The organism is Rhizobium sp. CRRU65, from assembly GCF_048551595.1.
GTDB lineage: Bacteria > Pseudomonadota > Alphaproteobacteria > Rhizobiales > Rhizobiaceae > Rhizobium > Rhizobium leguminosarum_J.
In genome coordinates this window covers 1-57671 of sequence record NZ_JBLYZH010000003.1, presented here as the reverse complement: position 1 = coordinate 57671, position 57671 = coordinate 1, and the positions used below count along the sequence as shown (strand labels likewise).

Sequence of the window (57671 nt, the reverse complement as noted above, 5' to 3'; positions counted from 1 at the left end):
GGGGCGAGAAGGTGAAGTCCACCTTCGTCGGCATCGACAAGGCCGAAATCACCCATGCGGAAACAAAGGGCAGCGAAGCGCAGATCACCGTGCGCATCGCCAGCCAGCTGATATCGGCCACCTACGACAAGGCGGATGTGCTGATTGAAGGCGACGCCGAAAACGTCGCCGAGGTCAACGACGTCTGGACCTTCGCCCGCGACACCCGCTCGCGCGATCCGAACTGGAAACTCGTGGCGACCGAATCGGAACATGAGTGACCACGCATCGGACTTCGTCCTGCAGGCCATAAGCTTCGACACTCTGGAAGGCTGGAAGGATGATGATCCCTCCGGCCTTTTTGAAGTGATGCGAAGCTGCCGCCGGCAAATCACCGATGTCAAATCGTACCGTACCGGATCGCTGGGCCTGAGCTCGGAAGACCTGCTTCCGCTTCTCGCCGCTGCCGAAGATTTCACTCCGCCATCTCCGGCGTCGGCGCGCGCTTTTTTCGAGACGCACTGTCGGCCCTTTCTGATTCGCCGCAAGGATGGCAATTCCGGCTTCGTCACCGCCTTCTACGAACCCGATATCGACGTGGCCGAGCGGCCGGACGAAATTTTCCGTTTTCCTTTCTACCGGCGTCCGGGCGATCTGATCGATCTCGACGACGCCAATCGCTCCGCCGAGCTCGACAAGGCCTATGTTTTCGGCCGTCTGCATGAGGGCCGCGTCGCTGCCTATCCGGACCGCCGCGCCATCGATCAGGGTTTTCTCGAAGGCCGCGGCCTCGAAATTGCCTGGGCGAAGTCGAAGGTCGATGTCTTCTTCGTGCATGTGCAGGGTGCTGCCCGTCTGCGTTATACGGATGGTCGTATCGGCCGCATCACCTATGCGGCGAAGGCCGGCCATGCTTTCTCGGCGATCGGCAAGCTGCTCATCGGGCGCGGGGAGATCAATCGGGCGGAGATTTCGATGCAGGCGATCCGTGCCTGGCTGGCGCGCAATCCCGAGAGCGTCGACGAAGTATTATGGCATAACCGTTCTTATATTTTTTTCCGCGAAGCGCCGGTTGCCGATCCACAGGCAGGCCCGATCGCGGCCGCCAAGGTGCCGCTTCTCGCCGGGCGCGCGCTTGCGGTCGACCGGATGATCCATACCTTCGGCTTTCCTTTTTTCATTCGCGCCGAAAGTCTCACCCATCTCGACCAAGGCCGCCCGTTCCACCGGCTGATGCTGGCGCTCGATACCGGCTCGGCGATTATCGGGCCGGCGCGGGGTGATATCTTCACCGGCTCGGGGGACATGGCCGGGGAAAGTGCCGGCACCGTCCGCAACGAGGCCGATTTCACCATCCTCATTCCCAATGCCGCCGCCGGAAGATTCGACTGATGGCCAGGGATCGCAAGCTGAGCGCGGATGAGAGGATCCTCTGGGGCAAGGTTGCCCGCAGCACGCGGCCGATGCCCGGCAAGGCGGGGGCGTTGACCGAACTCGACGCCTTTCTTGCCGAGGCCGAGGCGGCGGCCGAACGGGAACAGGAAAAGCAGACGCCAGCCACACCCACGCCGCTGCAGGCGACAGCACCGTCAACGGCGAAGCCATCGGCCGGGGTGCATCATCCGCTGGAAAAGCCGGTCAAGCGGAAGATCGCCAAGGGCCGGCTGGCGCTCGAAGCGCGGATCGACCTGCACGGGTTGGTGCAGAGCCAGGCTCATGCCATCCTTCTCGATTTCCTGATCCGCGCCCATGAGCGCGGCATGCGCCATGTGCTGGTCATTACGGGCAAGGGCAGCTCCATGGGCAGCGAGGGTGCGCTGAAGCGGGCGGTGCCTCTCTGGTTCTCGAAGCCGGAATTCCGTTACCTGATCTCCTCCTATGAGTCGGCCGCACAGCATCATGGCGGTGAGGGCGCGCTCTACATTCGCCTGTCGCGGCGGCATGGGGAAAGGCCATGACACCCTTCGGAGAGGCGGTTCGCAGGCTGAGAGCGCGCAAGGGCGTCTCGCAGAAGGAGATGGCGGAGGCACTGAATGTCTCCCCCGCCTATCTCTCGGCGCTCGAACATGGAAAGCGTGGTTTGCCGACATTCGATCTGCTGCAGCGCATCGCCGGCTATTTCAACATCATCTGGGATGAGGCTGAGGAACTGTTCCTGCTCGCCCGCTCGTCCGACCCGCGCGTCGTGATCGACACCTCCGGACTGCCCCCCGAATATACCGAATTTGCCAACCGGCTGGCCCGGCGGATTCGCAACCTTGACAGTGCAGAGATAGGCCGGCTATCGGCTCTTCTCGAAAATGGCGGCAAAGGCGACGGAAAAGCGTCATAATCCCCTGTTTTATGCCTTGTTTTAGGGGCTTGCCATTGGGAAGTGGGTTCAAAAAACCTATATACGAGAGTGAAGAAAGCCGGTGATTCGCAAGGCGCGCCGCAGCTTTACGACAACAGGGAAAATCTCGACAGAATGAGCGATACATCCGCGACGGAAAACGGCGTAAGCACCGAATATGGCGCAGATTCCATCAAGGTTCTGAAGGGCCTCGATGCCGTGCGCAAACGCCCCGGCATGTATATCGGCGATACCGACGACGGCTCCGGCCTGCATCACATGGTCTATGAAGTCGTCGACAACGCGATCGACGAAGCGCTTGCCGGCCATGCTGACATCGTCACGGTGACCCTCAATTCGGATGGCTCGGTGACCGTCACCGACAATGGTCGCGGCATTCCGACGGATATTCACACCGGCGAAGGCGTGTCGGCTGCCGAAGTCATCATGACGCAGCTCCATGCCGGCGGTAAGTTCGACCAGAATTCCTACAAGGTTTCCGGCGGCCTGCACGGCGTCGGCGTCTCCGTCGTCAACGCGCTGTCCGTCTGGTTGAAGCTGAAGATCCGCCGTCACGACAAGATCCATGAAATGAGCTTCACCCATGGCGTGGCCGATGCTCCACTGAAGGTTACGGGCGACGCGCCGAATGAGACCGGCACGGAAGTGAGCTTCATGCCGAGCACCGGCACCTTCACCATGACGGAGTTCGACTACGGCACGCTGGAGCATCGCCTTCGCGAGCTCGCCTTCCTGAATTCAGGCGTCCGCATCCTGCTGACCGACAAGCGCCATTCCGACATCAAGCAGGAAGAGCTGCGTTATGACGGTGGCCTCGAGGCTTTCGTCGCCTATTTGGACCGCGCCAAGAAGTCGCTCGTCGACAAGCCGGTTGCCATCCACGGCGAAAAGGACGGCATCACCGTTGAAGTCGCGATGTGGTGGAACGACAGCTATCATGAGAACGTGCTCTGCTTCACCAACAACATCCCTCAACGCGACGGCGGCACGCATATGGCCGGCTTCCGCGCGGCGCTGACGCGCCAGGTCGTTTCCTATGCCGACAGTTCCGGCATCACCAAAAGGGAAAAGGTAACGCTGCAGGGCGAAGATTGCCGCGAAGGCCTGACTGCGGTTCTGTCGGTCAAAGTGCCGGATCCGAAATTCTCCTCGCAGACCAAGGATAAGCTCGTTTCCTCGGAAGTCCGTCCTGTTGTCGAAAGTCTCGTCAACGAGGCGTTGAGCACCTGGTTCGAAGAACATCCGAGCGAAGCCAAAATCCTCGTCGGTAAGGTCGTCGAGGCAGCCGCCGCACGCGAAGCGGCCCGCAAGGCCCGCGAGTTGACCCGCCGCAAGGGCGCACTCGATATCGCTTCGCTGCCGGGCAAGCTTGCTGACTGCTCCGAGCGTGATCCGACAAAATCCGAAGTCTTCCTCGTCGAAGGCGATTCTGCCGGCGGCTCTGCCAAGCAGGGCCGCTCGCGCGAGAACCAGGCGATCCTGCCGTTGCGGGGCAAGATCCTGAACGTCGAACGCGCCCGTTTCGACAAGATGCTGTCGAGTCAGGAAATCGGCACATTGATCACCGCGCTCGGTACAGGCATCGGCAAGGACGAGTTCAACGTCGAAAAGCTGCGCTACCACAAGATTATCATCATGACCGACGCCGATGTCGACGGCGCCCATATCCGCACCCTGCTGCTGACCTTCTTCTTCCGCCAGATGCCGCAACTGATCGAGCGCGGTCATCTCTATATCGCCCAGCCGCCGCTCTATAAGGTCTCGCGCGGCAAGTCGGTGCAGTATCTGAAGGACGAGAAGGCGCTGGAAGAATATCTCATCAGCCAGGGCCTGGAAGATGCTTCGCTGAGGCTCGGTAGCGGCGAAGTTCGCGCCGGCCAGGATCTGCGCGAGGTCATCCTCGATGCTCTGCGTATGCGCGCGCTGCTCGACAATCTCCATTCGCGCTACAATCGTTCCGCCGTCGAACAAGCGGCGATTGCCGGCGCCCTCAATGCCGAGCTCGCCAGCGACCCGGCCAGAGCGCTGGCGCTGGCAAACGAAGTGGCTGGGCGCCTCGACATCATCGCCGAGGAAACCGAGCGCGGCTGGCGGGGCGATGTGACAACCGATGGCGGTCTGCGCCTCGAGCGCATGGTCCGCGGCGTCAGGGAACTCGTCGTGCTCGATATGGCGCTGATCGGTTCCTCGGATGCCCGTCACATCGACCAGCTGACGGCACGCCTCAAGGAAATCTATCAGACGCCGCCGTCGCTGCATCGCCGCGAAGGCGACGTCGAAATCTCCGGCCCGCGTGCCCTGCTCGACGCGATCTTCGCAAGCGGGCGCAAGGGTCTCACCATGCAGCGCTACAAGGGTCTTGGCGAGATGAATGCCGAGCAGCTCTGGGAAACGACGCTCGATCCGAACGTTCGCTCGCTGCTGCAGGTCAGGGTCAACGACGCCACCGACGCCGATGGTCTCTTCGCCCGCCTGATGGGTGACGAAGTCGAGCCGCGGCGCGAATTCATCCAGGAGAATGCGCTGAGCGTTGCAAACCTCGATATCTAATTGATATTTCAAAAATAAATGGCCCCGCTATCTTTAGGATGGCGGGGCATTCGTTTGCCGGATATCTGCTTGGCCTTTGGCTTCGCTCAATTCGCGACGAAGCGGCCGTTGAAGGCGACCTCGGAGAGCGGCTTGCGCTGGCTGGGGAATTCGCGTGCCTGATTGCGTTCGGAAAGAACGCTCTTATCGGCCAGCCGGCCGACGGCGACACCTGCTTCGACCCGGTATCCCTCGGGAATGGCGAAAGCCTGCCTGATCTCCTCATGCTTGATGCCGCCCATGCCATGGGCGTAAAGTCCGGAGAGGCGCGCTTGGATCGTCAGATGCCCCCACGCGGCACCGGCATCGAAGGAATGGGTGTAGCTCGGCTTTTCCTCAGCCGAGCCGGCAGCCCCGGTGAAGGCGCGCGACACGACGAAGATCAGCGCCGATGCATGCCTGGCCCATTCCTGGTTGGAATCGTTGAGCAAAGCGACGAATTTCTCCCAATGCTCCGAACCCTTGAGGCCATAGACGAAGCGCCAGGGCTGGTGGTTGGCCGAGGACGGCGCCCAACGGGCGGCGTCGAGCAAACCGAGCAGCTGCGCTTCCTCGATGATTTCGCCGGTGAAGGCGCGCGGCGACCAGCGATCGAGAAACATCGAATCGATGGGATATTCGGATTCGCGACTATTGCTCTTCGTCATGCTTGTTCCATGGTTTGGGGGGAGAAAATTTGGACCGGGGCTGGGTTTAGGCCGTCCAAACGATGTCGAGTTCTTCGCGGAAGGCGAAGCGCTTCAGATGATCGTCGATGACGTGCTGCATCCTTTCCTGTTGCGAGGAATCGGCGACGGAAAGTGTCATGGTCAGCGCCGCATCGTCGGCCGCAAACGTTACCTCGGCCGTATCACTGAACGGCACCCGGCCCTTCAGAGGATCAAGATCGACGCTGAACTTGTGGCTCCAGTGTTTGCAGAGCTGCTGCAGGTAGCGGCTTGCGTGTTCGGTCCGCACGACGGCCTTCGAGAGATGCATTTCGAACTCCACGTCATTTTGTATAGCGGAGACATATTTCCTGCTTCACCGGCTTGGCAAGCGCAGCATCGTCGCAGTTGGGGTGTACAGACTGTCTCCATAAAAGCGGCCTCACGCCGGCGTCGAAGCAGGATAATAAACCGTTTAGTCAATCGTTCGGGGAGTTGCGCATGCTGGTGAACGGAAAATGGACCGAAGACTGGCAGCCCGTCCAGGCAAAGGACGAAAAGGGCGGCTTCGTCCGCCAGACCTCAAGTTTCCGCAATTGGGTGACCCCGGATGGCAGCGCCGGGCCGACTGGCGAAGGCGGCTTTGCAGCCAGCGCCGGCCGTTACCATCTTTATGTCGCCTATATTTGCCCCTGGGCCTCACGTACCCTGATCGGCCGCAAGCTCAAGGGACTGGAGGACGTCATCTCCGTCTCGGTCGTTGAACCGCTGCTGGGCAAACAGGGCTGGCGCTTCGGCGATTATCCCGGCGCGACGAAGGATCAAGTCAACGGCGCAACCTATATGCATGAAATCTATACCGGGGCAGCACCCGATTTCACCGGCCGGGCGACCGTGCCAGTGCTCTGGGACAAGCAGAGAAAGACCATCGTCAACAATGAATCCGCCGATATCCTGCGTATGCTGAACAGCGGCTTCGGCGGTCTGGCAAAAAATCCGATCGATCTTTACCCGGCGGAGAGACGCACCGAGATCGATGCTTTCAACGACCGCATCTATCCTGATCTCAACAACGGCGTCTACCGCGCCGGTTTTGCCACCACGCAGGTCGCTTACGAAGAAGCCTTTGCCGATGTCTTTTCCTGCCTCGACTGGGTCGAGCAGCAATTCGAGGGCCGGTCTTTTCTGTTCGCCGATCATCCGACCGAGAGCGATATCCGGCTTTTCGTAACGCTGGTGCGCTTCGACGTCGCCTATCACGGCATCTTCAAATGCAATCTGCGCCGACTTTCCGACTATGCCAAGCTGCGCGCCTTCTGCCGCCGCATGCTGGATTGGCCGGGCATCGCCGAAACGGTGAACCTCGATCACCTCAAGCGCGGCTACTATTCGATCGAAAGCCTCAGCCCGACGAAGATCGTTCCCGTCGGCCCTGATCTGGCGGAAATTTTCAGAGCATGATGCCGAAAGATACGGACGGTTTTCGGCAGAAAATCATCCGAATCGCGGCAAAGCCGTACCGCTTCCCGGCAAAGCCGTAATGACACCGATGAATAATTCGTTCATAGGTGGCTGCAAATCCGTTTTCGATGAGGAGGAAGTTCCATGAAGCTGATGCGTGTTGGCGAAGCAGGCAGTGAAAAACCAGCACTTCTCGATGCCGATGGCAAGATCCGCGATCTCTCCGGTCATGTCGCCGATATCGGCGGTGAAGCGATCGGACCGGCAGGCCTTGCAAAGATAGCGGCGATCGATCCGAAGAGCCTTCCGGAAATCGCACCCGGCCGCATCGGCGCCTGCGTCGCGGGCACTGGGAAGTTCATCTGCATCGGCTTGAATTATTCGGATCATGCTGCCGAAACCGGTGCGACCGTGCCGCCCGAGCCGATTATCTTCATGAAAGCAACATCCGCAATCGTCGGACCGAATGACAATGTCATTATTCCCCGCGGTTCGGAAAAGACCGATTGGGAAGTTGAGCTCGGCGTCGTCATCGGCAAAACCGCCAAATATGTGACGGAAGCCGAAGCGCTGGATTATGTCGCCGGTTATTGCGTCTCCAATGACGTTTCCGAGCGCGCTTTCCAGACCGAGCGGTCTGGTCAGTGGACCAAGGGCAAATCCTGCGACACCTTTGGCCCGATCGGCCCCTGGCTCGTGACCAAGGACGAAATTGCCGAACCGCAGAACCTCGGCATGTGGCTGACGGTCAACGGCCAGAAGATGCAGAACGGCTCGTCGAAAACGATGGTTTACGGGGTTGCGTTTCTCGTCTCCTACCTCAGCCAGTTCATGTCGCTGCATCCCGGTGACGTGATCTCCACCGGCACGCCTCCGGGCGTCGGCATGGGCCTCAAGCCGCCGCGTTATCTCAAGGCCGGCGACGTGGTCGAACTCGGCATCGAAGGTCTCGGCACGCAGAAGCAGACCTTCGTAGCGGATCGTTAATAACGCTTCCTGCTGAGAAACTTAAGTTTTCAGGTCGATTATGATGCCGGAGATCAATTCTCCGGCATTTTTTGTGTGGGTCTGGTTCGTCAATGTTGCTGTGCAACAAAAAACTGTTAGTCTGCGCTACGTGCCCGCGTTACGAAAAGAGTCGATGTCTTTCAATCGGCGTCATCTTTTCGATAGAGAAAGGTGGCGCCTTCCATGTTTTATCAGCTTTATGAATTGAACCATGCCGCCATGGCGCCGTTTCGCGCCGCGGCAGATATCATGCGATTTGCCTATGCCAATCCGCTGAATCCGTTCTCCCATACGCCGTTCGGCCGGACGATGGCGGCAAGTCTCGAAATGTTCGAACGCACGACGCGCCGCTATGGCAAGCCGGAATTCGGATTGAAGCAGACGACGATCGGTGAAAAGACGGTTTCCGTCCGCGAAGAGGTTGTCTGGTCGCGACCCTTCTGCAATCTTCTGCATTTCGCCCGCGGTATTCCAGCCGCCCGCGGCAATGACCCACGCATCCTGATCGTCGCGCCGATGTCCGGCCACTATGCCACGCTGCTGCGCGGCACGGTCGAGGCGCTGCTGCCGAGTGCCGATATCTACATCACCGACTGGATCGACGCTCGCATGGTGCCGATGACGGAAGGCACGTTCGATTTCGACGATTACGTCGACTACGTCATCGAGATGCTGCATTTCCTCGGTCAGGACACGCATGTCATCGCCGTCTGTCAGCCTTCCGTTCCGGTGCTGGCAGCCGCTGCCGTGATGGAGGAAGCCAGGGATCCGCTTTCGCCGGCGTCGATGACGCTGATGGGCGGCCCGATCGACACGCGCATCAACCCGACGGCGGTCAATAAGCTCGCCCAGGAGCGGTCGCTGCAGTGGTTCTCCGACAACGTCATCATGAACGTGCCCTGGCCGCAGCCGGGCTTCATGCGCCCGGTCTATCCGGGATTCCTGCAGCTTTCGGGCTTCATGTCGATGAATCTTGATCGCCACCTCGTGGCGCACAAGGAATTCTTCATGCATCTCGTGAAGAACGACGGCGAGCCGGAAAGACATCGCGATTTCTACGATGAATATCTCGCTGTCATGGATCTGACCGCCGAATTCTATCTGCAGACGGTGGAGGAAGTCTTCATCAAGCATTCGCTGCCGAAGGGCGAACTGATGCATCGCGGCAAACGCGTCGATCCGGCGGCAATTCGTAACGTGGCGCTGCTGACCGTCGAAGGTGAGAATGACGATATCTCAGGTGTCGGCCAGACAAAGGCGGCGCAGACTATCTGCGTGAACATTCCCGAAGATATGCGCATGCACTATCTCCAGCCGGATGTCGGCCATTATGGTGTTTTCAACGGCTCGCGTTTCCGCCGCGAGATCGCGCCGCGCATCGTCGATTTCGTCCGAAAGCATTCCCGTTCCGCCGTCAAGCCTCCGATCCCGCGTGTCATCAAGGGCGGCCGGACGGGCTGAATCAGGGGCAGCTGAATTAGCAAAACGAATTCAAGGCTTTGTCCGATTTCGCGGGCAATCGTCTTGAAGGCGCTTATTGCGGTTACCACATCGATTTCAGCGTTCGGTATTCTGCCGGGCGCGGAAAGCGAGGGATACCCGCACGATGAACCAGTCAGCATTGCTTCGACCGGATTGGACTCCGGCTACCATTGCCCTGATGATTCTCGGCTTCATGGTTTTCTGGCCTCTGGGTCTTGCCATGCTTGCCTACATCATCTTCGGCGACCGTCTGCGCGGCTTCAAGCGTGACGTCAACCAGGCGACCGATGGCTTCTTCGCCTCCTGCCGCCGCCCGCATGGCCGTCACCGCCCACACTTCTCGACCGGCAACGGCGCCTTCGACGACTGGCGTAAGGCCGAACTCGACCGGATGGAGGAAGAGCGCCGCAAGCTTGACGAAATGCGCGAGGAATTCGACTCGTATCTGCGCGAGCTCCGTCGGGCCAAGGATCAGGAAGAGTTCGACCGCTTCATGCGCGACCGCAGGAACGCCAAGCGCGATGACAACGGCCCGGTCGCCGAATATCAGACGCCGTAAACGCCTGAACGATGAAATGATGACCGGCATCTGTCGATGCCGGTTTTTCCATGTCTGCCCTTCCGCCGATCATTTAGATTTGCCGGCGAATCGTATAGAAAACACGCATGTTCTCGCTTCTGAAAACAATGTCGAAGGCGCGAAAGCCGGCTCCGCCCGAAATGCGGACGCTCGATGTCGCCGGCCGGCTCATGCCGCTGACGATTAAGCAGCACGACCGGGCGACACGAATCACGCTGCGCATCGAGCCGGGTGGCCGCGCCTTGAAGATGACGGTGCCGAAAGGCCTTGCCGCGCGCGAGGTCAATGCCTTCCTCGACCGTCATCAGGGGTGGCTGCTCACCAAGCTTGCCAAGTTTTCGACCGATACCGGCCTGCGTGACGGCGGCGAAATCCTCCTTCGCGGCGTTTCCCATCGCATCCAGCATAGCGGCAGCTTGCGCGGGCTGACGGAGGCGGTTTCAATAGACGGCAGGCCGGTGCTGCGCGTCAGCGGCATGCCGGAACATGTCGGACGGCGCATTGCGGCCTTTCTCAAGAAAGAGGCGCGTGCCGATCTCGCAAGACTGGCGACGATGCACGCCGCAGCGATCCGGGCGCCGATCCGCTCGATCTCGATGAAGGATACTCGCAGCCGCTGGGGCTCGTGTTCGTCGGAGGGAAATCTGAGCTTTTCATGGCGCATCGTCATGGCGCCGCCGTCGGTGATCGATTATCTCGCCGCCCACGAGGTCGCCCATCTCAAGGAAATGAACCACGGCCCGCACTTCTGGGCCCTCTGTGGCAAACTTTGCCCCGGCATGGACGAGGCGAAATCCTGGCTCAAGCGGCATGGCAGCCAGTTGCACGCGATCGATTTCGACTAGCGCATAAACTCGAATATCGGAATCGATTTTTCGGAAAGGATTACGCGCAGATATTAAGTGATAGAGCGTCCCTAGCATGTCCTGTGGACGCGCAGCGCTCTGGCCGAGAGCCGCGCTAAATTCAGCGTCTGTCGCAAATTGGCTCGACTCTTTCTGCATTTCGTGTCACTTCGCTGCCATGAGACCGGATATCAAGATCTGTGGCTTGAAGACGCCCGACGCTGTCGATCGCGCGCTGAAACGCGGCGCGACCCATATCGGTTTTATCTTCTTCGAAAAGAGCCCGCGCTATATCGAGCCGGACCTAGCGGCAAAACTGGCCGAACCTGCGCGTGGCAAGGCGAAAATCGTCGCCGTCGTCGTCGATCCGACCAATGACGAACTCGACGAGATCGTGTCGATATTGAAGCCGGATATGCTCCAGCTTCACGGCAACGAGAGCCCCGAACATGTGCTGACCATAAAGGCGGTCTATGGTCTGCCTGTGATGAAGGTCTTTTCGGTCCGCACGGCAGACGACCTGAAGCGCGTCGAGGCCTATATCGGCATCGCCGACCGTTTCCTCTTCGACGCCAAAGCGCCGAAGGGTTCGGAACTGCCTGGCGGCAACGGTATTTCCTTCGATTGGAGCCTTCTCAGCTGGCTTGACGGCAGCGTCGACTACATGCTTTCCGGCGGGCTGAACAAGGACAATGTCGCCGAGGCGCTTTTCGTCACCAAGGCACCGGGTATCGACGTCTCCTCGGGTGTCGAAACTGCGCCTGGCGTGAAGAGCGTCGCGAAGATCGATGAATTTTTTGACGCGGTCGAAAAGGCGAATGCGCCGATGATGGCCTCAGGGAGTTGAGAGTGAACGAGACGCCTAAACCGAATTCCTTCCGTTCCGGCCCCGATGAAGATGGCCGTTTCGGCATATATGGCGGTCGTTTCGTCGCCGAAACACTCATGCCGCTGATCCTGGATCTGCAGGACGAGTGGAACAGGGCGAAGAACGATCCGGCATTCCAGGCCGAATTGAAGCATCTCGGCGCGCATTATATCGGCCGCCCGAGCCCGCTCTATTTCGCCGAGCGGCTGACGGCCGAACTCGGCGGCGCGAAGATCTATTTCAAGCGCGAGGAGCTGAACCATACCGGCTCGCACAAGATCAACAACTGCATCGGCCAGATCCTGCTCGCCAAGCGCATGGGCAAGACCCGCATCATCGCCGAAACCGGGGCCGGCCAGCACGGCGTCGCCTCCGCGACCGTGGCCGCCCGCTTTGGCCTTCCCTGCGTCGTCTATATGGGCGCCACCGACGTCGAGCGTCAGGCGCCGAACGTTTTCCGCATGAAACTGCTCGGCGCGGAAGTCAAACCGGTCACCGCAGGCAGTGGCACGCTCAAGGACGCCATGAACGAGGCGCTTCGCGACTGGGTCACCAATGTCGAAGATACCTATTACCTGATCGGAACGGCCGCCGGTCCGCATCCCTATCCGGAGATGGTCCGCGATTTCCAGTCGGTGATCGGTATCGAAGCGAAGGAGCAGATGCTGGCGGCCGAAGGCCGTCTTCCGGATCTGGTCATCGCTGCCGTCGGCGGCGGCTCGAACGCCATCGGCATTTTCCATCCTTTTCTGGATGATCCCTCTGTCAAGATCGTCGGCGTCGAAGCCGGCGGCAAGGGTCTGCAGGGCGACGAACATTGCGCCTCGATCACCGCCGGTTCGCCGGGCGTGCTGCACGGCAACCGCACCTACCTGCTGCAGGATGGTGACGGTCAGATCAAGGAAGGCCATTCGATTTCGGCCGGCCTCGATTATCCCGGCATCGGCCCCGAACATTCCTGGCTGAACGATACCGGCCGCGTCGACTATGTGCCGATCATGGACCACGAAGCGCTCGAGGCTTTCCAGACCCTGACCCGCCTCGAAGGCATCATCCCGGCGCTCGAGCCCTCGCATGCGATTGCCGAGGTCATCAAGCGGGCACCGACGATGGGCAAGGACGAGATCATCCTAATGAACCTCTCCGGCCGCGGCGACAAGGATATCTTCACCGTCGGCAAGCTTCTGGGAATGGGACTATAAGACATGACCGCACGCATGGACAAACGCTTTGCCGAGCTGAAGGCCGAGGGCCGTCCGGCGCTTGTGACCTATTTCATGGGCGGCGATCCTGACTACGACACCTCGCTTGGCATCATGAAGGCGCTGCCGGAGGCGGGCTCAGACATTATCGAGCTCGGCATGCCCTTTTCCGATCCGATGGCCGACGGCCCGGCGATCCAGCTGGCCGGCCAGCGCGCGCTGAAAGGCGGCCAGACGCTGAAGAAGACGCTGCAGCTGGCGGCCGATTTCCGCAAGACCAACGATGCGACGCCGATCGTGATGATGGGTTACTACAACCCGATCTATATTTACGGCGTCGAGAAATTCCTCGACGACGCACTCGCCGCCGGCATCGACGGCCTGATCGTCGTCGACCTGCCGCCCGAGATGGATGACGAACTCTGCATTCCGGCGATCCGCAAGGGCATTAATTTCATTCGCCTGGCGACGCCGACGACCGATGAGAAGCGCCTGCCGAAGGTATTGAAGAACACCTCCGGCTTCGTCTACTACGTCTCGATGAACGGCATCACCGGTTCGGCGCTGCCCGATCCGTCGCTGGTTTCGGGCGCGGTCGAGCGCATCAAGCAGCATACCAGCCTGCCCGTCTGCGTCGGCTTCGGCGTCAAGACGGCGGAACATGCAAAGGTCATCGGCGGTTCGGCCGACGGCGTCGTCGTCGGCACCGCGATCGTCAATCAGGTCGCGACCAGCTTGACGCATGACGGAAAGGCAACGGCGGACACCGTTCAGGCCGTTTCCACGCTGGTGCGTGGCCTTTCCACGGGAACACGTTCGGCGCGCCTTGTTGCTGCCGAATAGTTTGCCCACATTGGAAAAAAGCATGTCGCGCAAAAGTGTGCAGCCGTTTTGCGGCAACGACATGCGGAAAACTAGGACCTAAAGCGTGGCAGATCGCGACGCGCTTTAGACTATCAGGAGTATTCGAGTTGAACTGGATCACCAACTACGTTCGCCCGCGGATCAATTCCATGCTGGGCCGTCGCGAAGTGCCGGAGAACCTCTGGATCAAGTGCCCGGAAACGGGCGAGATGGTCTTCCACAAGGACCTGGAAGGCAACAAATGGGTCATTCCGGCGTCCGGTTATCACATGAAGATGCCGGCCAAGGCCCGCCTGGCCGATCTTTTCGACAATGGCGAGTTCGAATCGCTGCCGCAGCCGAAGGTCGCGCAGGATCCGCTGAAGTTCCGCGATTCGAAGAAATATAGCGATCGCCTGCGCGACAGCCGCCTGAAGACCGAACAGGAGGATACGATTCTCGCTGGTGTCGGAAAGGTGCAGGGACTGAAACTCGTGGCCGTCGTGCACGAATTCAACTTTATCGGCGGTTCGCTCGGCATGGCCGCCGGCGAGGCGATCGTCAAGGCTTTCGAGCGTGCGACGGCTGAAAAGTGCCCGCTGGTGATGTTCCCCGCTTCCGGCGGCGCGCGCATGCAGGAAGGCATCCTGTCGTTGATGCAGTTGCCGCGCACGACGGTTGCCGTCGACATGCTGAAGGAATCCGGCCAGCCCTATATCGTCGTGCTGACCAATCCGACAACGGGTGGCGTCACGGCCTCCTATGCCATGCTTGGCGATATTCATCTGGCAGAACCCGGCGCCGAAATCGGCTTTGCCGGCAAGCGCGTGATCGAGCAGACTCTGCGTGAAAAACTGCCCGAAGGCTTCCAGACCTCCGAATACCTGCTGGAGCATGGTATGGTCGATATGGTCGTCAAACGTCACGATATTCCGGAAACGCTGGCGCGCCTCTTGAAGATCCTGACCAAGAAGCCGGTTTCTGCGGCGAACGATATGAATAGCGGCGCGATTGCTCTGGCGGCAAGCGCCTGATAACCGACAAGCAGGCGGGGTGCCGAATTGATACCCAGAGGCCAAACCGCGGTGAGTGAGGCAGCACAGGAGATCGACAAGCTCATGGGATTGCATCCCAAGGGTTTTGATCTGTCTCTCGATCGCATCACCCGTCTTCTCGATGTGCTCGGCAATCCGCACAGGAAACTGCCGCCGGTGATCCATGTCGCCGGCACCAATGGCAAGGGGTCCGTCACCGCCTTCTGCCGCGCTTTGCTCGAAGCCGGCGGCTACAGCGCTCATGTCCACACTTCACCGCATCTGGTCAATTGGCACGAGCGTTATCGCATTGGTGTCAAGGGTGGACGCGGGCAGCTTGTCGATGACGCCGTCTTTGCCGAGGCCGTGCGTCGCGTGGCCGCTGCCAATGCAGGACAGCACATCACCGTCTTCGAAATCCTGACGGCGGTCACCTTCATCCTGTTTTCCGAACATCCGGCCGATGCCGCGATCCTCGAAGTCGGTCTCGGCGGCCGGTTCGACGCCACCAATGTCATTTCCGATCCGGCCGTCTCAGTGATCATGCCGATTTCGCTGGATCACCAGCCCTATCTCGGCGACAGGGTCGAGCTGATCGCGGCCGAAAAGGCCGGCATCATGAAGCCGGGATTTCCCGTTGTCATCGGTCATCAGGAATATGACGCAGCTCTCGACGTGCTGATGTCGACGGCCGAACGGCTGCATTGCCCGAGCGCCGTCTTCGGGCAGGATTTCATGGCGCATGAGGAATATGGCCGGCTCGTCTACCAGGACGAGTTCGGTCTTGCCGACCTGCCGCTGCCGCGCCTTCCCGGCCGGCATCAATATGCCAATGCCGCTGCCGCCATTCGGGCCGTCAAGGCGGCGGGTTTTACCGTCACCGAGACGATGATGGAAAAGGCGATGGGTTCGGTCGAATGGCCGGGCCGGCTGCAGCGTCTGAGCGAGGGCCGGCTGCTGTCGCATGCGCCCGCCGGCGCCGAGATCTGGATCGATGGCGGGCATAATCCGGGTGCCGGCGAAGTGATCGCCGAAGCCATGGCCAATTTCGAGGAGCGCCAGTCTCGGCCACTTTTTCTGATTATCGGCATGATCAACACCAAGGATCCGGTCGGCTATTTCAAGGCCTTTGCCGGCTTGGTCGAGAAGATATTCTGCGTGCCGATCCGCGGCAGTGAAGCGATGATCGACCCGGTGATCTTGTCGAATGCCGCCTATGATGCCGGCTTGGTTGCCGAACCGATGTCGACGGTCGGGGATGCGCTGGAAGCGATAAAAGCCGTCGTCGATCCGGAGGCATTGCCGCCGCGCATCCTGGTCGGCGGCTCTCTCTATCTTGTCGGCGATGTGCTTGCCGACAACGGCACGCCCCCGAAATGAAGGCCGCGAAATGAAAAAGCCCGGTCGAACCGGGCTTTTTCGTCAAGTAATATAAGTTGGCCGATATCAATCAGGCGGCGCTCGAAATCCAGTTCGACAGAGCCGTCTTCGGCTTTGCGCCGACAGAGATATCGGCAACTTCGCCGCCCTTGAAGATTGCAAGGGTCGGAATGGAGCGCACACCGAACTGTGCAGCGAGTTCCGGGTTCTCATCGATGTTCAGCTTGGCGACCTTGACCTTGCCTTCCATCTCGACGGCGATTTCTTCGAGACTCGGAGCAATCATCTTGCACGGGCCACACCATTCGGCCCAGAAATCGACGACGACGGGTTCTGCGGATTCCAGAACTTCCGACTGGAAGTTATTGATATCGACTTTCACGGTAGCCATGCGCTGCTCCTTTAACGGAATTGGGTGTTGAACCACATGTGATGGTGCGGTGCCGAATTTTCAATGTCCGGTATTTCACTTTGTCTTGACCGCTGCAAGCGCCAAACCGAGCGCTTTTTCGCTCAGCGTGAAGAGTGAGGCGTTCTCGGTATAGACAAGCATGCAATCGATACGCCTATCAGCATAGAGTGGCGTCAGGATCTCGCGATAGATCGCCAGCTGCGCCCGGTGCGCGAAGGGGATAGCCTCCTCTGTTGCCGGCGGCACCCGATTGGTCTTGTAGTCGAGAATGACGACGCGATCGGCAAGGACGGCAAGACGGTCGATGCGGCCGGAGACGGCATAGCGCCGATCTTCGAGCGTCAATGTTCCCATGATCGAAACTTCTGGCTGGGCCTGCGCACCGAGGACGGCCTGCAGACCTTCCTCGTCCAATAGTTTCAGAACCGAATCGACAAGCTTGCGCCGTTCGGCTTCCGGCCAGAATCGAGCTGCCCGTTCAGCATAACGGCTGGCCGCATCAGGTCGCTCCGCAAGTGGAATTTCGGGAAGCGCCTGCAGCATGCGATGGATCAGCCTGCCTTTCTCCAGTGAACGATCGCTTCGCTCCTTCTCGCCGAACAGCGGCGAAACGACCAGCAGGTTACCCGCGTCTTCATCGATAATCGTCCCGGCGCCGGAAGGACTGAGCGGCCGGGGCAGCTCAGCCTGCGGCGGCAACGGCCGCAACAGGCCGTCCGGCAAGGTCTCCTCGCTGCCGCGCTCTTCGCTGCGGCCGATACGCTCGAAGCTTCGTTCCACCCGCGGCACGCGCCATTTGATACCCGGCCATTCTCCATCGGGACCGGAGAATGTGGTCGCCTCCACATGCGGATGGTCGTCGCGCAGTGCCGTCGAAATCATCATGTGCCAGGTGTCGTTGTTCACACGCACGCCACGATAGCCGCAGACGACCAGCCGGTCGGCGGCACGCGTCATGGCGACATAGAGCAACCGACGATATTCTTCTTCGGCCAGCATCTGGATACGCGCGGCATCATCCTGGGTCAGCGAATTGGCGAGATCGGAGACAGGAACCCAGACGGGCATCGGCGGTTCGTCGGGGCCGGTCTCGATCAGACGAAGCTTCGGCAGATGGGTATGGGTGAAGGCCTTCGAACCGCCGTCGACGAGGAAAACGATCGGTGCTTCAAGACCCTTGGAGGCATGCACCGTCATGATCCGCACCTCGTTGCGCCCCTTGTCCTGCTCGCGCTTCATCACCGGTGCTTCGAGTTCCAGCGTCGAGATGAAGGATTGCAGCCCGGGAAGGCCGGAGGTCTCGTGGTCGAGCGTGAAGGTCAGGAATTCGTCGAGGATATCGCTGACCTCGGTGCCGAGACGGGCAAGGAATTGCCGCCGCCCGCCGTAGCTGCCCAGCACGCGCGCATAGAAATCGTGAACCGAAAGGCTCCTGGACTGCCGGAGAAACAGCTCCAGCCTCTCGACGGCGGCGCGGAAACGCTCGGTGCCGTCGGCGGCGAAGCTTTTGAGATGGCTCCAGACGCTTTCATTGTCGCCACGCAACGCGGCGACCGCAAAGATGTCGTCCTCCGAAAGGTCGAAAAGCGGGCTCTTGAGCACGGCGGCGAGCGAAAGATCGTCTTCCGGCAGAAGCAGGAAACGGCCGAGCGCCAGCAGATCTTGCACGGCGATATGGCTGGTCAGCACGAGCCTGTCCGCACCGGCGACGGGAATATCGCCGCGCCGCTTCAACGCGCGCGTCAATGCATTGACGAAGGCGTCGCGCTTACGCACCAGCACCAGGATGTCGCCAGCCTCGATCGGGCGCTCCTTGCCTTTGTCGACGATCGTTTCGCGGCCGACGAGACTGCCGATCGAATGGGCGATCCGCCGTGCGAGGATCGCGGCCGGCGCGCTTTCCGGCGTCGCGTCGAAGGGCGCCGTCCAGTCCTCCTCCTTCATCACCGCTTCCGGCGCGACCATCTCCCAGAGGTCGACGGCGCCGGGATGGCCGATGCGGCTGGAGCGATGCACGACCGGTTCGCCGAGCGCGCTGAGGCCGCGCGCGTTCTCGGGTGCCTTGAAAATGTGGTCGACGGCCTCAAGCACGTCGGCGGTCGAGCGGAATGACAGCGGCAGCCGCACGGAGGAAAAACTCTGCCCGCTGTCGGAAACGCGCCGCCGCGTCCGGTCGCTCTCCTCGGAAAAACGCTCGGGTCTCGCCCCCTGGAAGGAATAGATCGACTGCTTTTCGTCGCCGACGGCAAATAGCGTGCGCACGATCGGCCGGGCGCTTTCGCCGGAGAAGAAATCTTCGGCGAGCGACTGGATGACGCTCCACTGGATCGGGCTGGTATCCTGGGCCTCGTCGACGAGGATATGATCGATGCCGCGATCGAGCTTGTAGTGGATCCAGGGGCCGACGCCACTTTTCGTCAGGAGGTCGGCGGTGCGGGTGATCAGGTCCTCGAAATCGAGCTGGCTGCGCTGCTTCTTCAACTCCTCATAGTCGTGATTCAGCCGATCGGCGAGCACGAGCGCCGCATGCGTGGCGCCGTACATCAGCATCAGCTTCAGCCGGTCGCGGCTTGCTGCGACATGCGCGCGGGCGATGGCGATAGCCTCCGCCAGTTGCGGTGCCTCGGCAAGCATGGCCTTGACGAAGAATTGCGAGTCCGCCTTGGGCTCGCCCTTCACGGTCAGAAAGATTTTTTCGAGGATCTCAGCGCGCCTTGCGTCGTCGCGCTCCCGCCCGGTGAGCCTGAGGCTATAGGCAACCTCTTGCGCCTTCGCACCGCCCTTCTGGTCGGCGAGCGAGAGATAAAGCTCCAGCGTGCCGCCCGAAAGCGCGGGCAATGGCCAATATTGCGCCGCGATCCGGTCTTCCGTGTCGCCGGCGGCAAGGCCGAGCCTTTTGCGCAGAACCACTTCGACGCCGCCCTGCTGTTCCGCCGTCGCGGTGAAACGACGAATGGCATTGCGGTTGGCGACGATGTCGCCGAGCAGGTTCTCCAGTCCGGATTCATCGCCGAGATTGAGCACGTAGGCGAATGCCTCGGAAAGGGCGCTGTCTTCGTCAGGCGCCGTTGCCGTCAGCAGCGCCCGGCGCGCATCGGAAAGCAGCGCCACCGCCGCGCGATCGTCGAGAACCGAGAAATGCCCGGCAACGTTGGCCTCCAACGGGAACTGATGCAGCAGTGCCTCGCAAAAGGCATGGATCGTCTGGATCTTCAGTCCGCCGGGTGTCTCCAGCGCCTTGGCAAACAGCCGGCGGGCCTCGGCAAGCTTCAGTCCGTCAGGAGCCATGCCTTCGATCTGTGTGATCCGCCGTCCGAGGTCTTCATCGTCAAGCACCACCCATTCCGCCAGCCGTTCGAAGACGCGGTTCGACATTTCCGACGCTGCGGCCTTGGTGTAGGTCAGGCATAAAATGGCGGAAGGCCGCGCCCCTGATAGCAGCAGCCGGATGACGCGCTGTGTCAGCACATGCGTCTTGCCGGAACCGGCATTGGCCGAGACCCATGCCGAACGCAGCGGATCGGAGGCAATCGCCTGCTGGATCGTCGTCCAGCCGATCCAGGCGCCCGGATCGTCGTCGTTGGGAATGGCGGTCACATCACTCATCGCCGCCGCCCTCTTCGGTTTCGGCCGTCGACCATTCGGAAACGCGGGCGAGATGATCGTAGTCGCCGCCGAAATCGAATTGCTGGGCCGGGATCAGCCGCGAGGTAAAGCCTCTTTCGCTGGATTGCAGCAACCCCACGAATTTGACCAGCTGGTCGATCGATTCGGCGGCGAGATCCATCGCCGATTTCGCCTTGTCGCTGCGGGCAGAACTCTCATTGTTGACGGTATCGACCTGAAAGCGGCTTCCCGGACGCAGACGCACATAGAGAAGGTCCTGCGGCACGAGGCTGCCGGCATCGCGAAAAGCACCGGCGCTCAAGGCCGCCGCTTCAAGCGCAAGCTGTGGATCGAGAAGCACGCGTGCCTGCGCCGGCGAGGGATTGAAGCCGGTCTTGTAGTCGATGATATCGGCCGAGTGTGGCCCCGTGACGTCGATCCGGTCTGCGACGCCGGTGAGCCGGATATTGATCGGCTCCAGCTCCATGCCGCCCCGCACCTCCGTCAGCGTTTTCAGGATGCCATGCCGGCGTCCAGCCTCCCATTCGAGGAAGGCGCGGGCCACCGCGCGAAAGCGCGGCCGCCACACGGCATCGATATGCGGCGGCAGCTTTTCCATGTCGAAAAGCTCGGAAAGGACGTGCTTCATCGCCGCTGCCGCATCCGGCGTGCCGGCGATATGGGCTTCGCGGATGAAACGGTCGATGATCTTGTGGTAGAGCGTTCCGCGTTCGGCCGCCCCTGGATCGCGATTGAACGGGTCGACCGGGTCGAGCCGCAACACACGGCGGGCATAGATGGCATAGGGATCTCGGCGCAGCCGGCCGACTTCACTGAAGGAATAGGATTTCGGCTGCAGCGCCAGCGGCGGTTTCGGCGAGGGGCGCTGCGCCGGCGCCTGAGCATCTCCTCGATCGATGAGAGCGGCCCATTGGAGGAACCGGTTACCGCGTCCCTTCAATTCCGCTTCGAACGCCTCTCCGCCGAGCGCCAGCAGCCGCTGCAGCCAACGCGAGGCGACGGTTGGCGTTGAGCCCTGGCGCAGCGCGCGCGAATAGATCAGATGGCGCGTACCGTTTGCCATCTCGAAATCATGCGCCAGCTGGCCGATGCGCCGCTCCGGCGGCTCGAGGCCGATCTCCGTCTTCATCATGCGCGGAATGAAGGGATTATTGGCGGTCTGTCCCGGCCACGTGCCTTCGTTCAGGCCGCCGAGGATCAACGTATCGACGCTCTGCAGGCGGGCTTCCAGCGTGCCGAAGATGAAGAGCCTCGGATGGCTGAGCGCCCGTGGCTTCACCGCATGACCGGCGGCAAGGGCTGCCATGATGTCGATCCATTGCGGTCCGTCGGCCTCCATCTGGCCGTCCGTGTCGATCACTTCACCAAGCAGGGCGGCGAGGGCGTCTCCCGCTTCGTTCGACCAGAGATCGGCGAGATTGCCGTGCGGATCAACCGCGACCGCTTCAAGCGAACGGCCGGTGCGCTTCGCCCATTCCGACAATGTGAAGCGCGCTGTTCTTCCACGATCTTCCGGCCGCTCCCGCATCAGCGCCGAAGCCAGAGGCTCGGTCGCTTGTGTCACCCGCCGGGCAAGGTCGTATGCGGCGTCGGCGGCCTCGGGCGAAAGCGCTTTTCGCCATTGCGGCGCGTGCCTGTCCAGGGCCTGTTCGGCAAGTTGGTGAGCGAGCAGCGGTTCCAGCGTGCTGATATCCACCTCTGCCACGCCACCGCGCAGTGCCAGCAGCTCGAGCGCCTCGGTAGCGGAAATCAATGCGCCGCGTTCCAGGCCGAAGCGGGCAAGCGGATGTTTGAGCAGCGAGATGATCGCCACCGGATCGCCCGGCCGCAGCGCTGCCTCCAGCAGCAATTGCAGCAAGGTGCCCTGCGGCATGGCCGACAGCGGCGTACCGGCCGAATCGTCGGCGAGGATGCCGAAGCGGGAAAGCTCGGCCATCACCCGCCGCGCAAGATTGCGATCCGGGGTTATGAGTGCTGCCCGGCTCTCGCTGTCCTGTCCCGGTCTTTCCAGCGCCAGCCGGAGCGCGATGGCAATCGCGGTTGCTTCCTCGCGCTCATTGGCGGCTTCAATCAGCGAGACATCAGAGAAGGCCGAAGACAGCGCGCCTGCCGGCAGGTCGTTTTTCCAAGCTCCCCAGTCACTGGTCGCCTCCGCCGGAGCAAGGGCCTGCGACAGGATTTCGGCACGCCGCTCAAGATCGGCCTCCGGTCTGTCGAGGAGCGTGAGGTCGGCCCGCGTCAGCTTCAGCCGCTTGAGCAGCGAAGACAGACCATACTGCGGATGGCTCCGGCTTGCCGGATTGGCATGTTGGCCGGGCGCCGGTTCCGGCGCGACCATCTGCCAGTGCCTTTCGGGCATGGAGAGATCGAGACCTGGAAGCACGATCACGCCTTCCGGCAGATGGGCGACGGCGGCAATGAGATCGGCGGTGGCGGGAACGGAACCCGTCGAACCGGCGATGATGATCGGCCCGGCGGGTTTCGTCGCCGAAAGCCGGCTTGCTTCGGCCCGGAGAATGGCGTTTCTGTGCCGCGCCGGCGAGGATTTGCCGAGTTCGGCCAGCCGCTCGGGCCAGAAGGCGCTGGCGATCTGCAGGAACTCCGCCGTCAACTGCCACCAGGCGGCATAATCGCCGGTATCGAGTTTCGACAGCTCCGACCAGTCAAGATCCTCGGTCTCGATGGAATCGATCAATTCCGCAAGATTGCGGGCGAGCCAGATCGCATCCGCCGGGCTTGCCGGCGCGACGAGCGGCGAGTCCGAGTGGATGTGGCGGACGATCTCCGGCAGCTTGTTTCGCCAGGCGAGGATCAGGCGCGCAAGCTCCAGCAGACGGGCGGTATTCGACAGTGGCTGGGCGAGATCGATCGTTGCCGGCAGCGCCTCGTCGAAATAGCCGCTATCGTCATCGGTTTCGCCGAGCGGGCGGATCATGGGGAGGATCGCCGAGCGGCCGCCGAGCAGGTCGACGAATTCGGAACGCAGCACACGCACGGCGCGCCGGGTCGGCAGGTAGATCGTGACTTTGGCAAGCGATAGCGGATCATCGGCGTCGTGCCGGAAAATCGGCGTCAATCGGCCGTCGCAAAGTGTCGTCGCCAGCGTTTTCAGGAAGGAGAGGCCTGCGGGGATCGTCACGATGCGTGGCTGGTGCCGCTCCGCCATGGCTTACGCAAACGTCCGCAGTCGCCGGATCGTTTCCTCCGCCTCGCCGATCGCGTCGGGCGTGCCGACCGTTAGCCAATGGCCTTCGAGCACCATGCCGAAAAGCCGTCCGCGCGCGATCGCCTTGTCGAAATAGATATTGAGGTTGAAGGCATCCTTCGGTGCATCGTCGAGCAGCGACGGGTTCATGACGATCGCCCCGGCATAGACGACGGGATTGGAGGGATCATCGCGATAACGCGTCAGCCGGCCATCGACCGCGAGACTGAAGTCGTTCTTGCCGTTGTGACCCGTCGTATCCTCGATCCCAACGCAAAGCAGCGCCATATCCATGCGTTCGGCGTCAAAGAATCCGGCTAAGCGTTCTAGGTTCGTCGGCCTCCCCTGCTGTTCGCCGATCCAGAAAAGATCGGCGTTCATGACGAAGATATTGTCGCGGCTAAGCAGCCTCAGCCCCTTCGCCAGGCCGCCGCCGGAATTCATCAGTGCGTCCCGCTCGTCCGATATGACGATGTCGAGGCCGTGATAATTCCCGAGATGGTCGAGCATCTGGTCGGCGTGGTGGTGAACGTTGACGACGGCGCGTTCGATGCCGGCCGCGACCAGGCAATCCAGCGTGTAGTCGATCATCGGCTTGCCGTCGATCTTCACCAGCGGCTTCGGGATCGTATCGGTGATCGGGCGCATGCGGGTTCCGAGACCCGCGGCCAGTACCATGGCTTGTCTGATGGTCATTCTGATCCGGAACTTATGATTCGCTCTGGCCTATTCCAGCCCTTGCGCACCAATCGCGCAAGGGGGCAAGCGTTTCATGCTCGAGCGCGACGTTCAGATAGGCGAGCGTGCGCGGCATGTGTTTCAGATAGCCCGGCTTGCCGTCGCGCTGCAACAAGCGCACCCAAAGACCCGCAAGCTTGCAGTTGCGCTGCGCCGACATGATCGCCCAGGCCTTCATAAATCCGGCTTCGTCGAAACCGCCCTGCGCGCGGCGAAGCCCCAGATAATCATCCATCAGCTGCCGGAAGAGGTCCGGCTCGATCGTTACGCGCGCATCCTGGACGATCGAGGCGAGGTCATAAGCCGTCGGGCCGATCATCGCGTCCTGGAAATCGATGAGGCCGATCCGTTCGACGCCCTTCGCATGCGGTCTCCAGATGATATTTGGCGAGTGGAAATCGCGCAGCAGTAGGTTCTTCTCGGCCGTTGCGAGCTCGTCGATGAGCGCATCCCAGATCGCTAGATAATCCGCGCGTTCGGCGTCCGTTGCAGGTGCACCCTGGCGCTTCCAGGGCAGGTGCCAGTCGAGCACCAGCCGCACCTCCATCTTCATCGCCGTGCGGTCGAAATCAGGAATATGGTGGAGATGGCCCTTTCCAACGGAGATGTCCTGCGGAAATTTCAGGGCGTGCAGTCTGGCCAGGCAGGCAACGCTTTCGCGATAGCGTTCTATAACTGGCTGTCCGTGGGCATCCAGCACGCCGTCGCTGCCGAGATCCTCGATCAGCAGGATACCTTGATCATAATCCACCTTGTAGACTTCGGGCGCCGCAAAACCGTCCTTGCGCAGCGTATCGGCGATCGCAACGAACGGATAAGCGTTTTCGGCAAGATGCGCGACTTTGGGATAGGGTTTGCCGTCGAGAACCGGCGGGCCTTCAGCAAGCGGCGGCCAGTCCATCAGGATGATGCGCTGGTTCCCGGCCTTCGGATAGATCGCCTCATAGGCGCGCAGCGAGGCATCACCGGTCAGAAATCGGCGTTTCGCAGTGGGGTAACCGGCGGTATCAAGGAACTCGCGGATCGCCAGGACGCGGCGGATGCGTGTATTTTGCGCGCCAGCGGCTTCGATCGTTGCCCGGCGGCCGCTGCCTTCATGCGCCAGCGTCAGGGTGATGCGCTCCGCGGGCAGTTCGCTCTCCGCCATCTCAGGCCATTCGACGAGGCAGATACCGTTCTGCAGGGCCTCGTCGAAGCCAAGCTCCGTCAGTTCGGCAGGATCGCCGAGCCGGTAGAGATCGAAATGCGAAACGGCGATGCGCAGATCGTAGGATTGCACCAGCGTGAAGGTCGGGCTCGGGACCTCGAGCCCCTCGTCATCGGCCATGGCGCGCAGGATCGCCCGGGCGAGCGAGGATTTCCCGGCGCCGAGATCGCCTGAAAGGGCAAGGCAATCGCCGGCCTTCAGCGCCAGCGCCAGGTCTTCACCGAGGCGGATGGTAGCCGCCTCGTCTTTCAGGAAAAGCGAGATCGCATCGCTGGTCGTCATTCGGCGGCGGCGGAATGCGGGACATCGACCGAGGGGATACGGCAGACGACGGTCGTGCCCTTGCCCGGCTCGCTGTCGATCGTCACATCGCCATGATGCAGACTGACGAAGCTGTCGACGATCGAGAGGCCGAGGCCGGCGCCGCCGCGTTTGCCGCTTTTCGCCCCCGTGGCAAAACGGTCGAAGACGGTCGCGATCATATCGGGTGAGATGCCGGGGCCGCGATCGCTGACGGCGAAGACGAAATCCGTGCCTTCGCGATGGCATTCCAGCGAGATCGAGGTACCTTCGGGCGAGAAATTCGCCGCATTGGAAAGAAGCTTCAGAAGGATCTGCTTCAGCCGCTGCGGATCGGCAACGATCGAGCCGAGATAGGCAGGAGCGGTGATTTCAAGCGCCACGCCGCTTTCGTGGAGGCGATCGGCGATTTGCATCGAGACGTCGTCGAGCAGATCGTTGAGATCGATATCCGCATAATTGAGGCGCATGATGCCGGCGTCGACAGTCGCAAGGTCGAGAATATCGTTGACGAGCGTCAACAGAACCGAGGACGAGGTCGAAATGTGGTCGATATATTCGGCCTGCCGTTCGGTAAGCGGCCCGACGCCCGGGGTGCGCAGGAGATCGGTGAAGCCGATGATGTTGGTCAGTGGTGAACGCAGTTCATAGGAAACGTGCTGGACGAAGTCGTTCTTCAGCTCGTCGGCCTTGCGCAACGCTTCGTTTTTCTCGGTCAGCGCGCGCTCGGCACGCACGCTGTCCGTCATATTGACGAAGGTCAGCATGGTCTGCGCGTTCGGCAGCGGGATGACGGCGTAGTCGAGCACCAGGCCGGAGAAGAGTTCCAGCGTTCCCTGGCCCGAGCGGCGTTCGTCGTCGAAGCTGGTGATCAGTTCGGCGAAGGTCTTCCAGCCGTCCGGCTGGTCATAGGACGGGGCGCAGGCCTCGCCCAGCGCACGAATATGGGTGCCGGGCTTGGCTTCGGTTTCGGTGATCCCCCAGAGCGCGCGGAAGGCCGGGTTCGAAAGGCGGATGCGTCCATCAGGACCGAACACCGCCACACCTTCGGAAAGATGGTCGATCGTTTCGCCCTGCACCTTGACCAGCGTGTTGTAGCGCGTTTCAAGATCGACCTGTTCGGTCAGGTTTTCGAACACCCAGGTGGCGCCGCCCTGCGGATGGGCGGTCGCAAAGACGCGCAACGTTTGCCCGTTCGGCAGATGCCAGAGATCGGTTTGCGTGTCGAGCGCGCGATAGACGGAAAGTGCGGCTTCCTTCCAACTTTTCCAGTTGAGCTGGTCCGGCAGCTTCTTGGCCGCCCGCAGCCGCTCGAGCAGCTCACTATTGTCGGGCCGGCCTTCGAGGAAGGCGATATCCAGCTCCCAGAGCGCGACGAAGGCCTGGTTGTAGAATTGCAGCCGGCGGTCGCCATCGAAGATGGCAACAGGCGTGGCGAGATGGTCGAGCGTTTCGGCATGGCTCTTCAGCGTCCGTTCCAGCTCGGCGCGCACGGCCTCTATGTCGGACACATCGATCGCGATGCCGGCCGAGCCGCCGGGAACCCTGACGTCGACGACGTCGAAGAATGTGCGGTTTCCGTGCACGACCGTCGAGATCTTGTCGTGGAAGGGCGACTCCGGCGTCGTCGTGGCGCGAATGCGTTCGCGCGCCACGGTCGTCAGCATCTCGCGGCCTTCATTGATCGCCTGCTGCGGCGATCGCGCTTCGACCGCCTCGCCATAAGCCTGGTTGACCCAGGTGAGGCGACCCACCGGATCGCGCTGCCAGGCCGGCATGTCGATCGCGTCGAGCATGGTCTGGAAGGCGGAGATCGAGGTCATCAGCCGGTCGCGCTCGATCCTGAGTTCTGCGAGCTCGGCGCGCAGATTGTTGAGAGCCACGAAACGCACGAAGGCACGCCCGCCGGAAACCCGGCCCTGCGCCTCGAGGATTTCGTCGCGGATGGTTTCGACCACCATGTCGAAGCTCTGTGCCTCGTCGCGCAGCCGGTCGATCGCCTTTTCCAGCTCGGAAGCCGAACGTGATTTCAGCCACAGGCCGAAGGCCAGGAATTCGCCGTCCTGCGGCGCGCCGGTCTCGGGCGGAAGCTGGCCGAGCAGCTCGGGGCGCGCATTGCCGTCCCAGATGACGATCCGCCGGTTCTTGTCGGCGATCAGAGCCTGGTATTGCGAAATGCGCTGCTGGGCATCGGAGAGCGCCGAGCGGATTTCCCGGCTCTCGTTTTCCAGGTTGCCGCGCTGACGCACGAGCCACAGCGTCGACAGCAGTGCTGCCGATATGACGCCGATGACGACGGAAACACCGATCACTTGCGAGGACGTGAAGAGGTGAGCCGTGGCCGCTGCCTGCTGCTCCGCCTGTGCCAGGGCCGGCCGCGCCAGCGCGGCGAGCGCCGTGCCGGCCGCGCAGCTTTTCAGAAAGCGCGCCAATGGTCCGTACTCTTGCTTTACGGCCTCGTGTGCCGTTGCAGATTTATATCCTTGACCTGCCATCAGCGGACGGCGATGGGCGCGTGCGCCATCATCCGCCTGACCGGGCAGGCTGCTTTTTATTTCCGACATCCGCGGTATGTCTCCGTCCTTCAATGTGCCGCATTACGACAAGACATCCCATTTTCGCAGCGGCCGGACAGGGTCCGGCGCCACGAATCAAGTCTTAAAACAATACTTCGGAAGGGAATCGGCGGGAAGGGAGCGTCCAAAAAATAAGCCGCGGCATTTGTCAATGCCGCGGCTTCTACATCTTGTGGATATTAACGATCAGATCAATATCTGTAGTGGTCGGACTTGAACGGCCCCTTCGGCGAGACGCCGATATAGGCAGCCTGTTCCGCAGAAAGCTCAGTCAGCTTCACGCCGAGCTTGTCGAGATGCAGGCGTGCGACCTTTTCATCGAGATGCTTCGGCAGGATATAGACCTGGTTGGAATACTGGTCGGGCTTGGTGAAGAGTTCGATCTGCGCCAGCGTCTGGTTGGTGAACGAAGCCGACATCACGAAGGACGGGTGGCCGGTGGCGTTGCCGAGGTTGAGCAGACGGCCTTCGGAAAGGAGGATGATGCGGTTGCCCTTGGGGAATTCGATCAGGTCGACCTGCGGCTTGACGTTGGTCCACTTGAGATTGCGCAGTGCAGCGACTTCGATTTCGTTGTCGAAGTGACCGATATTGCCGACAATCGCCATATCCTTCATCGCCCGCATATGGTCGATGCGGATGACATCCTTGTTGCCGGTGGTGGTGATGAAGATATCGGCCGAGGAAACGACGTCCTCGAGCAGAACGACTTCATAACCGTCCATCGCAGCCTGCAATGCGCAGATCGGATCGGCTTCGGTCACCTTGACGCGGGCGCCGGCGCCGGAGAGCGAAGCGGCAGAACCCTTGCCGACGTCGCCGTATCCGCAGACGACGGCAACCTTGCCGGCCATCATGACGTCGGTGCCGCGGCGAATGCCGTCGACCAGCGATTCCTTGCAGCCGTACTTGTTGTCGAACTTCGACTTGGTCACCGAGTCGTTGACGTTGATCGCCGGGAAGGGCAGCAGGCCCTTCTGGCTGAGCTGGTAAAGGCGGTTGACGCCAGTCGTCGTTTCCTCGGTGACGCCCTTGATCGCGTTGCGCTGCTTGGTGAACCAGCCAGGCGAAGCGGCAAGGCGCTTCTTGATCTGTGCGAAGAGGATTTCCTCTTCTTCGGAATGCGGATGAGACAGCACGTCCTCGCCGGCTTCGGCGCGGGCGCCGAGCAGGATGTACATGGTGGCGTCGCCGCCGTCATCGAGGATCATGTTGGAAAGGCCGCCATCGGCCCACTGGAAGATCTTGTCGGTGTAGACCCAGTAATCGTCGAGCGACTCACCCTTGATGGCGAAGACAGGCACGCCGGAAGCGGCGATCGCGGCAGCGGCATGATCCTGCGTCGAGAAGATGTTGCACGAGGCCCAGCGGACTTCGGCGCCGAGCGCGACCAGCGTTTCGATGAGCACGGCCGTCTGGATGGTCATGTGCAGCGAGCCGGTGATGCGCGCGCCCTTCAACGGCTTTGTCTGGCCGAATTCGGTGCGGCAGGACATCAGGCCCGGCATTTCGGTTTCGGCGATCGTAATTTCCTTGCGGCCGAAATCCGCAAGCCCGATATCGGCGACGACATAATCTTTTTCAGTGCTCATAGAGGCCTCCAGGCTGAAAACGTCTCAAAATTGGCGCAGGCGCGAAAATAACCCGCGTGCAAGCGCACGGCATGTTGGCCGTTTAGCAGGCTTCGCCGGTGATGGCAATAAGGATATAAAGAAGTCTTTATATGTTTATATGAGCTCGATCGGAGCTCACATCTCTTCGCCAAACCTATTCTGGATCAGCTGGTCCAGGGCCTCCAGCGCTTCCTCGGCCTGGCTGCCGCTCGCCGAGACGACGACGCTCGAGCCGGGGCTTGCCGCAAGCATCATCAAGCCCATGATGGAGGTTCCGCCGACCGTCATTCCATCCTTGGAAACGGTGATGGCGGCATCGAAGGTCTCGACCATCTGCACGAATTTGGCGGAAGCGCGCGCGTGAAGACCGCGCTTGTTGATGATAAGGAGTTCCCGGGAGAGCGATGTCATGAAGGCCCGTTATTTTCCGCTGAGCACACGGCTCGCGACATTGATATATTTCCGCCCAGCTTCGGAGGCCTCCACCAGCGCCTTCTCCATGTTGTTCTCGCCGCGCACCCCGGCAAGTTTGATCAACATCGGCAGGTTGACGCCGGCAATGACTTCGGTATGGCCGCTGCTCATGACTGATATGGCGAGATTGGACGGCGTGCCGCCGAACATGTCGGTCAGGATGACGACGCCATGGCCATCATCGGCACCGGAAACGGCTTCCAGAATGTCCTGCCGTCTCTGATCCATGTCGTCTTCGGGACCGATACAAACCGTCTCGATGAATTTCTGAGGACCGACGACGTGCTCGACAGCATGACGAAACTCTTCAGCCAGCTTGCCATGCGTGACAAGCACAAGTCCGATCATGATATTACTGCTCCCATAGACGAAACGGTGGACCCAATATCGCAATGCAGCAATTACGTCCACCGGTGGGGGCACATCTTGGCTATGAAAAGCCGAAGTGCAAGATAAAAATGCGAATATATAAGGCAGATTGACCAATCCGGAAGGCCTCAGCGACCGATATCCGGCACTTTTGCCATCAGGATCGCAAGGGGTGAGCAGACGCCTGTGAGCAACCGCAATGCGGGAAGCGAAAAATCGGCGGCAAGGCTCACCATTTCGCCCTCGGGAGGCACCCGGTTTTCACCGGTAGCGCTGCCTGGAAGCACGGCATAATGCATGGTCGCCTTGGGGATATGGTCCTGATGAACGATGCCGGTGCCGCGAAGCTCGATCAGCCCGGTGATCGACGGCGGGCACGTGGCGATCACCGCGCCGGCCTCCGCTGAGAGAAGAACTTGGTCGTCGGCGACCAGCGCCGTGAACAGTCCGAGGTGGCGCGCCTCGGTCATGCAGGTGAAGGCCAGCATCGATTTTCCCCAGCCGGAGGGGCCGCTGAACAACAGTCCCGTCTTGCCGACGACGATCGCCGTCGCATGGATGTTGAAGGCTGCCGCGGTCATGCTGCGGCGCCGACTGGCAAAGAGAGGATGAAGCGCGCGCCGAGCACATGCCCGCTCTCGGCATTGGTGATGTTTTCGGCTCTCAGCGACCCGCCATGCGCTTCGGCGATCTGCCGGCTGATCGAAAGGCCGAGCCCCGAATTTTGGCCGAAGCCTTCCGCCTCCGGTCGGTCCGTATAGAAGCGCTCGAAGATGCGGTCGATATTTTCCGCCTGGATGCCGGGGCCGTTGTCTTCGATCGTGGTGACGCAGCGCGAACGCGTCCGCACCAGCCGCACGATAATCTTGCCGCCCTTTTCCGGCACGAAAGAGCGGGCATTCTCGATCAGGTTGGCGATGATCTGGCCGATGCGTAGATCGTGGCCGTTGATGACGAAGCGCGTCTTGACGTTCGGCTTGCGTTCGATCGCATATTCGATTTCCACCTGCTTCTTGGTGCTCCTGACCTGGCGCGAAACCTCGATGAGGTCGCGCAGCAGCACCTCCATGTCGACGGAGCCGGCATCGACGCGTGCGAGTTCGGCGTCGAGACGGGAGGCGTCGGAGATATCGCTGATCAGCCGGTCGAGGCGGCGGACATCGTGCTGGATGACGTCCATCAGCCGCTTCTTGGAATCGTCGGATTTGGCAAGCGGCAGCGTTTCGACGGCGCTGCGCAGCGAGGTGAGCGGGTTCTTCAGCTCGTGGCTGACATCGGCCGCGAAACTCTCGATCGAATCGATGCGGTCGTAGAGCGCCGTCGTCATCTCGCGCAATGCGATGGAAAGGTTGCCGATTTCATCCTGGCGGGCAGAGAAGTCGGGGATCTCTTCGCGCGTCTTGGCGCCGCGGCGGACGCGGATGGCCGCTGCCGAAAGACGGCGCAGCGGATTGGCGATGGTCGATGACAGCACCAGTGAAAGCAGCACGTTGACGAGTGTCGCCACGCCGAAGACGCGCATGATGGCAAGCCGTTCGGCATGGACGATATTGTCGATGTCGCCCGCCTGCGTCGATAGTAGCAAAACGCCGAGCACGGCGCGGAAGCGCTGGATCGGCACGGCGACGGAAACGATGAGTTCACCTTTTTCGGTGGTGCGCACGACCGCGCCGCGCACGCCGGTGAGCGCGTTCATCACTTCGGGATAGATCGAGCCGTCGCCACCCGGCGCTTCCTTATAGAGCGGCAGATTGCCGGGCTGCAGCGCCTTGTTGAACAGGGTGGCGAACCACTCGCTCCAGGTCTGTTTCTCTTCCTCCACCGGCGGCAGGTCGAAGCGCAGCACCTGGCCGCGCGAATAGAGATGGCGCGAATCGAGCAGCAGGTTGGCATCGGCATCGAAGATACGGGCGCGCGTGCGCGTCGGAGAGATCAGCCGGCGCAGGACCGGCGCGACCTTTTCGGGATCGATCGGGAATTCAAGGTCCTCATCGTTCGGCACCGGGGTGATGCTCTGGCCGGCCTGCAGCTCGAGCAGCTTCTGCGGATCGATGGTAATCGAGTTCGTATCGACCGACGCGGAGGCCGAAACGGCGCCGGCGATGATTTCACCCTGCGTCAACAGGCTTTCGGCGCGGGCGTCGATCAATCCCTCGCGGAACTGGTTAAGGTAGAGGATGCCGCCGACGAGCACCACCAGCGCAACGAGATTGAAGAACAGGATGCGCCGTGTCAGGCTCGAAAAGACGGCATTGCCGAAGATCCGGCGGATCAGGGTGAAGGGATGCGACCAACGGCGGCCTCGGACGCGACGGGTGCTCACGCCCTCCGCATCGTCCAGATCCCTTTCCTGCACCAACTGTGCCAATGACAGGCCCTTTCGAAGGGCGGGGCCGGATGGACCGGCCCGCAGCCCTCAACATTTCCGACAGCGCCGCGCGTCTTTTCAGACGCGCAAAGGACGCTGTGACATTTTGAACTGCTGCATAATTTAATCCTTAAATCGATGCCGATTTAGGAAATTATGCAGGAGCGCGCTGCGCCGCTCGGGGCTCAGGCTGCTTCGCGGAAGCGGTATCCCACTCCGTAGAGTGTTTCAATCATATCAAAGTCGTTGTCGACCATCTTGAATTTCTTGCGCAGCCGCTTGATGTGGCTGTCGATGGTCCGGTCGTCGACATAGACCTGTTCGTCATAGGCTGCGTCCATCAGCGCGTCGCGGCTTTTGACGACGCCGGGGCGCTGCGCCAGCGAATGCAGGATCAGGAATTCGGTCACCGTCAGCGTCACTGCCTCACCCTTCCAGGTGCAGGTGTGGCGTTCCTGGTCCATGACCAGCTGCCCGCGCTCCAGCGAGCGGGCCTGCTGGACCGCGCCGGTCTTCGGGGCGCCGGTGGGGCTGGTGCCGGCAGCAGCGGCTTCGCGGCTTGACGCGCGGCGCAGGACGGCGCGCACGCGCTCCACCAGCAGACGCTGCGAAAACGGTTTGGTGATGAAATCGTCGGCGCCCATCTTCAGGCCGAAGAGTTCATCGATCTCCTCATCCTTGGAGGTGAGGAAGATGACGGGAATGTCCGACTTCTGCCGCAGGCGGCGCAGCAGTTCCATGCCGTCCATGCGCGGCATCTTGATGTCGAAGATCGCCAGCTGCGGCGGTCGCGCCAGCAGGCCGTCGAGCGCCGAAGCACCGTCCGTATACGTCTCGACCTTATATCCTTCAGCCTCCAGTGCGATCGACACCGAGGTGAGGATGTTGCGGTCGTCATCAACGAGCGCGATTGTCGGCATGGTGTTGGTCTCCGTCATCAGTGCGCAATCTCCCGGATTTGCTCTCCCCAGGCGGTCTCAGTGACCGGATGCGCTTATGGAGGATAAAGGTGGAACAAATTGTGGCAAAGATAAAGGGGAGGATTGCCGTAAAATTCGCTGGCAATCTTAGGTGGTGCTTCCGATGGTCTAAACGCGACCTATTCAAACGATTTAAAATTAGAACGATAAATTTAAATCGATTAATTGTTTGATATCACTGCATTTTCTCAGATTTTCCATCTTGTGTTTTAAAATTTCTGCCCGTATTTTCGCGATTAGTTTTAACGGCAACGAGCCTGAGTGAAGGGAACTAGCCATGGAAATGTTCGGAGTTCATAACCCGGCAATAGAGCTGGCAACGGTTGGATTGGGCGGCGCATCCAGCGTTCGCTACAACTTTTCCGCCGCCGCGCTCTATGAAGAAGCGATCCGCCGGGGCGAAGCCGAACTGACCGCTCAGGGCGCACTGCGGGCTCTCACCGGCCAGCACACTGGCCGTTCGCCGCGCGACAAGTTCGTCGTTCGCGATATCAATACCGATGGCGAAATCTGGTGGGACAACAATAAGCCGATCTCGCCGGAGCATTTCGCCGTGCTGCGCGACGATATGCTGGCGCATGCCGCGGGCAAGGAGCTTTTCGTCCAGGATCTCGTCGGTGGCGCCGAGGAAGGTCATGCTCTGCCGACCCGCGTCGTGACCGAATTCGCCTGGCATTCGCTGTTCATCCGCAATCTGCTGATCCGCCCTGACACCGCAACGCTGTCCAGCTTCGTGCCGAAGCTGACGATCATCGATCTGCCGAGCTTCAAGGCCGATCCGGCCCGCCACGGCTGCCGTTCGGAAACGGTGATCGCCTGCGATCTCACCAACGGTCTCGTTCTCATCGGCGGCACCTCCTATGCCGGCGAAATGAAGAAATCGGTCTTCACCGTGCTCAACTACCTGCTGCCGGCCAAGGGCGTGATGCCGATGCACTGCTCGGCCAATGTCGGCCCGGACGGTGACGCGGCGGTCTTCTTCGGCCTTTCCGGCACCGGCAAGACGACGCTTTCGGCCGATCCGGCCCGGACGCTGATCGGCGATGACGAACACGGCTGGAGCGAAAACGGCATCTTCAACTTCGAAGGCGGCTGCTACGCCAAGACCATCCGCCTCTCGGCCGAAGCCGAGCCGGAAATCTATGCGACGACACAGCGTTTCGGCACCGTGCTGGAAAACGTCGTGCTGAACGAAAGCCGCGAGCCGGATTTCGACGACGGGTCGCTGACCGAGAACACCCGTTGCGCCTATCCGATGGATTTCATCCCGAACGCTTCGGAAACAGGCCGCGCCGGGCATCCGAAAACGATCATCATGCTGACTGCCGATGCGTTTGGCGTCATGCCGCCGATCGCCCGATTGACGCCGGATCAGGCGATGTATCACTTCCTCTCCGGCTACACCGCCAAGGTGGCTGGCACCGAAAAGGGTGTCGTCGAGCCGGAAGCGACCTTCTCCACCTGCTTCGGCGCTCCTTTCATGCCGCGGCACCCGGCCGAATATGGCAATCTGCTCAAGGAGCTGATTGGTCGTCATGACGTCCAATGCTGGCTTGTCAATACCGGCTGGACCGGCGGCGCCTATGGCACCGGCAAGCGCATGCCGATCAAGGCGACGCGTGCGCTTCTCGCTGCTGCCCTTAGCGGTGAACTTGGACAGGCGGAATTCCGTGCTGACACGAACTTCGGCTTCGCCGTGCCGGTCTCCGTCGACGGCGTCGACGGCAGCATTCTCGATCCGCGCTCGACCTGGGCCGACAAGGCAGCCTACGACGCGCAGGCCGAAAAGCTGGTCTCGATGTTCATTGCGAACTTCGCCAAGTTCGAGGACCACGTCGACGGCGGCGTCCGTGATGCGGCCCCCGGCATAAAGCTCGCTGCCGAATAAGTAGATCAAACCTCTGACTCACGTGAAACCCGGCATCGCAAGATCGCCGGGTTTTCCATGTCACAGCCGATATTTTCAATTCGCCGCCGATGTGAGATAGAACGCCGCATGGCCAGCGACGCACTCTATATCGATGACAGGATCACCATCGCCGGATGGGAACTGACGGAACAGTTCGTTCTGGCGGGCGGTCCCGGCGGGCAGAATGTCAACAAGGTCTCGACCGCTGTCCAGCTGTTCTTCAACATCGCGAATTCGCCGTCCCTCAATGATCGTGTCAAAACCAATGCGATCAAGCTCGCCGGTCGGCGGTTGTCGAAGGATGGCGTGCTGATGATCGAGGCGAGCCGGTTTCGCAGCCAGGACCGCAACCGCGAGGATGCGCGCGACCGGCTGAAGGAATTGATCCTCGAGGCCGCCAAGCCGCCGCCGCCGCCACGCAAGAAGACCAGGCCGACCAAGGGTTCGGTCGAACGCCGCCTGAAGGAAAAGTCCGGTCGCTCGGAAGTCAAGAAAATGCGCGGCCGCCCCGGCGGCGGCAGCGGTGAGTGATATGCCGGAGCTCTTGAGCGGCATCCGCCATCTCCCCGGTTACCTCGACCGAGCGCGTCAGGAAGCATTGGTCGAGGTGATCCGTACCGTCGTCGCCGAAGCGCCGCTTTATGTGCCCGCCATGCCCGGCACCGGTAAGCCGATGTCCGTGCGCATGACCAATTGCGGGCCGCTCGGCTGGGTGACGGACAAAGAGCGCGGCTATCGCTACCAGCCGACACACCCGGCAACCGGCAGACCCTGGCCTGATATGCCGCAGCAATTGCTCGATATCTGGAATGACGTTTCGGGTTACGACAAGCCGCCGGAAGCCTGCCTCGTCAATTTCTACTCCGACGAAGCGCGCATGGGCTTGCATCAGGACAAGGACGAACAGGATCTCAAAGCCCCGGTCGTCTCGATCTCGCTGGGCAACAGCTGCCTCTTTCGCGTCGGCGGTGTCAGCCGCAATGATCGCACGCTATCTTTCAAGCTTTCGAGCGGTGACCTGGTCGTGCTGGGCGGCGAGGGGAGGCTGTGTTTCCACGGCGTCGACCGTATCCATCCGGCGACTTCGACGCTGCTGAAAAATGGCGGCCGCATCAATCTGACGCTCCGCCGCGTCAATCCCTAGAGCCTTTCCGGGTTAGATTGAAGCATTCTGCCGGAGCAGGTTTTCGTCAGGGCAAAGGCGATCGGCGACGGGGCATACCCCTTGGTACGTCCGAGCCGATCGCCTTTGTCCTGGCGTAAAGATGCCCGGCCCTTCGGGTTGGCTGAAACGGGCCGGCTGATCGATCGGCCGGCTTGGCCGTAGAGCCGGGCTACGACACGCGCCGGCCGGTCGACCGTCCGACTCCGTTTGAGCCAACAGAATGCTTCAATCTAACCAGGAAAGGCTCTAGAGCCTGCTATAGTTTTCGCAGCGCAACCTGTTCGATCAGGTGATCCTTGCCCTTTTTCAGGATGAGATCGGCGCGCGGACGCGTCGGCAGAATGTTCTGGCGCAAGTTCTTCAGGTTGATGTTTGCCCAAAGATCCTCGGCGATATCAAGCGCTTCCGCGTCGCTGATCGAGGCATAGCGATGGAAATAGGAATTCGGATCGCGGAAGGCGGTCTCGCGCAGCCGCATGAAGCGCGTGACATACCAGTTATGGATCTCGTCTTCGGCGGCATCGATATAGATCGAGAAGTCGAAGAAGTCGGAGACCATCGGCACGATCCTGCCGCCGGCCGGCAAGTCGCGCGACTGCAGCACGTTGATGCCTTCGAAGATCAGGATGTCGGGCCGGTCGACGATCTTGTATTCGTCCGGCAGCACGTCGTAGACGAGGTGAGAATAGCTGGGCGCCTTCACATCCGGCCGCCCGGCCTTGATCGCCGAGAGGAAACGCAGGATCGCAGCCGTGTCGTAGCTTTCCGGAAAACCCTTGCGCTGCATCAGCTTTTCCCGCTGCAGCACGGCGTTGGGGTGGAGGAAACCGTCGGTGGTGACGAGATCGACCTTCGGGCTGGAAGGCCAGCGCCCCAAGAGCTCCTTGAGGATACGGGCGGTGGTCGATTTGCCCACAGCGACCGAGCCGGCGATGCCGATGACGAAGGGTGTCTTCGTCACATCAGACAGGCTGAGGAAGCGGTTGCGCTGTTCAAACAGCATCTGCGAGGATTCGACATGTGCCGAGAGCAGCCGCGACAGCGAAAGGTAGATGCGCCGGACCTCGTCGAGATCAATCGGATCGCCCATCGAACGCAGCCGTTTGACCTCGTCGCTCGTCAGCGTCAACGGCGTATCGGCGCGGAATTTCGCCCATTGTTCGGAAGAGAAGAAGTGGTAGGGCGAATAGGATTCCGACTGGAAGTGATCCAATGTTTCCGGCACCCCGATAATCTCAGTCGCGATACTCATGAACTCTGCCGGCTGGCCTTTTCCTTGAGGCCGGACTGCGCGGTTCTGCGCTCGAGCTCGGCCATGACATTCTCTAACGGTATTTCAGCAATCTTCAATACGACCAATAGGTGATAGAGCACATCGGCGGCCTCGTAGGTCAGGTTGTCGCGGTCGCCGGTCACCGCCGCCATCACGGCTTCGATCGCCTCTTCGCCGAGCTTCTTTGCCGCTTTCGGCTGACCGGCAGCCACGAGCTTGGCTGTCCAGGATTGCTCCGGCGAGGCTTTCGATCGCTCTTCGACGATGCTCTCGAGATCGGAAAGGGAAAATCCGCTCATAGGTCTGCTTTCAAGGTTCAGTCGAGACGCATGGCAATGCCGCACTTCGACATATAGTGCTTCGCCTCGCTGACGGAATAGGTTCCGAAGTGGAAGATCGACGCGGCGAGAACGGCATTGGCATGCCCCTCCTTCACCCCGGCGACGAGATCGTCGAGATCGCCGACGCCGCCGGAGGCGATGACCGGCACACGCACCGCATCGGCGATCGCCCGCGTCAGCTCCAGATCGTAGCCGACCTTGGTGCCATCGCGGTCCATCGAGGTGACCAGCAGCTCGCCGGCGCCGCGCGCCACCATTTTCTGGGCGAATTCGACGGCATCGATGCCGGTCGCGTTGCGGCCGCCATGGGTATAGATCTCCCAGGCGCTGAGATTGTCGCCGCCGACCGCCTGCGTTCTTCGGCGCTTGGCATCGATCGAAACAACGATGCATTGGTCGCCGAACTTGTCGGCCGCCTCGGTGACGAAGTCGGGATTGCTGACCGCTGCCGAATTGATCGAGACCTTGTCGGCACCGCACAGCAACAGCTTGCGGATATCGGCGATGGTACGCACCCCGCCGCCGACCGTCAGCGGCATGAAGCATTGGTCGGCGGTGCGCGATACGACATCGAAGATCGTCTCGCGATTGTCCGAGGAAGCGGTTATGTCGAGGAAGCAGAGTTCGTCGGCGCCGGCCGCGTCATAAGCCTTCGCGGCTTCGACGGGATCGCCGGCATCGACGAGATTGAGAAAGTTGACGCCCTTGACGACGCGGCCGTCCTTGACGTCGAGGCAGGGAATGACACGGGCCTTGAGGGTCATTTACACGGTCTCCTTGGTCCGGGCCGCCTTGATCAGCGCCAGCGCTTCCTTGGGATCGATACGGCCGTCATAAAGCGCACGGCCTGAAATCGCCCCTTCCAGCTTCCGAGCATCCGGCTCCAGCATGCGGCGGATATCGTCGAGAGAGGCAAGGCCGCCCGAGGCGATGACGGGAATGGAAACGGCGTCGGCAAGTTCCAGCGTCGAAGTCCAGTTGATGCCGGCCAGGATGCCGTCACGGTCGATATCGGTGTAGATGATCGCGGCGACGCCGGCGCCCTCGAATTTCTTGGCGAGTTCAATGATACCGAGTTCGGAGGCCTCCGCCCAACCCTCGACGGCCACCTTGCCGCCCTTGGCATCGATGCCGACGGCGACATGACCAGGAAATTTCCGGCAGGCCTCGATCACCAGCGCCGGATTTCTGACCGCGACGGTGCCGAGAATGACGCGCCGCAGCCCGCGCGACAGCCAGGCCTCGATATGATCGAGCGTGCGAATGCCGCCGCCGAGCTGTACGGGATTGTCAGTTGCCTTCAAGATCGCTTCGACGGCATCGCCATTGGCCGAATGTCCCGCAAAGGCGCCGTCGAGATCGACCACATGCAGCCATTCGAAACCTTGATCTTCGAAGGATCTCGCCTGGGCGGCCGGGTCGGTGTTGTAGACCGTTGCCTGTTGCATGTCGCCGAGCTTCAGGCGGACGCATTGGCCGCCTTTCAGGTCGATCGCGGGAAAAAGGATCATCTCGTCTTACGTCCGTAAACTGGTCGGTAGCATCAGCGCATTCCACGCATCTACGATATCCGAGCGGAAAAAGACAGCGGCAATGGTAGCCGCGCCGAAGAGCAGAAGCAGCAGCAGGGTGACGGCAAAGCCGGCCCGGACCTGACGCCAGAAGCCCAGGCGCCTCTTGATCGATTTCTCGATGTTTCGCACCTGGCGCAACGCATCGCTGTTGACGGCGGTCAGTCGGATCTGCGGCTCCATCGCCTCGACATAGGTTTCGGCATAACTCGAAAGGATCTGCGAGGCGCGGTCGCGCAGCGTATTGCGCAGGTCGGTCGAGAGATAATTGCTGTTGACGGCGGCAAGCTCGGCCTCATCGGGCGAACGGCCGGCGTTCCGCTTGCGATGGTTGAGAACGAAATCGCGCTTTTGCCGCTCGTAGAGTGCGTAGGCGAGCAGGCCGATCAGATCGTCCTCACCTTCGATATAGAATTCCAGCACGGCCTCGGCGATGTCGCCGGCGCTGACGCCGTTTTGCCGCCGGCTCGGACCGTCGTTTGCGGGGAAAGATTCATGGATCATCGGTCCAGCCTTTCTTTCAGCGCCTTGGCTGCGTTGGAAAGCGCTTTCCTATGGATGGCTTCGTCGACGCGGCGGATGATCGTGCCGCCGGGAAGCTTGATATCGGTAAAGGGGGGCAAGCCTTCCCTGGAGGGCCGCAACGTGTAGAACACCTTGGCTGATTTCCGTGAAGCCGGCATCGAGCTCACTCCTGTTCCGCCGTTTCCATACAAGGGAAATAAGGCGGCTGTATTAAAAGCCAGCCCTTGGAGCAATTCCAGCAAAACTGTGTAGCGGTTTTGTCTCCGGAATTGGGTGAACAATGCTCTACGGGTTCCAGCGCAGGAAATTGGCGATCAGGGCCAGGCCGAGCTTCTGGCTCTTTTCCGGGTGAAACTGTGCTCCGGCCATGTTGTCGCGCCCGACGAAAGCGGTCATCGGACCGCCATAGTCCGCCGTCGCAATAACATCCTCGGCGTTTACGGCGGCAAGATGGTAGGAATGCACGAAATAGGCGTGCAGTCCCTGCGACCCCGTCGGAATTCCTTCGAAGAGCGGATGTTGGCACTTCAGGTCGAGCGTGTTCCAGCCGATCTGCGGGATCTTGAGGGCGGGATCATCCGGCGTCATCTCGACGACATTGCCGGGAATCCAGCCGAAACCGCGCGTCACGGTCTTCTCGAGGCCGCGCGAGGACATGAGCTGCATGCCGACGCAGATACCGAGGAACGGCCGCGCCTTCTTCTCGACAGCCTCGATCAACACCTCGGCCATCCCAGGCACGGTATCGAGGCCGCGCCGGCAATCGGCATAGGCGCCGACACCGGGAAGCACGATACGATCGGCCGCGGCAACATCCTCCGCCCTGTCGGTAAGATCGATATGGGCATCGATGCCAGCTTCGTGGGCGGCACGCTCGAAAGCCTTGGTCGCCGAGCGCAGGTTACCGGAGCCATAGTCGATAATCGCGACGCGCATCGTCAGCGTCCTCCATCAAAACCAAAGAGACCAAGCGATGTTGCATCGCCGTGCGGGCCCATCGGACGGGCCTTGTTCTGCCAGTCCGGTGCCGCGGCGTCGTCACTAGTGGCGATGACCGCCCGGTCCGAAAAATAGATCTGCTCGGCAACGCCGATCGTATCCGCGGCAATGAGCGAGTCTTCGATCCAGCCCTTGGCAGCAAGGTTGCGGACACGGAAATTCTGGCCCTCGAGACCGACCAGAATATTCACGCCCAGCAGGATTGCCGTTCCCGCCGGCCCGAGGCCCGGTTCGTCCATCAGCGCACCGCCAATCCCCTGTAGCAGAAAGGCGGCGGCCGCATGCAGCCAAAGCCGATGCGCCAGCAGCCAGACCCATGGAAACAAGAAGCCGAGCAACGTGAAGCCATCACGGATGGTTCGCGTCTCATCGGCCGTCGCGTTCGCGCTGCCGGGCGCTGTCAGAAAGATATAGCTGGATGTCATTGCCGCCGCTCCCTTGAAGGGCTCAGACGAGCGTGCCCTTGGTCGAGGGAACACGGCCCGCCTGTCTCGGATCGATCTCTGTCGCCGTGCGCAGTGCACGCGCAACGGCCTTGAAGCATGTCTCGGCAATATGGTGATTGTTGGCGCCATAATGGTTGAGAATATGCAAGGTTATGCCGGCATTCTGGGCGAGCGCATGGAAGAACTCGCGAACGAGCTCGGTATCGAAAGTGCCGATCTTCGGAGCGCTGAAGGCGACATTCCAGACGAGGAACGGCCGGCCGGAAAGATCGACCGCAGCCTTGGTCATCGTCTCGTCCATGGCGAGATCGATCGAAGCGTAGCGGGTGATGCCACGCCGGTCGCCGAGTGCCTTGGAGATCGCCTGGCCGATGGCGATGCCGGTATCTTCGACCGTATGATGGTCGTCGATATGCAGGTCGCCCTTGGCATCGATCTCCATGTCGATGAGGGAATGTCGCGAAAGCTGGTCGAGCATGTGGTCGAAGAAGCCGACGCCCGTCGAGATCGTCGATTTGCCGGTGCCGTCGAGATTGACGGAAACGGAAATCGAGGTTTCGTTGGTCTTGCGGGAAACGCTGCCCGTGCGGCTTGCTGCGGTCTCGGCCATATGGCCCTCCATCGGGAATAAGGCCGTTCCTTATCAGGCGCATCGGGAAATATCCAGAAGCCGGGCAAGAGAAAAGCCGGCCCATTTGCAATCCGCTCCGGCCCACTTACATAGGGCTCAACAGGGCCGGCATGCGGCCCGGCAGACAGGTGTTTTATGACAACAATCATTACAGTTCGAAAAGGCGGCAAGGTGGTGATGGCGGGCGACGGCCAAGTGAGCCTCGGCCAGACCGTCATGAAGGGCAATGCCCGCAAGGTGCGCCGCATCGGCAAGGGCGAAGTCATCGCCGGTTTTGCCGGCGCCACCGCCGATGCCTTCACCTTGCTCGAAAGGCTCGAAAAGAAGCTGGAGCAATATCCTGGTCAGCTGATGCGCGCCGCCGTCGAGCTCGCCAAGGACTGGCGCACCGACAAATACCTGCGCAATCTCGAAGCCATGATGCTCGTCGCCGACAAGTCGATCACGCTGGCGATCACCGGCAATGGTGACGTTCTGGAGCCGGAGCATGGCACGACGGCGATCGGTTCCGGCGGCAATTTTGCCCTCGCGGCCGCCCTCGCACTCATGGATACCGACAAATCAGCCGAGGAGATCGCCCGCCGCGCCCTCGATATCGCCGCCGACATCTGCGTCTACACGAACCACAACGTCGTGGTGGAATCGCTGGATGCCGAAGGCTGAACCCTATGCCTTCCGGCCGCTTGCCGCGGTTGACCTGCCGCTCCTCGCCAAATGGCTGGAAAGCCGGCATGTCAGGCGCTGGTGGAGCGATCCGGCCAAGGCGCTGGCTTCGATGGAAAAGCATATCGATGCGGTCTCCGTCTCGTGTTTCATCGTCACGCTGAATGGAAAGGACTTCGCCTTTATCCAGGCGGCCGATCTCGACGACGAGGACGATGAAGCGCTCGCCGGTCAGCCGAAGGGCACCTACGGCATCGACCAGTTCATCGGCATCGAGGAACTCGCGGGCAAGGGTCATGGACCGGCCTTTGTGATAGGGTTCTGCGATATGCTCTTTGCAAAGGGCGCGCAGCGGATCCTGGTCGATCCGCATCCTGACAATGCATTCGCAATCAGAGCCTATACCAAGGCGGGCTTTCAAGGACTTGGCGAAACAACGACGAAATACGGCCGGGCGCTGTTGATGGCCCTGGACCGCCAGGAGAATGATACACAATGACCACTTTTTCCCCCCGCGAGATTGTTTCCGAGCTCGATCGCTACATCATCGGCCAGCATGATGCCAAGCGCGCCGTTGCGATTGCGCTGCGCAATCGCTGGCGCCGCCAGCAGCTCGATCCGAGCCTGCGCGACGAGGTCATGCCGAAGAACATCCTGATGATCGGCCCGACCGGCGTCGGCAAGACGGAAATCTCCCGCCGCCTGGCAAAACTCGCCGGTGCGCCCTTCATCAAGGTGGAAGCCACCAAATTCACCGAAGTCGGCTATGTCGGCCGCGATGTCGAGCAGATCATCCGTGACCTGGTCGAGGTCGGCATCGGCCTGGTGCGCGAGAAGAAGCGGGCCGAGGTGCAGGCCAAGGCGCATGTGAGCGCCGAGGAGCGTGTTCTCGATGCGCTGGTCGGCACCACGGCATCGCCTGCCACGCGCGAAAACTTCCGAAAGAAGCTCCGGGACGGCGAGCTCGACGACAAGGAAATCGATATCGAGGTCGCCGATGCCGGTTCCGGCATGGGTGGCTTCGAAATTCCCGGCATGCCGGGCGCCAATATCGGCGTGCTGAACCTGTCGGAAATGTTCGGCAAGGCGATGGGCGGCCGCACCAAGAAGGTCCGCACCACAGTCAAGGCCTCCTATGGCGACTTGATCCTCGACGAATCCGACAAGCTGATCGACAACGAAGTGATCCAGCGCGAAGCCGTTCGCTCCACCGAGAATGACGGTATCGTCTTCCTCGACGAAATCGACAAGATCGCCGCCCGCGACGGTGGCATGGGCGCCGGGGTTTCACGCGAAGGCGTCCAGCGCGACCTCTTGCCGCTCGTCGAAGGCACGACGGTTTCGACCAAATACGGGCCGGTCAAGACGGACCATATCCTGTTCATCGCCTCCGGCGCCTTCCATGTCTCCAAGCCCTCGGATCTTCTGCCGGAACTGCAGGGCCGCCTGCCGATCCGTGTCGAATTGCGTGCGCTGAACAAGGATGATTTCCGCCGGATTCTGACCGAGACGGAAGCGAGCCTCATCCGCCAGTATCGCGCTCTGATGGAGACGGAAAGCCTGAGCCTCGAATTCACCGACGACGCGATCGACGCGCTTGCCGATGTCGCCGTGCACTTGAACTCCTCCGTCGAAAACATCGGCGCACGCCGTCTGCAGACGGTCATGGAGCGAGTGCTCGACGAAATTTCCTACAACGCACCGGATCGGGGCGGGACGGCCGTAACGATCGATGCCGCCTATGTGCGCGAACATGTCGGAGATCTCGCGCAGAATACCGATCTCTCGCGCTTCATTCTGTGATATCGGCGCACCGCTTCATGTCTTTCCCGGCATGAATGACGGATTGTGACGAACGCGACTCTCGACAACGGGCCTTTTACTTTTTACTGCATAATTCTCTAAATCGGAATCGATTTAGGGATAAAATTATGCAGCACTTCAAAGTGCTACAGCGTCCTTTGCGCGTCTGAAAAGACGCGCGGCGCTGTAATGAAGGCCCGTTTTGTTTTCGCTCGGCTTTATTCGGCCAAGATTCTGGTCCAGGCAGCCGCATCACAAACAGGACGATGGAACGGACGGGATAACGGATCGTGCGACGCCTTTTAACAAGCCTTATGATTGCCGTCGCCCTGCTGAATTCGGCGCCTGCCTTCGCAATGCAGACGGTGCCGGCCGGCAATCGTCACGCCGAGCAGCCCGATATTCCGGGCGCTTCCATCAGGCGCACCAAGGGCACCAAGAGCAGCTTCGATCTGAAATACGAAAAGGTTCATGAGCTTCTGGCGACCGATCGCGAGCTGATGAGCAAGATCCGCAAGATCTCCAGCGCCTACGGCATCAATCCCATTCATGTCGTCGGCGCGATCGTCGGCGAACACACCTATAATGTCGACGCCTACGACCGGCTGCAGGCCTATTATGTCAAGGCTGCCTCCTACGCCGGAGAAAGCTTCCGCTTCGCCTATGACGGCGAAAACGTCGACGAATTCGTGGCGCGGCCGCAATTTGCCGAATGCAAGGGCAAGAGCGATTCCTACACGCTCTGGTCCTGCCGCGAAGATGTCTGGGAAACCGATTTCCGCGGCAAGACGGTGGGTGGTACGAGCTTTCCCAACAACCGCTTCAGCGCAGTCTTCTTCCAGCCCTTCTATGCCGGTCAAACCTTCGGCCTCGGCCAGGTCAATCCGCTGACGGCGCTGATGCTCTCCGATCTCGTGTCCCGAGTGTCCGGCTATCCGAAGCTGAACGAGAAGAATGCCGGCGCCGTCTACAAGGCCATCATGGATCCCGATATCTCGCTCGCCTTCGTCGCGGCCTCGATCCGCAGGTCGATCGACGATTACAAGGAGATCGCCGGCATGGATATCTCGGGCAATCCCGGCCTGACGGCAACGCTTTATAATGTGGGCAATTCGCGCCAGCGCGCCGCAGCCCTTGCTGCGAAGAACCGCGGCGCCGGTACGACCATCTGGCCGGAAGAGAATTATTACGGCTGGCTGATCAACGACAAGCTGGACGAACTTAAGGGCCTGCTCTAGCTTCAAGCTTGCCGGGAAGGCCTAGATCTTCCCCGAAAGGCTTTTACGATGGACATGCGTCCGGACCCCTTCGTCCCGCCAGCACCGCTGCCGCGTACCGTGCCGCCGAGCCGGCTGGAAATCATTCGCATCATCCTGCGCAATCCGCTCGAGCTATGGGGCGAGCCGTCCTATACGCTGCCCTGGATCCGCACCAATTTCTTCGGCCAAAGGACGCTGATCGTCAATGATCCCGGCCTGATCAAGCACGTGCTTGTTGATAATGCCAATAATTACCGCATGTCGGATGTGCGCCAGCTCGTCCTGCGTCCGATCCTCCGCGACGGCCTTCTGACCGCCGAAGGTCCCGTCTGGAAAAGATCGCGCAAGGCGGTGGCGCCTATTTTCACGCCCCGCCATGCCCAAGGCTTCGCCGGGCAGATGCTGCGCCAGTCCGAAGACTATGCCCGCAAATATGAGGGCTCCGGCGAGGCAGGCGCAATTTTCGATATCAGCACCGATATGACCGAGCTGACCTTCGCGATTCTGGCTGACACATTGTTCTCCGGCGAAATCGTCACATCGAGCGGCCATTTCGCCGACGACGTCAATGAACTCCTGCATCGCATGGGCCGCGTCGATCCGATGGATCTGATGCGCGCACCCTCCTGGGTTCCACGTGTGACACGCATCGGCGGTCAGAAAGTGCTGGAGAAGTTCCGAGCCATCGTGCGCAACACGATGGATATGCGGCTTGCAAAGATGAAGGCAGACCGCAGCAGCGCGCCCGAGGATTTCCTGACCCTGCTCCTGGAGCAGGCCGGCCCGGACGGGCTGACCAAGGAAGAGATCGAAGACAATATCCTGACCTTCATCGGCGCGGGACATGAGACCACAGCCCGGGCATTGGCCTGGACGCTGTATTGCGTATCGAACAGCCCGCATATCCGCGAGGCGATGGAAGAAGAAATCGACGCGGTGCTCGCCACTGGGGCCAAACCTGTGGAATGGCTGGATATGATGCCGCAGACGCGCGCCGCCTTCGAAGAGGCTTTACGCCTCTATCCGCCGGCGCCATCGATCAATCGCGCCGCTATATCGGATGATTCCTGGACAAGCCCCAAGGGCGAGCGGGTCGAGCTTGAGGCCGGTGTCACGGTGCTCGTCATGCCCTGGACGCTGCATCGCCACGAACTTCACTGGGACAGGCCGCGCGCCTATATGCCCGAACGCTTCCTGCCGGAAAATCGCGGCTCTATCGGCCGCTTTCAGTTCCTGCCTTTCGGCGCTGGCCCGCGTGTCTGCATCGGCGCAACCTTTGCACTTCAGGAGGCAGTGATCGCGCTTGCTGTCCTGATGCATCGTTATCGCTTCGATTCCACCGATCAGACCAACCCCTGGCCGGTGCAGAAGCTGACGACGCAGCCACAGAACGGATTGCCGATGCGCGTGACCCCGCGCATAATTTCCACGAAGGCATAAATCTTTCGAATTATTGCAGAATTGACTATGAATGAAAGCCGGGCAAAGTGGCAGCATTCAAAAGTCGTTGCCAGGGAGAATGTCGCATGAGCCGCGTTGATAAGAACGGTCTTGCCATCGAAACCGTCCTTCATGATTTCCTCGTCAAGGAGGTGCTGCCGGGCCTGGCGGTCGATGCGGACAAGTTCTTTGCCGATTTTTCGGCTGTAGTCCACGATCTCGCCCCGAAGAATCGTGCGCTGCTGGCAAAACGCGATGAGCTGCAAGTAAAGATCGACGACTGGTACCGCCGGCACGGCGCCCCGGCCGATATGGACGATTACCAGTCCTTCCTCCGCGACATCGGCTATCTCCTGCCGGAAGGATCGGACTTCCAGGTCTCGACCGAAAATGTCGATCCGGAGATCGCATCGATCGCCGGCCCGCAGCTCGTCGTTCCCGTCATGAATGCTCGCTATGCCCTGAATGCCGCCAATGCCCGCTGGGGTTCGCTCTATGATGCGCTCTACGGCACGGACGCCATTCCCGAGAGCGACGGCGCCGAAAAAGGCAAGGGCTACAATCCGAAACGCGGCGAGAAGGTCATCGCCTGGGTGCGCGATTTCCTCGATACATCAGCGCCGCTGCAGGACTGCCGGTGGAAGGACGTTGGCGGCTTCGCCGTCAGGGATGGAGCGCTCTCTGTCAGATCGATCGATGGCGAGCAGGCCATGCTGACGGATGGCAAGCATTTTGCCGGCTATCGCGGAGATCCCGCCGCCCCGACGCATATTCTCCTGAAGAACAACGGCATTCACATCGAAATCGTCATCGATGCGACGACGACGATCGGAAACGCCGATCCGGCCGATATTTCCGATGTCTGGCTGGAATCGGCAATTACGACGATCATGGACTGCGAGGATTCGATTGCCGCTGTCGATGCTGAGGACAAGGTCGTGGTCTATCGCAACTGGCTCGGTCTGATGAAGGGCGACCTGCAGGAAGAGGTGGCAAAAGGCGGAACGAGCTTCATCCGCAGGCTCAACCCGGATCTGCAATATGCCGGCCCGGATGGTGCCGCCTTCGAGGTGCACCGCCGCTCGCTGATGCTGGTGCGCAATGTCGGCCACCTCATGACCAACCCGGCGATCCTCGACCGCGACGGCAACGAAGTGCCTGAGGGCATCATGGATGCTGTTATCACCGGCCTGATCGCGCTTTACGATATTGGTCCCTCCGGCCGGCGGAAGAATTCCCGCACCGGCTCCATGTATGTGGTCAAACCGAAGATGCATGGGCCGGAAGAGGTGGCCTTCGCCGTCGAAATCTTCTCGGGGGTCGAAGATGCGCTTGGCCTGCCGCGCAATGCCATCAAGATGGGCATCATGGACGAGGAGCGCCGCACGACCGTCAACCTCAAGGAATGCATCCGTGCCGCCCGTGAGCGCGTCGTCTTCATCAATACCGGCTTCCTCGATCGCACCGGCGACGAGATCCACACGTCGATGGAAGCCGGCCCAATGATTCGTAAGGGCGACATGCGCCAGGCGGCGTGGATTTCCGCCTATGAAAACTGGAACGTCGACATCGGCCTCGAATGCGGCCTTGCCGGCCACGCCCAGATCGGCAAGGGCATGTGGGCGATGCCGGATCTGATGGCGGCGATGCTCGAACAGAAGATCACCCACCCGAAGGCCGGCGCCAACACCGCCTGGGTGCCGTCGCCGACGGCCGCAACCCTGCATGCCACCCATTACCACCGCGTCAATGTCGCCCGTGTCCAGCAGGGGCTGAAGGATCGCGCTCGCGCCAAGCTCTCCGACATTCTCTCCGTGCCGGTTGCGGTGCGGCCGAACTGGACGCCGGAGGAAATCCAGCGCGAACTCGACAACAATGCTCAAGGCATCCTCGGCTACGTCGTGCGCTGGGTTGATCAGGGCGTCGGCTGCTCGAAGGTGCCCGACATCAACAATGTCGGCCTGATGGAAGATCGCGCGACGCTGCGCATTTCGGCCCAGCATATGGCGAACTGGTTGCATCACAAGGTCGTCACCGAAGCTCAGATCGTCGAGACGATGAAACGCATGGCCGCCGTCGTCGACGGTCAGAATGCGTCGGATACCGCCTATCAGGCGATGGCCGACAATTTCGACGACTCGATCGCCTTCCAGGCTGCCCTCGATCTCGTCCTCAAGGGTAGGGAACAGCCGAACGGCTACACCGAGCCGGTGCTTCACCGCCGCCGCCGCGAGCTCAAGGCGAAACAGGCCGCGTGACGCTTGCCGGAGAATGCGAAAAGGCCGCCGGAACGACAGTCCGGCGGCCTTTTTTATACCGAATTCGGCAATTAGCTTATTGAATGACGACGACCTTGGACGTGCCCTTGCCGGGACGAACGCGGCTGTAGAGATCGATGACGTCCTGGTTCATCAGGCGAATGCAGCCCGAGGAAGCGGCGGTGCCGATGGAGGCCCATTCCGGCGTGCCGTGCAGGCGGAAGAGCGTGTCTTTACCGTCCTCGTTGAAGAGATACATGGCGCGCGCGCCGAGCGGATTGGTCAGCCCCGGACCCATGCCGTCCTCGACGTACTTGGCGAGATCAGGACGGCGGACGGCCATTTCCTTCGGCGGGTGCCAGTTCGGCCATTCCTGCTTCCAGGCGACGTAGGCGGTGCCGGCCCATGCGAAGCCCTGCTTGCCGACGCCGATGCCGTAGCGCATCGCCTTGCCGTTGGCCAGGATGTAATAGAGGAAGCGCTCGCGCGTGTTGACGATGATTGTACCGGGGCGCTCGGTGGTCTGGTAGCTGACGACCTGACGGCGGAACTGCGGCTTGACCCTGTCGATCGGGATCGCCGGCAGAGAGTATCCGGCATCCTTCGTCACGCCGTAGGCGTCATTGAAGATCTGTGCTGTCTGTACCGTCGGGCCTGCGCCCTTGTCGTCGACGGATGCGCTGTCTGATGTCGTAGAGCAACCGGCCAGAGCGAGCGTCGCCAGCAGGCCAAATACAGGGAATGCATTGCAGATGCGCATGGATGACTCTTGAAGTTTTGGGGCAAGGAGAACGGTCTTTCGACCATCGTTGATTATGGTTTATTTTCGATTAACTTGCGCTTTGCAAGGCTACTGCAGCGCGACAAATCCGTCTGCCGCGCAAATTAGAAGCGCATGGTTTTTTTGCAACAACACGCCAGCCCCTCTGATGGTTATCCATGACGATTTTGAGCGTTTACAATAACAATCCGTTAATCGATGGCCGGCAATCGGACAGGGCCATGATGGTGCGGCGTGGAACGCAGATATTGCTGCATGAAATGCGCCACGCCGTGCTGCCCGAACTGCCGCTGGCCAGCGGCCGCCGCGCCGATCTGATCACTCTTTCGGAAAAAGGCGAGGTCTGGATCATCGAAATCAAGACCTCGATCGAGGATTTCAGGGTGGATCGCAAATGGCCGGAATACAGGCTGCATTGCGACCGCCTGTTCTTTGCGACTCACCAGGATGTGCCGCTGGAGATCTTTCCCGAGGAATGCGGACTGTTCCTGTCGGATGGTTATGGCGCCCATATGATTCGCGAGGCGCCGGAACACCGCATGGCGCCGGCCACGCGCAAATCCGTCACGCTCAACTTCTCGCGTGCTGCCGCGCAAAGGCTGATGATGGCCGAATGGGCGAACGGAAAACCGTTCACTGTGGACGACGTCTAATTATAAGCGCGCGAGGTGCGCGTCTATTTCGGCGCGCGTTTGGCAAGGATACGCTGCAGCGTCCGCCGGTGCATATTGAGCCGGCGCGCCGTTTCGGAAACATTGCGCTCGCACATTTCATAGACTCGCTGGATGTGCTCCCAGCGCACCCGGTCGGCCGACATCGGATTTTCGGGAAGCTCAGCCTTTTCACCCGGCCGCTGTGTCAGCGCCGAAAACACATCGTCGGCATCCGCAGGTTTTGCAAGATAATCGACGGCGCCGAGCTTCACGGCCGTGACCGCCGTTGCGATATTGCCGTAGCCGGTCAGCACGATGATCCTGGTGTCGTCGCGCCGCTGGCGGATCGCCTCGATGATGTCGAGCCCATTGCCGTCGCCGAGCCGAAGGTCGACCACCGCATATTTCGGCGGCCTGCCTCTCGATTTCGCAACGCCCTCCGCTACTGATTCGGCCGTCTCCACTTGGAAGCCGCGCGTCTCCATCGCCCGTGCCAGGCGGCGCAGGAACGGCCCGTCGTCATCGACGATCAGCAGGCTGGCGTCGGGACCGATATGATCCTCGTCCGACGCGGTGAAATTGTCATGATTCTGTTCTGTCATCGTCTCGGCCCCGGCGGTTGAACGCCCGATCTGCGTCAACCGCTATATCCTGTTTATGCCGACAAAGTCATTTTGTCGAATTTGCGTCGATCAGCATGCGTGGCCATTCGATTCGGATGCGCGCGCCCGCACTTTCCGGATCGCGGTTCTCGAAAATCAGCGATGCGCCGGAGCGCTCCAGCAGCGTCTTGGCGATGAACAGCCCGAGCCCGAGGCCGCCGGCCGTATCCTCTTTCTGCCGCTTCGTCACATAGGGCTCGCCGATCCGCGTCAGAATGTCAGGCGCATAACCGTTGCCATCGTCCTCGATGACGATCAGGACTTTGTCGTGATCGTGCTCGACAGTCACGATCACTTTCTCCCGCGCATAATCGACGGCGTTTTCGATCAGGTTGCCGAGCCCGTACATGATGCCGGCATTGCGGTCGGTGACCGGCTCACCCTTGCGCGGGCTCTTTTCGATGAGCTCGAGAGCGATACCGAATTCTCGGTGCGGGGCGACGATCTCCTCGATCATCGACGAAAGCGGCAGCCGGCGCATATGTGCCTCGCCTTCGGAGGAAAGCGTCGTCAGCCGCCGCAGGATGTCGCGGCAGCGTTCGCTCTGGCTGCGCAACAGCATGACGTCCTCGCGGAAACGATCGTCATCCTTGAGTTCCCGCTCCATTTCCTTGGCGACGACGCTGATCGTCGCAAGCGGCGTACCGAGCTCATGGGCGGCCGCGGCCGCCAGCCCATCGAGTTGCGACAGATGTTTTTCCCGCTGCAGCACCAGTTCGGTCGCAGCCAGCGCATCGGCAAGCTGGCTCGCTTCCATCGAGACCCGATAGGCATAGAAGGCGGCGAATGCCATGGTCGAGGCGATCGAGCACCAGACACCGAACTGCATGACGTTGTGGACATTGATTTCGACCCCGTCGAACCAGGGCAGCGGGAAGGGCGAAAAGGCAAGCACCGTGATGCAGACCATCGCAAAGCCGATCAGCGCGGTGCTGTAGCGGATCGGCTGCGAGGCAAAGGAAATGATAACGGGCACGCAGACGAGCGCTGCGAAAGGATTGGCAAGGCCGCCGGTGATGAACAGCAGCGCGCAGAGCTGCAAAAGGTCGAAGCCGAGCAGGGCAAAGGCGGCTGGCGGTTCCAGCCGATGCGTCGGTGGATAGCGGATCGTCAGGTAAAAATTCACCCAGGCAAGGGCGGCGATCAGCGAAGAGCTGGCAATCAGCGGCAGGGGAAAGTTCAGCCAGAAGGCAACGATGAAAACCGTCAGCGCCTGTCCGCCGACGGCAAGCCAGCGCAGCCGCACCAATGTCTGCAGGCGCAGCCTGCGGCTGTTGTGCCGGTCCTCCAGTGTATAGCCTTCCGTGTTGTCGATCATGCCAGGCTTGTCGATCATGCCGAGGGCTCCTTGAACGGCCCTCATGTACCACGCGGTTTTGCCCGTGTCGTCGGCAACGCATCCTCCGGCCGCTCCGGCCAGGGATGCCGGGGATAGCGCCCGCGCATATCAGCACGCACATCCCTCCACGAGCCGGCCCAGAAGCCCGGCAGGTCGCGTGTCGTCTGGATCGGCCGGTGCGCCGGCGAGGTGAGCTCGAGCAGCAGCGGCAGGCGGCCACCGGCAATGGCAGGATGCTGCCTCAGTCCAAACAGCTCCTGTACGCGGATCGTCAGCACCGGCTCCTCGCCCTCATACTGGATCGGATGCCTTTGGCCGGTCGGCGCTTCGAAATGGGTTGGCGCAAGCCGGCTAAGGTCGCGTTGCAGCTCATGCGGCACCAGAGACATCAGCCCGTTCGAAAGCCCGGCTGCGGAAATCTCGGAAAGGCCGCGGGCCTCGGTCTGAAAGGGTGCGAACCACTCGTCCAACCGGGAAAGCAGGGCATCATCGCCGACATCGGGCCAGGGCTCGCCGATCGTCCGGTGAAGGAATCCAATCCGCTCGCGAAGCTGCATGGCCTCCTTCGAGAAGGCAAGCTGATCGAGCCCGAGTTCGCGTACCCCGTCCACCAGCGCCTGGGTGACTGCTGCCCCGGACGGGCGCGGCAAAGGCGTCTCTTCGAAGACAATCGCACCGAGCCGGGTTGCCCGCCGCGCCCGGATTTGCCGGCTCTGTCGGTCGAAGAATATTTGGTCGTCGGTTTTGATCTCACCGGGCAACTCGGCTTCGATGTCGCCGCGTGTCACCTCGGCTGCCGCCAGAACTCGCGCCCGCGCCGCCCGTCCGGTCAGGTCGGCAATCACCAGCATCTGGCTGCCGGCCAGCCTCTCGGTTTCGGGCAGCTCCGCTCCGCGCCCGTTCGCCATCACGAATCGGCCGCGCCCTCCGCGCTGAATCGCTATTCGATCCGGGAACGCATGCAGCAGCAACTGGCCGGCAAGCGCCGGCGCCGTTGAGGCAACGCTGTCGAGGCCGCTCGCCAGCCGTCCTGCCAGCCGCCTTGAAGCCTCCGCTCTCTCGCCCCGCTCGGCCTTGAAGCGTCGCAGCCGCTCCTCGATATCGATACTCGTTCCGCCAAGCCCCTGTTCGGTGAGAAGCACGGCGATCATCGCCGCATCGCGTGCGTGTCCCACTTCTCCCGCCGAGACGACCATGGCGGCAAGCCGCGGCGGCAAAGCGAGATCGCGCATCACCTTGCCACGCGCTGTCAGCGCTCCGTCCTTGTCGAGGGCGCCGAGCTGGCCGAGCAGAACCCGCGCCTCCCTCAGCGTCGTTTCCGGCGGTTGATCGACGAAGGCAAGCGATGCCGGGTCTTGAACGCCCCAATGTGCGAGGTCGAGCACCAGCCCCGAGAGATCGCTGGAAAGGATCTGCGGCGGGGTGAAGGCCGGCAGTGCCGCTGTCTGTCCCTGGTGCCACAGCCTGACGGCGATGCCCGGTTCCGTTCGTCCGGCACGGCCCGCCCGCTGATCGGCGGAAGCCCGCGACACGCGCACCGTCTCCAGCCGTGTGATGCCGGTCGACGCCTCGAACACCGGCAGACGCTGCAAGCCGCTGTCGATCACGATCCTGACGCCGTCGATGGTGATCGACGTTTCGGCGATCGATGTCGCAAGCACGATCTTGCGTGTCCCCTGGTATGCTGGCCGGATCGCCGCATCCTGCTCCTTCTGGCTGAGATTGCCGTAAAGGGGGGCAATCAGCGTCTCGGCTCCGAATCGCCCCTGCAAGCGTTCCACGGTCCGGGTGATTTCCGCCTGGCCGGGCAGGAAGGCGAGAATCGAGCCGGCCTCATTGGCATGGGCATCGAGTATCGCCCGTGTCACCGCATCCTCGATGCGTTCGCCGCCCGGCCGATCCTGGTAACGGATATCGATCGGAAAGCTGCGCCCCAGGCTTTCGATGACAGGTGGGTGGTCGAGCAGCGCGGCCACGCGTTCGACGTCGAGGGTCGCCGACATCACGAGGATACGCAGATCGTCGCGCAGTGCCGACTGGACGTCGAGCGCCAGAGCGAGTCCGAAGTCTGCGTCCAGTGAACGCTCATGGAATTCGTCGAAGATCACCACCGAGACACCGGTCAGTTCCGGATCGTCGAGGATCATCCGGGCAAAAACCCCTTCGGTCACCACCTCGATGCGTGTCGCGGCCGATATCCTGTTGTCGAGGCGCATGCGGTAACCGACCGTCCCGCCGACCTGTTCGCCGATGAGCGATGCCATCCGGCTTGCCGCTGCCCGCGCCGCCAGCCGACGTGGCTCCAGCAGGATGATCTTGCCATCGCCGCGCCAGGCCTGGCCAAGCAGGTAAAGCGGTACCAGCGTCGTCTTGCCGGCGCCGGGCGGGGCGGAAAGAACGGCGCGTTTTTGCTTTTCCAGCGCAGAGGCGACGGCCGGCAGGACATGTGAAACCGGAAGCTCCGGCAAGGATGCACTGATTGTCACTTTCGGCCCGTCACTGTCTCATAGGCAAGAATGGCGCCGGCGAGATCTTCCAACGCCGCACCCACCGACTTGAACAGCGTGATTTCTGCGTGATGGCTTCGGCCGCCATGGGCGCCGCTGACGAGTTCGGCAAGCTCAGCCTTGATGTCGCCTTGCTTCAGCACGCCGCTTTTCAGTGGCTGGACGATATCGCCTGCCTCGCTGATGGCGCCGGCGCGGGTATCGACATAGACCGAAGCACGACGGATGGCCTCGTCATCGCTTTCGCGCATGCTCGGCTTGAAGGCGCCAACGAGATCGAGATGGGCGCCGGGCTTCAGCCATTCGCCTGATATCAGTGGCTCGCTGGAAAGCGTGGCGCAGGAAATGATGTCCGCTGTCCGCGCTGCCGCTTCGACATCCGCGACCGCCTCGGCATTCAGGCCGAGCGCCCGGGCTTCGGCTGCGATCTTTTCCGCCGCTTGCCCGTTGCGCCCCCAGACCCGGTACCTCTTGATCGGCCGGGTCGTGCCGTGGGCAAGCATCAGGTTTAGCGACAGCCGCCCGGTTCCGCAGACGAGCAGGTCTTCCGCGTCGGGGCGGGCGAGATGACGGGCGGCCAGCGCCGATGCCGCGGCCGTCCGCCGCGCGGTCAACTCGCCGCCGTCGATTGCGGCAAGCATCTCGCCGGTAGCGCCGGAGGAAAGAAGATAGGTTCCGAAGATCGCCGGCAGGCCCCGGCGCACATTGCCTGGAAAGACCGAGACCGTCTTTACCCCAGCATAGCGTCCGGGAACCCAGGCCGGCATCAGGAGCAATGTGGCGCTCTCCTCATCCGGCACCTCCATCTCATGGTGATGACGCACCGGCATCACGCAGTCGCTCTGGAACATGCGGGCGATCGCCTCGATCAGGTTCGGCCAGGGCAAGGCCGCGCGCGTCTGTTCTTCATCGAGGACAAGCATTCTTCACTCCGCCGGATCTTTCTTCATCGCCAAACTAGCGAGTGAGGCGTGGCATAGGCAAGCACCCTGGAATTCCGCGTCAGGCGCCCCATATTACGCTCATCTGCCTCGCCGAAGCCTATCCTTCAGGATTCGGCAAAAACGAATCTCAAAAACCGTCCGATCGGGTGGTGGATTTGTTCGTTTTTGGAGTCAGGCGATAAAAGCCCTTCATTTTCAACCTGTTACAAAAATGTCAAAAAACTTTGGTTGGGTGTGTTGACTGTTCTCCTGGGTTAGTTCTATAAGCCCACTCACTGAACGAGGGCGGCGGCGCTGCTGGCGACGAAGTCTTTCGTTCTAGTGAAACTCAAGCGGATTGGCGATTGCTGGTTTGTGTTCTG

General features: G+C 61.2%; 53 protein-coding genes (1 of these 53 running past the window's edge). 25 read left to right on the top strand and 28 right to left on the bottom strand.

Annotation, left to right across the window (positions count from 1 at the left end; genetic code table 11):
• The 5 genes from ACM5SV_RS06605 to gyrB form a co-directional block, all read left to right on the top strand.
• Positions 1–260, top strand: the final stretch of a protein-coding gene (locus tag ACM5SV_RS06605) for a Tim44/TimA family putative adaptor protein (RefSeq protein ID WP_012759547.1). It extends 445 nt beyond the left edge of the window; 260 of the gene's 705 nt are visible here — the last part of the coding sequence; the start codon falls outside the window, past its left edge; it ends in the stop codon at positions 258–260.
• A complete protein-coding gene (locus ACM5SV_RS06600) occupies positions 253–1371 on the top strand; it encodes a murein transglycosylase A (RefSeq protein ID WP_017995591.1) in 1119 nt (372 codons plus the stop codon). Before ACM5SV_RS06605 ends, ACM5SV_RS06600 begins: the two co-directional genes overlap by 8 nt.
• The gene (locus ACM5SV_RS06595; protein WP_012759549.1) at positions 1371–1937 is read left to right on the top strand and encodes a Smr/MutS family protein; all 567 of its coding nucleotides are present in this window, start codon (positions 1371–1373) and stop codon (positions 1935–1937) included. Before ACM5SV_RS06600 ends, ACM5SV_RS06595 begins: the two co-directional genes overlap by 1 nt.
• A complete protein-coding gene (locus tag ACM5SV_RS06590; RefSeq protein ID WP_003544097.1) occupies positions 1934–2311 on the top strand; it encodes a helix-turn-helix domain-containing protein in 378 nt (125 codons plus the stop codon). The genes ACM5SV_RS06595 and ACM5SV_RS06590 overlap by 4 nt, the downstream gene beginning before the upstream one ends.
• A gap of 135 nt (positions 2312–2446) precedes the next feature.
• Positions 2447–4882 carry a DNA topoisomerase (ATP-hydrolyzing) subunit B gene (gyrB, locus tag ACM5SV_RS06585; protein ID WP_026157522.1) on the top strand — a complete coding sequence of 812 codons (2436 nt, stop codon included), beginning with the start codon at positions 2447–2449 and terminating at the stop codon, positions 4880–4882.
• An 86-nt stretch (positions 4883–4968) separates the two neighbouring features.
• Here gyrB and ACM5SV_RS06580 read toward each other — a convergent pair whose 3' ends face one another.
• Both ACM5SV_RS06580 and ACM5SV_RS06575 read right to left on the bottom strand, forming a co-directional pair.
• Positions 4969–5568 (bottom strand): nitroreductase family protein, encoded by a 600-nt coding sequence (locus ACM5SV_RS06580; RefSeq protein ID WP_017995593.1) that lies wholly within the window; start codon positions 5566–5568, stop codon positions 4969–4971.
• A gap of 46 nt (positions 5569–5614) precedes the next feature.
• Positions 5615–5899 carry a DUF2218 domain-containing protein gene (locus ACM5SV_RS06575; protein WP_026157523.1) on the bottom strand — a complete coding sequence of 95 codons (285 nt, stop codon included), beginning with the start codon at positions 5897–5899 and terminating at the stop codon, positions 5615–5617.
• A 170-nt stretch (positions 5900–6069) separates the two neighbouring features.
• Between ACM5SV_RS06575 and ACM5SV_RS06570 the strand changes: the two genes are divergently transcribed.
• The 10 genes from ACM5SV_RS06570 to ACM5SV_RS06525 all read left to right on the top strand — a co-directional run bounded on the left by ACM5SV_RS06570 (position 6070) and on the right by ACM5SV_RS06525 (position 16271).
• Positions 6070–7029: a glutathione S-transferase family protein gene (locus ACM5SV_RS06570; RefSeq protein ID WP_222016949.1), complete on the top strand. Its 960-nt coding sequence runs from the start codon at positions 6070–6072 to the stop codon at positions 7027–7029.
• Positions 7030–7173: 144 nt separating this feature from the next.
• Entirely contained in the window at positions 7174–8016 is an 843-nt protein-coding gene (locus ACM5SV_RS06565; protein WP_221970096.1) for a fumarylacetoacetate hydrolase family protein, read from the top strand.
• Between the two features lie 204 nt (positions 8017–8220).
• Entirely contained in the window at positions 8221–9498 is a 1278-nt protein-coding gene (locus ACM5SV_RS06560; protein WP_221970098.1) for a polyhydroxyalkanoate depolymerase, read from the top strand.
• Between the two features lie 145 nt (positions 9499–9643).
• A complete protein-coding gene (locus ACM5SV_RS06555; RefSeq protein WP_012759556.1) occupies positions 9644–10078 on the top strand; it encodes a DUF2852 domain-containing protein in 435 nt (144 codons plus the stop codon).
• Between the two features lie 107 nt (positions 10079–10185).
• Entirely contained in the window at positions 10186–10944 is a 759-nt protein-coding gene (locus ACM5SV_RS06550) for a M48 family metallopeptidase (protein WP_012759557.1), read from the top strand.
• 178 nt (positions 10945–11122) lie between these two features.
• The gene (locus tag ACM5SV_RS06545; protein ID WP_012759558.1) at positions 11123–11791 is read left to right on the top strand and encodes a phosphoribosylanthranilate isomerase; all 669 of its coding nucleotides are present in this window, start codon (positions 11123–11125) and stop codon (positions 11789–11791) included.
• Positions 11792–11793: 2 nt separating this feature from the next.
• Complete coding sequence (gene trpB / locus ACM5SV_RS06540; RefSeq protein WP_113546668.1) at positions 11794–13014, top strand: tryptophan synthase subunit beta; 1221 nt, start codon at positions 11794–11796, stop codon at positions 13012–13014.
• Between the two features lie 3 nt (positions 13015–13017).
• Positions 13018–13857, top strand: coding sequence for a tryptophan synthase subunit alpha (gene trpA, locus ACM5SV_RS06535; RefSeq protein ID WP_113546667.1), 840 nt, complete (start codon positions 13018–13020; stop codon positions 13855–13857).
• A gap of 128 nt (positions 13858–13985) precedes the next feature.
• On the top strand, positions 13986–14891 hold the full coding sequence (gene accD / locus ACM5SV_RS06530; RefSeq protein ID WP_012759561.1) for an acetyl-CoA carboxylase, carboxyltransferase subunit beta: 906 nt from the start codon (positions 13986–13988) through the stop codon (positions 14889–14891).
• Positions 14892–14918: 27 nt separating this feature from the next.
• A complete protein-coding gene (locus ACM5SV_RS06525) occupies positions 14919–16271 on the top strand; it encodes a bifunctional folylpolyglutamate synthase/dihydrofolate synthase (protein ID WP_017995601.1) in 1353 nt (450 codons plus the stop codon).
• Between the two features lie 70 nt (positions 16272–16341).
• On the opposite strand, the gene trxA is transcribed toward ACM5SV_RS06525, so the two are convergent.
• From trxA to ACM5SV_RS06465, 12 genes are all read right to left on the bottom strand, one after another.
• Positions 16342–16662, bottom strand: a complete 321-nt coding sequence (trxA, locus tag ACM5SV_RS06520) for a thioredoxin (RefSeq protein ID WP_003544118.1) — start codon at positions 16660–16662, stop codon at positions 16342–16344.
• 75 nt (positions 16663–16737) lie between these two features.
• Positions 16738–20289: a double-strand break repair helicase AddA gene (gene addA, locus ACM5SV_RS06515; RefSeq protein ID WP_419425166.1), complete on the bottom strand. Its 3552-nt coding sequence runs from the start codon at positions 20287–20289 to the stop codon at positions 16738–16740.
• A complete protein-coding gene (gene addB, locus ACM5SV_RS06510) occupies positions 20282–23476 on the bottom strand; it encodes a double-strand break repair protein AddB (RefSeq protein ID WP_222016954.1) in 3195 nt (1064 codons plus the stop codon). Before addB ends, addA begins: the two co-directional genes overlap by 8 nt.
• A 3-nt stretch (positions 23477–23479) precedes the next feature.
• Positions 23480–24211, bottom strand: coding sequence for a nucleotidyltransferase family protein (locus tag ACM5SV_RS06505; protein WP_012759565.1), 732 nt, complete (start codon positions 24209–24211; stop codon positions 23480–23482).
• Positions 24212–24224: 13 nt separating this feature from the next.
• Positions 24225–25742 (bottom strand): tRNA (adenosine(37)-N6)-threonylcarbamoyltransferase complex ATPase subunit type 1 TsaE, encoded by a 1518-nt coding sequence (gene tsaE, locus ACM5SV_RS06500; protein WP_221992192.1) that lies wholly within the window; start codon positions 25740–25742, stop codon positions 24225–24227.
• On the bottom strand, positions 25739–28324 hold the full coding sequence (locus ACM5SV_RS06495; RefSeq protein WP_221973344.1) for a sensor histidine kinase: 2586 nt from the start codon (positions 28322–28324) through the stop codon (positions 25739–25741). Before ACM5SV_RS06495 ends, tsaE begins: the two co-directional genes overlap by 4 nt.
• Before the next feature lie 203 nt (positions 28325–28527).
• Entirely contained in the window at positions 28528–29928 is a 1401-nt protein-coding gene (ahcY, locus tag ACM5SV_RS06490) for an adenosylhomocysteinase (RefSeq protein ID WP_222016957.1), read from the bottom strand.
• Positions 29929–30084: 156 nt separating this feature from the next.
• Positions 30085–30360 carry an HPr family phosphocarrier protein gene (locus tag ACM5SV_RS06485; RefSeq protein WP_003544133.1) on the bottom strand — a complete coding sequence of 92 codons (276 nt, stop codon included), beginning with the start codon at positions 30358–30360 and terminating at the stop codon, positions 30085–30087.
• A gap of 9 nt (positions 30361–30369) precedes the next feature.
• The gene (locus ACM5SV_RS06480; protein ID WP_003544139.1) at positions 30370–30771 is read right to left on the bottom strand and encodes a PTS sugar transporter subunit IIA; all 402 of its coding nucleotides are present in this window, start codon (positions 30769–30771) and stop codon (positions 30370–30372) included.
• A 149-nt stretch (positions 30772–30920) separates the two neighbouring features.
• Entirely contained in the window at positions 30921–31373 is a 453-nt protein-coding gene (locus ACM5SV_RS06475) for an HPr kinase/phosphorylase (protein ID WP_113546662.1), read from the bottom strand.
• Positions 31370–33160 (bottom strand): sensor histidine kinase, encoded by a 1791-nt coding sequence (locus ACM5SV_RS06470; RefSeq protein WP_113546661.1) that lies wholly within the window; start codon positions 33158–33160, stop codon positions 31370–31372. Before ACM5SV_RS06470 ends, ACM5SV_RS06475 begins: the two co-directional genes overlap by 4 nt.
• A 185-nt stretch (positions 33161–33345) precedes the next feature.
• Positions 33346–34080, bottom strand: a complete 735-nt coding sequence (locus ACM5SV_RS06465) for a response regulator transcription factor (protein WP_197725694.1) — start codon at positions 34078–34080, stop codon at positions 33346–33348.
• 337 nt (positions 34081–34417) lie between these two features.
• On the opposite strand from ACM5SV_RS06465, the gene ACM5SV_RS06460 reads away from it, so the two are divergent.
• The 3 genes from ACM5SV_RS06460 to ACM5SV_RS06450 all read left to right on the top strand — a co-directional run bounded on the left by ACM5SV_RS06460 (position 34418) and on the right by ACM5SV_RS06450 (position 37193).
• On the top strand, positions 34418–36028 hold the full coding sequence (locus ACM5SV_RS06460; RefSeq protein WP_222016960.1) for a phosphoenolpyruvate carboxykinase: 1611 nt from the start codon (positions 34418–34420) through the stop codon (positions 36026–36028).
• Between the two features lie 108 nt (positions 36029–36136).
• Entirely contained in the window at positions 36137–36580 is a 444-nt protein-coding gene (gene arfB / locus ACM5SV_RS06455) for an alternative ribosome rescue aminoacyl-tRNA hydrolase ArfB (RefSeq protein WP_011649864.1), read from the top strand.
• Between the two features lies 1 nt (position 36581).
• Positions 36582–37193: an alpha-ketoglutarate-dependent dioxygenase AlkB family protein gene (locus ACM5SV_RS06450; RefSeq protein ID WP_221992187.1), complete on the top strand. Its 612-nt coding sequence runs from the start codon at positions 36582–36584 to the stop codon at positions 37191–37193.
• A 277-nt stretch (positions 37194–37470) separates the two neighbouring features.
• Here the strand turns inward: ACM5SV_RS06450 and coaA are convergent, their stop codons facing one another.
• The 9 genes from coaA to hisB all read right to left on the bottom strand — a co-directional run bounded on the left by coaA (position 37471) and on the right by hisB (position 42979).
• Positions 37471–38466: a type I pantothenate kinase gene (gene coaA, locus ACM5SV_RS06445; RefSeq protein WP_012759574.1), complete on the bottom strand. Its 996-nt coding sequence runs from the start codon at positions 38464–38466 to the stop codon at positions 37471–37473.
• Complete coding sequence (locus ACM5SV_RS06440) at positions 38463–38786, bottom strand: phosphoribosyl-ATP diphosphatase (RefSeq protein WP_017995608.1); 324 nt, start codon at positions 38784–38786, stop codon at positions 38463–38465. The genes coaA and ACM5SV_RS06440 overlap by 4 nt, the downstream gene beginning before the upstream one ends.
• 17 nt (positions 38787–38803) lie before the next feature.
• Entirely contained in the window at positions 38804–39592 is a 789-nt protein-coding gene (gene hisF / locus ACM5SV_RS06435) for an imidazole glycerol phosphate synthase subunit HisF (RefSeq protein ID WP_012759576.1), read from the bottom strand.
• The gene (hisA, locus tag ACM5SV_RS06430; protein ID WP_012759577.1) at positions 39593–40339 is read right to left on the bottom strand and encodes a 1-(5-phosphoribosyl)-5-[(5-phosphoribosylamino)methylideneamino]imidazole-4-carboxamide isomerase; all 747 of its coding nucleotides are present in this window, start codon (positions 40337–40339) and stop codon (positions 39593–39595) included.
• Between the two features lie 6 nt (positions 40340–40345).
• Entirely contained in the window at positions 40346–40903 is a 558-nt protein-coding gene (locus ACM5SV_RS06425; protein WP_113548347.1) for a hypothetical protein, read from the bottom strand.
• Positions 40900–41082 (bottom strand): hypothetical protein, encoded by a 183-nt coding sequence (locus tag ACM5SV_RS06420; protein ID WP_012759579.1) that lies wholly within the window; start codon positions 41080–41082, stop codon positions 40900–40902. Before ACM5SV_RS06420 ends, ACM5SV_RS06425 begins: the two co-directional genes overlap by 4 nt.
• A 127-nt stretch (positions 41083–41209) precedes the next feature.
• Positions 41210–41860, bottom strand: coding sequence for an imidazole glycerol phosphate synthase subunit HisH (gene hisH, locus ACM5SV_RS06415; RefSeq protein WP_012759580.1), 651 nt, complete (start codon positions 41858–41860; stop codon positions 41210–41212).
• A 2-nt stretch (positions 41861–41862) separates the two neighbouring features.
• Complete coding sequence (locus ACM5SV_RS06410; protein WP_222016962.1) at positions 41863–42348, bottom strand: DUF2628 domain-containing protein; 486 nt, start codon at positions 42346–42348, stop codon at positions 41863–41865.
• A 22-nt stretch (positions 42349–42370) separates the two neighbouring features.
• Entirely contained in the window at positions 42371–42979 is a 609-nt protein-coding gene (hisB, locus tag ACM5SV_RS06405) for an imidazoleglycerol-phosphate dehydratase HisB (RefSeq protein WP_003544176.1), read from the bottom strand.
• A 156-nt stretch (positions 42980–43135) separates the two neighbouring features.
• Between hisB and hslV the strand changes: the two genes are divergently transcribed.
• The 6 genes from hslV (at position 43136) to ACM5SV_RS06375 (ending at position 50423) form a co-directional block, all read left to right on the top strand.
• Positions 43136–43663, top strand: a complete 528-nt coding sequence (gene hslV, locus ACM5SV_RS06400; protein WP_012759582.1) for an ATP-dependent protease subunit HslV — start codon at positions 43136–43138, stop codon at positions 43661–43663.
• On the top strand, positions 43650–44162 hold the full coding sequence (locus tag ACM5SV_RS06395) for a GNAT family N-acetyltransferase (protein ID WP_012759583.1): 513 nt from the start codon (positions 43650–43652) through the stop codon (positions 44160–44162). Before hslV ends, ACM5SV_RS06395 begins: the two co-directional genes overlap by 14 nt.
• Entirely contained in the window at positions 44159–45466 is a 1308-nt protein-coding gene (gene hslU / locus ACM5SV_RS06390) for an ATP-dependent protease ATPase subunit HslU (protein ID WP_017995611.1), read from the top strand. Before ACM5SV_RS06395 ends, hslU begins: the two co-directional genes overlap by 4 nt.
• Positions 45467–45756: 290 nt before the next feature.
• Positions 45757–46704, top strand: coding sequence for a DUF1402 family protein (locus ACM5SV_RS06385; RefSeq protein WP_017995612.1), 948 nt, complete (start codon positions 45757–45759; stop codon positions 46702–46704).
• Between the two features lie 48 nt (positions 46705–46752).
• Positions 46753–48165, top strand: a complete 1413-nt coding sequence (locus ACM5SV_RS06380) for a cytochrome P450 (RefSeq protein WP_017995613.1) — start codon at positions 46753–46755, stop codon at positions 48163–48165.
• An 86-nt stretch (positions 48166–48251) separates the two neighbouring features.
• Positions 48252–50423, top strand: a complete 2172-nt coding sequence (locus ACM5SV_RS06375; protein WP_221992183.1) for a malate synthase G — start codon at positions 48252–48254, stop codon at positions 50421–50423.
• A 76-nt stretch (positions 50424–50499) separates the two neighbouring features.
• Here the strand turns inward: ACM5SV_RS06375 and ACM5SV_RS06370 are convergent, their stop codons facing one another.
• Entirely contained in the window at positions 50500–51183 is a 684-nt protein-coding gene (locus ACM5SV_RS06370) for a L,D-transpeptidase (RefSeq protein WP_012759588.1), read from the bottom strand.
• Between the two features lie 179 nt (positions 51184–51362).
• On the opposite strand from ACM5SV_RS06370, the gene ACM5SV_RS06365 reads away from it, so the two are divergent.
• Positions 51363–51857, top strand: coding sequence for an MmcB family DNA repair protein (locus ACM5SV_RS06365; RefSeq protein ID WP_012759589.1), 495 nt, complete (start codon positions 51363–51365; stop codon positions 51855–51857).
• Positions 51858–51880: 23 nt separating this feature from the next.
• On the opposite strand, the gene ACM5SV_RS06360 is transcribed toward ACM5SV_RS06365, so the two are convergent.
• The 4 genes from ACM5SV_RS06360 to ACM5SV_RS06345 form a co-directional block, all read right to left on the bottom strand.
• Positions 51881–52459: an ActR/PrrA/RegA family redox response regulator transcription factor gene (locus ACM5SV_RS06360; protein WP_419425165.1), complete on the bottom strand. Its 579-nt coding sequence runs from the start codon at positions 52457–52459 to the stop codon at positions 51881–51883.
• Between the two features lie 67 nt (positions 52460–52526).
• Positions 52527–53855 carry an ActS/PrrB/RegB family redox-sensitive histidine kinase gene (locus ACM5SV_RS06355; RefSeq protein ID WP_012759591.1) on the bottom strand — a complete coding sequence of 443 codons (1329 nt, stop codon included), beginning with the start codon at positions 53853–53855 and terminating at the stop codon, positions 52527–52529.
• A 23-nt stretch (positions 53856–53878) separates the two neighbouring features.
• Positions 53879–56344 (bottom strand): ATP-dependent helicase HrpB, encoded by a 2466-nt coding sequence (gene hrpB / locus ACM5SV_RS06350; RefSeq protein WP_012759592.1) that lies wholly within the window; start codon positions 56342–56344, stop codon positions 53879–53881.
• Complete coding sequence (locus ACM5SV_RS06345; RefSeq protein WP_012759593.1) at positions 56341–57288, bottom strand: ornithine cyclodeaminase family protein; 948 nt, start codon at positions 57286–57288, stop codon at positions 56341–56343. The genes hrpB and ACM5SV_RS06345 overlap by 4 nt, the downstream gene beginning before the upstream one ends.
• Positions 57289–57671 lie beyond the last annotated feature (383 nt).

Bases quoted from the DNA above. Each gene is read 5' to 3' on its own strand.
- ACM5SV_RS06450 (WP_221992187.1), top strand. From the start codon at position 36,582: ATGCCGGAGCTCTTGAGCGGCATCCGCCATCTCCCCGGTTACCTCGAC.
- ACM5SV_RS06545 (WP_012759558.1), top strand. From the start codon at position 11,123: ATGAGACCGGATATCAAGATCTGTGGCTTGAAGACGCCCGACGCTGTC.
- ACM5SV_RS06600 (WP_017995591.1), top strand. From the start codon at position 253: ATGAGTGACCACGCATCGGACTTCGTCCTGCAGGCCATAAGCTTCGAC.
- addA (WP_419425166.1), bottom strand. From the start codon at position 20,289: ATGAGTGATGTGACCGCCATTCCCAACGACGACGATCCGGGCGCCTGG.
- ACM5SV_RS06550 (WP_012759557.1), top strand. From the start codon at position 10,186: ATGTTCTCGCTTCTGAAAACAATGTCGAAGGCGCGAAAGCCGGCTCCG.
- arfB (WP_011649864.1), top strand. From the start codon at position 36,137: ATGGCCAGCGACGCACTCTATATCGATGACAGGATCACCATCGCCGGA.
- ACM5SV_RS06580 (WP_017995593.1), bottom strand. From the start codon at position 5,568: ATGACGAAGAGCAATAGTCGCGAATCCGAATATCCCATCGATTCGATG.
- trpA (WP_113546667.1), top strand. From the start codon at position 13,018: ATGACCGCACGCATGGACAAACGCTTTGCCGAGCTGAAGGCCGAGGGC.
- ACM5SV_RS06360 (WP_419425165.1), bottom strand. From the start codon at position 52,459: ATGACAGAACAGAATCATGACAATTTCACCGCGTCGGACGAGGATCAT.
- ACM5SV_RS06560 (WP_221970098.1), top strand. From the start codon at position 8,221: ATGTTTTATCAGCTTTATGAATTGAACCATGCCGCCATGGCGCCGTTT.
- ACM5SV_RS06420 (WP_012759579.1), bottom strand. From the start codon at position 41,082: ATGCCGGCTTCACGGAAATCAGCCAAGGTGTTCTACACGTTGCGGCCC.
- addB (WP_222016954.1), bottom strand. From the start codon at position 23,476: ATGGCGGAGCGGCACCAGCCACGCATCGTGACGATCCCCGCAGGCCTC.
- hisF (WP_012759576.1), bottom strand. From the start codon at position 39,592: ATGACCCTCAAGGCCCGTGTCATTCCCTGCCTCGACGTCAAGGACGGC.
- hslU (WP_017995611.1), top strand. From the start codon at position 44,159: ATGACCACTTTTTCCCCCCGCGAGATTGTTTCCGAGCTCGATCGCTAC.
- ACM5SV_RS06495 (WP_221973344.1), bottom strand. From the start codon at position 28,324: ATGTCGGAAATAAAAAGCAGCCTGCCCGGTCAGGCGGATGATGGCGCA.
- ahcY (WP_222016957.1), bottom strand. From the start codon at position 29,928: ATGAGCACTGAAAAAGATTATGTCGTCGCCGATATCGGGCTTGCGGAT.
- trxA (WP_003544118.1), bottom strand. From the start codon at position 16,662: ATGGCTACCGTGAAAGTCGATATCAATAACTTCCAGTCGGAAGTTCTG.
- ACM5SV_RS06410 (WP_222016962.1), bottom strand. From the start codon at position 42,348: ATGACATCCAGCTATATCTTTCTGACAGCGCCCGGCAGCGCGAACGCG.
- ACM5SV_RS06465 (WP_197725694.1), bottom strand. From the start codon at position 34,080: ATGCCGACAATCGCGCTCGTTGATGACGACCGCAACATCCTCACCTCG.
- ACM5SV_RS06380 (WP_017995613.1), top strand. From the start codon at position 46,753: ATGGACATGCGTCCGGACCCCTTCGTCCCGCCAGCACCGCTGCCGCGT.
- ACM5SV_RS06480 (WP_003544139.1), bottom strand. From the start codon at position 30,771: ATGATCGGACTTGTGCTTGTCACGCATGGCAAGCTGGCTGAAGAGTTT.
- ACM5SV_RS06555 (WP_012759556.1), top strand. From the start codon at position 9,644: ATGAACCAGTCAGCATTGCTTCGACCGGATTGGACTCCGGCTACCATT.
- ACM5SV_RS06460 (WP_222016960.1), top strand. From the start codon at position 34,418: ATGGAAATGTTCGGAGTTCATAACCCGGCAATAGAGCTGGCAACGGTT.
- tsaE (WP_221992192.1), bottom strand. From the start codon at position 25,742: ATGACGACCAGCGATGCGATCTCGCTTTTCCTGAAAGACGAGGCGGCT.
- ACM5SV_RS06570 (WP_222016949.1), top strand. From the start codon at position 6,070: ATGCTGGTGAACGGAAAATGGACCGAAGACTGGCAGCCCGTCCAGGCA.
- ACM5SV_RS06355 (WP_012759591.1), bottom strand. From the start codon at position 53,855: ATGATCGACAAGCCTGGCATGATCGACAACACGGAAGGCTATACACTG.
- ACM5SV_RS06370 (WP_012759588.1), bottom strand. From the start codon at position 51,183: ATGCGCATCTGCAATGCATTCCCTGTATTTGGCCTGCTGGCGACGCTC.
- ACM5SV_RS06595 (WP_012759549.1), top strand. From the start codon at position 1,371: ATGGCCAGGGATCGCAAGCTGAGCGCGGATGAGAGGATCCTCTGGGGC.
- ACM5SV_RS06565 (WP_221970096.1), top strand. From the start codon at position 7,174: ATGAAGCTGATGCGTGTTGGCGAAGCAGGCAGTGAAAAACCAGCACTT.
- hslV (WP_012759582.1), top strand. From the start codon at position 43,136: ATGACAACAATCATTACAGTTCGAAAAGGCGGCAAGGTGGTGATGGCG.
- ACM5SV_RS06590 (WP_003544097.1), top strand. From the start codon at position 1,934: ATGACACCCTTCGGAGAGGCGGTTCGCAGGCTGAGAGCGCGCAAGGGC.
- hisA (WP_012759577.1), bottom strand. From the start codon at position 40,339: ATGATCCTTTTTCCCGCGATCGACCTGAAAGGCGGCCAATGCGTCCGC.
- ACM5SV_RS06425 (WP_113548347.1), bottom strand. From the start codon at position 40,903: ATGATCCATGAATCTTTCCCCGCAAACGACGGTCCGAGCCGGCGGCAA.
- ACM5SV_RS06505 (WP_012759565.1), bottom strand. From the start codon at position 24,211: ATGACCATCAGACAAGCCATGGTACTGGCCGCGGGTCTCGGAACCCGC.
- ACM5SV_RS06365 (WP_012759589.1), top strand. From the start codon at position 51,363: ATGACGATTTTGAGCGTTTACAATAACAATCCGTTAATCGATGGCCGG.
- ACM5SV_RS06575 (WP_026157523.1), bottom strand. From the start codon at position 5,899: ATGCATCTCTCGAAGGCCGTCGTGCGGACCGAACACGCAAGCCGCTAC.
- hisB (WP_003544176.1), bottom strand. From the start codon at position 42,979: ATGGCCGAGACCGCAGCAAGCCGCACGGGCAGCGTTTCCCGCAAGACC.
- ACM5SV_RS06375 (WP_221992183.1), top strand. From the start codon at position 48,252: ATGAGCCGCGTTGATAAGAACGGTCTTGCCATCGAAACCGTCCTTCAT.
- ACM5SV_RS06440 (WP_017995608.1), bottom strand. From the start codon at position 38,786: ATGAGCGGATTTTCCCTTTCCGATCTCGAGAGCATCGTCGAAGAGCGA.
- ACM5SV_RS06475 (WP_113546662.1), bottom strand. From the start codon at position 31,373: ATGACCGCGGCAGCCTTCAACATCCATGCGACGGCGATCGTCGTCGGC.
- hisH (WP_012759580.1), bottom strand. From the start codon at position 41,860: ATGCGCGTCGCGATTATCGACTATGGCTCCGGTAACCTGCGCTCGGCG.
- coaA (WP_012759574.1), bottom strand. From the start codon at position 38,466: ATGAGTATCGCGACTGAGATTATCGGGGTGCCGGAAACATTGGATCAC.
- ACM5SV_RS06485 (WP_003544133.1), bottom strand. From the start codon at position 30,360: ATGACATCGCTCTCCCGGGAACTCCTTATCATCAACAAGCGCGGTCTT.
- ACM5SV_RS06395 (WP_012759583.1), top strand. From the start codon at position 43,650: ATGCCGAAGGCTGAACCCTATGCCTTCCGGCCGCTTGCCGCGGTTGAC.
- ACM5SV_RS06345 (WP_012759593.1), bottom strand. From the start codon at position 57,288: ATGCTTGTCCTCGATGAAGAACAGACGCGCGCGGCCTTGCCCTGGCCG.
- gyrB (WP_026157522.1), top strand. From the start codon at position 2,447: ATGAGCGATACATCCGCGACGGAAAACGGCGTAAGCACCGAATATGGC.